General features: G+C 56.1%; 47 protein-coding genes and 1 pseudogene (1 of these 48 only partly in view). 24 read left to right on the top strand and 24 right to left on the bottom strand.

The window, feature by feature from the left end:
* The 3 genes in view from HMPREF3178_RS21525 to HMPREF3178_RS21515 are tightly spaced (each overlapping or abutting the next) and all read left to right on the top strand, a layout consistent with a single transcriptional unit that may run on beyond the window.
* Positions 1-2499 carry the 3' portion of a TcfC E-set like domain-containing protein gene (locus tag HMPREF3178_RS21525; protein WP_017146414.1) on the top strand. 39 nt of this gene lie to the left of the window's left edge, so only the last 2499 of its 2538 coding nucleotides appear in the window; the start codon falls outside the window, past its left edge; its stop codon occupies positions 2497-2499.
* Positions 2489-4108, top strand: coding sequence for a hypothetical protein (locus tag HMPREF3178_RS21520; RefSeq protein ID WP_017146415.1), 1620 nt, complete (start codon positions 2489-2491; stop codon positions 4106-4108). Before HMPREF3178_RS21525 ends, HMPREF3178_RS21520 begins: the two co-directional genes overlap by 11 nt.
* The gene (locus HMPREF3178_RS21515) at positions 4105-4788 is read left to right on the top strand and encodes a fimbrial biogenesis chaperone (protein WP_024273880.1); all 684 of its coding nucleotides are present in this window, start codon (positions 4105-4107) and stop codon (positions 4786-4788) included. Before HMPREF3178_RS21520 ends, HMPREF3178_RS21515 begins: the two co-directional genes overlap by 4 nt.
* A 6-nt stretch (positions 4789-4794) precedes the next feature.
* On the opposite strand, the pseudogene HMPREF3178_RS21510 reads toward HMPREF3178_RS21515, so the two are convergent.
* Together HMPREF3178_RS21510 and HMPREF3178_RS21505 are read right to left on the bottom strand one after the other, a co-directional pair.
* A pseudogene (locus tag HMPREF3178_RS21510) lies at positions 4795-5492 on the bottom strand (helix-turn-helix transcriptional regulator).
* Positions 5493-5751: 259 nt separating this feature from the next.
* Entirely contained in the window at positions 5752-6681 is a 930-nt protein-coding gene (locus HMPREF3178_RS21505) for a LysR family transcriptional regulator (protein ID WP_016809118.1), read from the bottom strand.
* 180 nt (positions 6682-6861) lie between these two features.
* On the opposite strand from HMPREF3178_RS21505, the gene HMPREF3178_RS21500 reads away from it, so the two are divergent.
* Entirely contained in the window at positions 6862-7611 is a 750-nt protein-coding gene (locus tag HMPREF3178_RS21500; protein WP_004099957.1) for an SDR family NAD(P)-dependent oxidoreductase, read from the top strand.
* 127 nt (positions 7612-7738) lie between these two features.
* Positions 7739-8155 (top strand): Exc2 family lipoprotein, encoded by a 417-nt coding sequence (locus HMPREF3178_RS21495; RefSeq protein ID WP_004099955.1) that lies wholly within the window; start codon positions 7739-7741, stop codon positions 8153-8155.
* Between the two features lie 36 nt (positions 8156-8191).
* Here HMPREF3178_RS21495 and HMPREF3178_RS21490 read toward each other — a convergent pair whose 3' ends face one another.
* The 9 genes from HMPREF3178_RS21490 to HMPREF3178_RS21450 all read right to left on the bottom strand — a co-directional run bounded on the left by HMPREF3178_RS21490 (position 8192) and on the right by HMPREF3178_RS21450 (position 20037).
* Positions 8192-9343: a Gfo/Idh/MocA family protein gene (locus tag HMPREF3178_RS21490; protein ID WP_017146418.1), complete on the bottom strand. Its 1152-nt coding sequence runs from the start codon at positions 9341-9343 to the stop codon at positions 8192-8194.
* On the bottom strand, positions 9340-10368 hold the full coding sequence (locus tag HMPREF3178_RS21485) for a sugar phosphate isomerase/epimerase family protein (protein WP_017146419.1): 1029 nt from the start codon (positions 10366-10368) through the stop codon (positions 9340-9342). The genes HMPREF3178_RS21490 and HMPREF3178_RS21485 overlap by 4 nt, the downstream gene beginning before the upstream one ends.
* 16 nt (positions 10369-10384) lie before the next feature.
* The gene (locus HMPREF3178_RS21480) at positions 10385-11626 is read right to left on the bottom strand and encodes an MFS transporter (RefSeq protein ID WP_017146420.1); all 1242 of its coding nucleotides are present in this window, start codon (positions 11624-11626) and stop codon (positions 10385-10387) included.
* Positions 11627-11777: 151 nt separating this feature from the next.
* Positions 11778-13154, bottom strand: coding sequence for a phenylalanine transporter (pheP, locus tag HMPREF3178_RS21475; RefSeq protein ID WP_004099947.1), 1377 nt, complete (start codon positions 13152-13154; stop codon positions 11778-11780).
* A gap of 140 nt (positions 13155-13294) precedes the next feature.
* The gene (locus tag HMPREF3178_RS21470) at positions 13295-15496 is read right to left on the bottom strand and encodes a TonB-dependent receptor (protein WP_017146421.1); all 2202 of its coding nucleotides are present in this window, start codon (positions 15494-15496) and stop codon (positions 13295-13297) included.
* 57 nt (positions 15497-15553) lie between these two features.
* The gene (locus tag HMPREF3178_RS21465) at positions 15554-16636 is read right to left on the bottom strand and encodes a YncE family protein (RefSeq protein ID WP_017146422.1); all 1083 of its coding nucleotides are present in this window, start codon (positions 16634-16636) and stop codon (positions 15554-15556) included.
* Positions 16637-16977: 341 nt separating this feature from the next.
* Positions 16978-17931 (bottom strand): aldo/keto reductase, encoded by a 954-nt coding sequence (locus HMPREF3178_RS21460; RefSeq protein WP_004099940.1) that lies wholly within the window; start codon positions 17929-17931, stop codon positions 16978-16980.
* A gap of 131 nt (positions 17932-18062) precedes the next feature.
* Positions 18063-18839 (bottom strand): ABC transporter substrate-binding protein, encoded by a 777-nt coding sequence (locus HMPREF3178_RS21455; protein WP_017146423.1) that lies wholly within the window; start codon positions 18837-18839, stop codon positions 18063-18065.
* Between the two features lie 19 nt (positions 18840-18858).
* Positions 18859-20037, bottom strand: coding sequence for a M20 aminoacylase family protein (locus HMPREF3178_RS21450; protein WP_016809107.1), 1179 nt, complete (start codon positions 20035-20037; stop codon positions 18859-18861).
* 1473 nt (positions 20038-21510) lie between these two features.
* On the opposite strand from HMPREF3178_RS21450, the gene HMPREF3178_RS21445 reads away from it, so the two are divergent.
* The 5 genes from HMPREF3178_RS21445 to HMPREF3178_RS21425 all read left to right on the top strand — a co-directional run bounded on the left by HMPREF3178_RS21445 (position 21511) and on the right by HMPREF3178_RS21425 (position 27586).
* Positions 21511-22068, top strand: coding sequence for a fimbrial protein (locus HMPREF3178_RS21445; RefSeq protein ID WP_004099933.1), 558 nt, complete (start codon positions 21511-21513; stop codon positions 22066-22068).
* Positions 22069-22229: 161 nt separating this feature from the next.
* Positions 22230-22940, top strand: a complete 711-nt coding sequence (locus HMPREF3178_RS21440) for a fimbrial biogenesis chaperone (RefSeq protein WP_017146424.1) — start codon at positions 22230-22232, stop codon at positions 22938-22940.
* A 47-nt stretch (positions 22941-22987) separates the two neighbouring features.
* Positions 22988-25516: a fimbria/pilus outer membrane usher protein gene (locus HMPREF3178_RS21435; protein WP_070585497.1), complete on the top strand. Its 2529-nt coding sequence runs from the start codon at positions 22988-22990 to the stop codon at positions 25514-25516.
* Positions 25517-25532: 16 nt separating this feature from the next.
* Positions 25533-26864 (top strand): fimbrial protein, encoded by a 1332-nt coding sequence (locus HMPREF3178_RS21430; protein ID WP_017146427.1) that lies wholly within the window; start codon positions 25533-25535, stop codon positions 26862-26864.
* A complete protein-coding gene (locus tag HMPREF3178_RS21425) occupies positions 26861-27586 on the top strand; it encodes a fimbrial biogenesis chaperone (RefSeq protein WP_017146428.1) in 726 nt (241 codons plus the stop codon). Before HMPREF3178_RS21430 ends, HMPREF3178_RS21425 begins: the two co-directional genes overlap by 4 nt.
* A gap of 95 nt (positions 27587-27681) precedes the next feature.
* Here HMPREF3178_RS21425 and HMPREF3178_RS21420 read toward each other — a convergent pair whose 3' ends face one another.
* Positions 27682-28179 carry an RcnB family protein gene (locus HMPREF3178_RS21420; RefSeq protein ID WP_004099918.1) on the bottom strand — a complete coding sequence of 166 codons (498 nt, stop codon included), beginning with the start codon at positions 28177-28179 and terminating at the stop codon, positions 27682-27684.
* A 312-nt stretch (positions 28180-28491) separates the two neighbouring features.
* Complete coding sequence (locus HMPREF3178_RS21415; RefSeq protein WP_004099916.1) at positions 28492-28881, bottom strand: hypothetical protein; 390 nt, start codon at positions 28879-28881, stop codon at positions 28492-28494.
* Between the two features lie 389 nt (positions 28882-29270).
* Between HMPREF3178_RS21415 and HMPREF3178_RS21410 the strand changes: the two genes are divergently transcribed.
* The 5 genes from HMPREF3178_RS21410 to HMPREF3178_RS21390 all read left to right on the top strand — a co-directional run bounded on the left by HMPREF3178_RS21410 (position 29271) and on the right by HMPREF3178_RS21390 (position 35817).
* Positions 29271-30194, top strand: a complete 924-nt coding sequence (locus HMPREF3178_RS21410) for an aminoimidazole riboside kinase (RefSeq protein WP_017146430.1) — start codon at positions 29271-29273, stop codon at positions 30192-30194.
* 164 nt (positions 30195-30358) lie between these two features.
* Positions 30359-31876, top strand: a complete 1518-nt coding sequence (locus HMPREF3178_RS21405; protein WP_004111112.1) for a carbohydrate porin — start codon at positions 30359-30361, stop codon at positions 31874-31876.
* Positions 31877-32011: 135 nt separating this feature from the next.
* On the top strand, positions 32012-33382 hold the full coding sequence (locus HMPREF3178_RS21400) for a sucrose-specific PTS transporter subunit IIBC (RefSeq protein WP_004111111.1): 1371 nt from the start codon (positions 32012-32014) through the stop codon (positions 33380-33382).
* Positions 33382-34782: a sucrose-6-phosphate hydrolase gene (locus tag HMPREF3178_RS21395; protein WP_017146431.1), complete on the top strand. Its 1401-nt coding sequence runs from the start codon at positions 33382-33384 to the stop codon at positions 34780-34782. The genes HMPREF3178_RS21400 and HMPREF3178_RS21395 overlap by 1 nt, the downstream gene beginning before the upstream one ends.
* Positions 34783-34812: 30 nt before the next feature.
* On the top strand, positions 34813-35817 hold the full coding sequence (locus HMPREF3178_RS21390; RefSeq protein ID WP_017146432.1) for a LacI family DNA-binding transcriptional regulator: 1005 nt from the start codon (positions 34813-34815) through the stop codon (positions 35815-35817).
* 1 nt (position 35818) lies between these two features.
* Here HMPREF3178_RS21390 and licT read toward each other — a convergent pair whose 3' ends face one another.
* From licT to HMPREF3178_RS21370, 4 genes are all read right to left on the bottom strand, one after another.
* Entirely contained in the window at positions 35819-36658 is an 840-nt protein-coding gene (licT, locus tag HMPREF3178_RS21385) for a BglG family transcription antiterminator LicT (RefSeq protein ID WP_070585496.1), read from the bottom strand.
* A complete protein-coding gene (locus HMPREF3178_RS21380; RefSeq protein ID WP_017146434.1) occupies positions 36655-38079 on the bottom strand; it encodes a glycoside hydrolase family 1 protein in 1425 nt (474 codons plus the stop codon). The genes licT and HMPREF3178_RS21380 overlap by 4 nt, the downstream gene beginning before the upstream one ends.
* Positions 38076-39956 carry a beta-glucoside-specific PTS transporter subunit IIABC gene (locus tag HMPREF3178_RS21375; protein ID WP_017146435.1) on the bottom strand — a complete coding sequence of 627 codons (1881 nt, stop codon included), beginning with the start codon at positions 39954-39956 and terminating at the stop codon, positions 38076-38078. Before HMPREF3178_RS21375 ends, HMPREF3178_RS21380 begins: the two co-directional genes overlap by 4 nt.
* A 210-nt stretch (positions 39957-40166) precedes the next feature.
* Positions 40167-41096 (bottom strand): LysR substrate-binding domain-containing protein, encoded by a 930-nt coding sequence (locus tag HMPREF3178_RS21370; protein ID WP_004111106.1) that lies wholly within the window; start codon positions 41094-41096, stop codon positions 40167-40169.
* A 171-nt stretch (positions 41097-41267) separates the two neighbouring features.
* On the opposite strand from HMPREF3178_RS21370, the gene HMPREF3178_RS21365 reads away from it, so the two are divergent.
* Genes HMPREF3178_RS21365 through HMPREF3178_RS21335 form a run of 7 tightly spaced genes read left to right on the top strand, consistent with a single transcriptional unit; the run spans position 41268 to position 47737 of the window.
* Positions 41268-42218, top strand: a complete 951-nt coding sequence (locus tag HMPREF3178_RS21365; RefSeq protein WP_017146436.1) for a branched-chain amino acid ABC transporter permease — start codon at positions 41268-41270, stop codon at positions 42216-42218.
* Positions 42219-42228: 10 nt separating this feature from the next.
* The gene (locus tag HMPREF3178_RS21360) at positions 42229-43335 is read left to right on the top strand and encodes a branched-chain amino acid ABC transporter permease (RefSeq protein ID WP_026055971.1); all 1107 of its coding nucleotides are present in this window, start codon (positions 42229-42231) and stop codon (positions 43333-43335) included.
* Positions 43332-44099 carry an ABC transporter ATP-binding protein gene (locus tag HMPREF3178_RS21355; protein ID WP_016809094.1) on the top strand — a complete coding sequence of 256 codons (768 nt, stop codon included), beginning with the start codon at positions 43332-43334 and terminating at the stop codon, positions 44097-44099. Before HMPREF3178_RS21360 ends, HMPREF3178_RS21355 begins: the two co-directional genes overlap by 4 nt.
* Positions 44092-44811, top strand: a complete 720-nt coding sequence (locus HMPREF3178_RS21350) for an ABC transporter ATP-binding protein (protein ID WP_017146437.1) — start codon at positions 44092-44094, stop codon at positions 44809-44811. Before HMPREF3178_RS21355 ends, HMPREF3178_RS21350 begins: the two co-directional genes overlap by 8 nt.
* A 27-nt stretch (positions 44812-44838) precedes the next feature.
* A complete protein-coding gene (locus tag HMPREF3178_RS21345) occupies positions 44839-45996 on the top strand; it encodes a branched-chain amino acid ABC transporter substrate-binding protein (RefSeq protein ID WP_017146438.1) in 1158 nt (385 codons plus the stop codon).
* A 17-nt stretch (positions 45997-46013) separates the two neighbouring features.
* Positions 46014-46496, top strand: coding sequence for an L-2-amino-thiazoline-4-carboxylic acid hydrolase (locus HMPREF3178_RS21340; protein WP_004099867.1), 483 nt, complete (start codon positions 46014-46016; stop codon positions 46494-46496).
* Positions 46493-47737, top strand: coding sequence for a Zn-dependent hydrolase (locus HMPREF3178_RS21335; RefSeq protein WP_017146439.1), 1245 nt, complete (start codon positions 46493-46495; stop codon positions 47735-47737). The genes HMPREF3178_RS21340 and HMPREF3178_RS21335 overlap by 4 nt, the downstream gene beginning before the upstream one ends.
* 45 nt (positions 47738-47782) lie before the next feature.
* Here the strand turns inward: HMPREF3178_RS21335 and HMPREF3178_RS21330 are convergent, their stop codons facing one another.
* From HMPREF3178_RS21330 to HMPREF3178_RS21315, 4 genes are all read right to left on the bottom strand, one after another.
* A complete protein-coding gene (locus HMPREF3178_RS21330) occupies positions 47783-48805 on the bottom strand; it encodes an ABC transporter permease (protein WP_024273870.1) in 1023 nt (340 codons plus the stop codon).
* Between the two features lie 19 nt (positions 48806-48824).
* On the bottom strand, positions 48825-50309 hold the full coding sequence (locus HMPREF3178_RS21325; RefSeq protein ID WP_004111095.1) for a sugar ABC transporter ATP-binding protein: 1485 nt from the start codon (positions 50307-50309) through the stop codon (positions 48825-48827).
* A gap of 24 nt (positions 50310-50333) precedes the next feature.
* Positions 50334-51257 (bottom strand): sugar ABC transporter substrate-binding protein, encoded by a 924-nt coding sequence (locus HMPREF3178_RS21320; protein WP_004099858.1) that lies wholly within the window; start codon positions 51255-51257, stop codon positions 50334-50336.
* Between the two features lie 449 nt (positions 51258-51706).
* A complete protein-coding gene (locus HMPREF3178_RS21315; protein WP_017146440.1) occupies positions 51707-52726 on the bottom strand; it encodes a LacI family DNA-binding transcriptional regulator in 1020 nt (339 codons plus the stop codon).
* A 103-nt stretch (positions 52727-52829) separates the two neighbouring features.
* Between HMPREF3178_RS21315 and HMPREF3178_RS21310 the strand changes: the two genes are divergently transcribed.
* A complete protein-coding gene (locus HMPREF3178_RS21310; RefSeq protein WP_004099856.1) occupies positions 52830-53837 on the top strand; it encodes a Gfo/Idh/MocA family oxidoreductase in 1008 nt (335 codons plus the stop codon).
* A gap of 43 nt (positions 53838-53880) precedes the next feature.
* On the opposite strand, the gene HMPREF3178_RS21305 is transcribed toward HMPREF3178_RS21310, so the two are convergent.
* Positions 53881-54912 carry a Gfo/Idh/MocA family protein gene (locus HMPREF3178_RS21305; protein WP_004111092.1) on the bottom strand — a complete coding sequence of 344 codons (1032 nt, stop codon included), beginning with the start codon at positions 54910-54912 and terminating at the stop codon, positions 53881-53883.
* 161 nt (positions 54913-55073) lie between these two features.
* On the opposite strand from HMPREF3178_RS21305, the gene HMPREF3178_RS21300 reads away from it, so the two are divergent.
* Positions 55074-55946 (top strand): extended-spectrum class A beta-lactamase OXY-2-7, encoded by an 873-nt coding sequence (locus HMPREF3178_RS21300; protein ID WP_017146441.1) that lies wholly within the window; start codon positions 55074-55076, stop codon positions 55944-55946.
* Between the two features lie 289 nt (positions 55947-56235).
* On the opposite strand, the gene HMPREF3178_RS21295 is transcribed toward HMPREF3178_RS21300, so the two are convergent.
* Together HMPREF3178_RS21295 and HMPREF3178_RS31860 are read right to left on the bottom strand one after the other, a co-directional pair.
* Positions 56236-56649 carry a hypothetical protein gene (locus tag HMPREF3178_RS21295; RefSeq protein WP_004099850.1) on the bottom strand — a complete coding sequence of 138 codons (414 nt, stop codon included), beginning with the start codon at positions 56647-56649 and terminating at the stop codon, positions 56236-56238.
* A 336-nt stretch (positions 56650-56985) separates the two neighbouring features.
* A partial coding sequence (locus HMPREF3178_RS31860) for an amino acid--tRNA ligase-related protein (RefSeq protein ID WP_323807555.1) occupies positions 56986-57671 on the bottom strand: 686 nt, incomplete at its 5' end.

Below are 57671 nucleotides of genomic sequence, written 5' to 3'. Positions count from 1 at the left end.
GGGTTATTAATTACGGTAAACCAGGGTTGGGCAGCTAATGCTACAGCGCCAGTCAAAGTCAGTAACTATGTTATTCCTTCGGTATTTGCTAACGCGTTATATCAGGGCATGTCGGTCCCTGTTTTTATTCGTTATGAAGGCGATAATAGTACCCAACGCAGCCAGCAAAAAATCGCTGATGCCATCCTTACCATCAAGGATAATGAGTTTCGCCTGAATCAGATCACCCTCAGCGATCTCCCTGAGCGAACTGAATTATCACCGCAGATAAAATCGCTGATTAACGAGATGCAGGACAAAAGCATCGGCGACGGTCAGCGCGTTTATATCAACAAAGACGCCTCGCTTTCACTCGATACGCGTTCCTTTTATCTTGAGCTGACGGTTAACCGGGCAGCCATGCAGGCCGCTATTTTGCCGCGTACCAACATGCTTGGGGAATCCACTGCTCAGAATCTCTCGAGCGTGCTGAATTACTCGATGGGGAGCTATTACAATAAATATGAGAATGCCGATAACGCCAGCAGCTATCTGACGCTGGACAATACCTGGTCGCTGCGCGAGCACCATCTGAACTTTAACGGTTCCCTCTACGGTATAGGTACCAGCAACCAGCAGAGCAAATTGTATCGCTCGATGTACGAACGTGACTATCAGGGACGCCGCTTCGCCATGGGGATGGTGGATACCTGGAATCTGCAATCGATCGCCAGCATGAGCGCCCTGAACTCCAGCCGCATTTACGGCATCAGCTATGGCAATAAAAGCAGTTCACAAACGCAGGACAACACGCTTGCCCTGGTGCCCGTAACGGTGTTCCTCCCGGCCGCCGGTGAAGTGCACGTGTACCGTGACGGTAAACTGCTCAGCATTCAAAACTTCTCGATGGGCAGCTACGAGCTCGATACGTCGCGCCTGCCGTTTGGTATCTACAACGTTGATATACAGGTGGTCGTTAACGGGCGCGTGGTCAGCAGCCGGACGGCGAACATCAATAAAACGTTCGCTCGAAAATCCAGCGTTACCGGCGATCTCTCATGGCAAACCTTCGCGGGCAGCCTCGAATACAACAAGATGGACTATCGCCACAACTACAACATCAATTATGGCACACGGAATACGTGGATTGCCGGGGTCGCCGCTGCAACCAGCCAACCCTGGCTTTCCGGCGTGAATCTGAAAACCACGCTCTACGGTTTTGACAATAACGGTGTCAATGAAACGGAAGCGAACGTGATTTTCAACAACGCGTTCAGCTTTAACCAGCAGGGGCTGCTCGCTACCGACGGCAGCTGGCAGAGTACCTCCACCTTCAACATGAGTTTACCGGACGGGTATGGCAACCTGTGGGGGTCGCGCCAGTACAGTTCCATCGGTAACGCGCTACCGATGCAGCAAAACGACTATGTGACCGTCGGCGCCAACGCTAACCTGCGCAAAATTGCGCCGTTCCTCGGTACGCTGAGCGTCAGCCGCACCAATAATAAATATACCGGAAGCACCTATACCAACGTCGATTACGATCAATCCTTGTTAGCTAATCGCTACGCAACCGTCACGCTACGCGCCGGTATTCAGAACTATCAGTACAACAACCATGAAAATCTGCGCGATAAGTACGTCAATATTGATGTCTCTATCCCCTTCTCCATCTGGCTCAGCACCGGAGTGTCCAGCCAGAACGGAAACATGCTGGCGAACGCCACGCTGCGCAAAAGCTTTGACAACCGCGCCATTACCCAGGTGGGGGCGTCGGTTTCGAAACAGATTAAACAGAATAAAAATGACGATAGTCGCTATCGTTCCGACGATTACGCCGCCAATGGTTACGTCAGCTATGACACCAAATATAACGCTGGCACCGTCTCCGTCAGCCGCTCATCGCAGCACAGTTCAAACTACAGCCTGAGTTCGCAGGGCAGCGTGGCCTGGACGCAAAAAAATATCTATGCAGGAAAAGGTACCCAAACCGCAGGCCTGGTGGTGAATACCAATTTCAGCGGCAAGGGCCGGATGATGGCGCAGATCAACGGCCAGAACTACCCGCTGACCGGCAAAAGCAATTTCATCAGTCTTCCGCCCTACGCGGAATATAAGGTGGAGCTGATGAACGACAAAAATTCGGAAGACAGCGTCGACATCGTTAACGGTCGTCGTAACAAAGTGGTGCTCTACCCCGGCAACGTCAGCGTGATTAACCCGGAAGTCAAACAGCTGGTCACCGTCTTTGGCCGGGTGAAAGATCGCCGCGGCGGATACTACGCCAACGCCGATATTCATAACCACATTGGTAAAACGCGCACCGACGAACTCGGTGAGTTCGCCATGGACGTCGATAAGCGCTTCCCGGTGATCACCCTGGTGGATAAATTCGGCGGCATCTGCGAAGTGGATCTGGATCTGACAGAGGCGAAAGGCGCCGTATGGGTCGGTGAGATCCCTTGTGAGATCCAACAACAAACGGCATCAGTGACTGGAGATGTTAAGAATGTCTATTAAACCCCAGGCCATCATGCTGCTGGCCGGCTGGCTACTGGCCGCGCCGGCTATGGCGCTCACCGCAAGCAGCAGCGGGAGCGGCAGCAACACCTATATGTTTATCGACAATGATGTCGATGACGAATATTTCATCACCACCAGCTCCCTAGACCCGCGCTTCACCGGAGCCAACGTCTGGACAAAATATCCGACTAACCAGCGTAGTCTGGGATATATAACCTATGTAGGCTGGGCTTACGCCAACCGCTACTTCGACCTGTGGATCGAGAATTCGCCCATTAACCAGCCGTTTCTCGGGATCCGTTGCATGTCTACGGGCGCAAACTGCCCGGCGTCTGGCTATATTACTCCCGATGTCATCGATAAAGACGGCTTCTATCACGCGATGTCCGGCAACACCGTAGCAAACGGTTACTACGGTGCGGGAGCGCTAAGCCAGTCGGCCTATGAGTATTTTCGCGATCGGCCGGTGGGGACCATCGATTCTTTGCAGCTTAATCTTTGCTACATGAATACCAATACCGATTATGACTTTGCCTCCGGCGTTCGCTGTAAAGATCTCCCCAGCGGGGGAACATGGCGCTACTACACGTTCAACCTCGAAAAGGTCTCGCATCTGAAGTTAAACAGCACCGGTGCTCTGGCAGAAGTGTGGATTGCCAGCGATGGCACGCCAAGCGTCAACCTCGGCTCGGATTTGTGTCAAATGGGTGTGGTCGGGAGCGCTTCGGGGATCATCTGTAAAATGGTGTCTTACAATTTTCAGGAGACTAAAACTCTCACCACCTTACTTGATTTCCGGATGGTGATTGACACGGCGATGCTGGGATTTTCTCCTTCTACGTCTGACGTAAAGTACAGCGGTGATGGGGCAAGCTGGACCAATTTTGGTACGGTCAGCACCTATAACAAGGTTTTCAAACCGTCAGGCGAGTACGTGTACGTATTCCTGTCCAACGCCTTTTTTCAAAAAGTCCTCAAGGCAGGAACGGATTTAACCAACAAGGATGCTCTGTTTACCTTCTATTTTGATAACTCCGTCACCCCACAATCGGGTTATTATCAGTTCACGCCATCAACATTAATTAACATCATCCCCCGGGAATACGGCATCAGCATTGTCGCCAGCGACGGGCGTTCGCATCCACAAGCATCCGGCAAGATTGGTAGCGAAGAGCCCATCACCTTTGAATATAAAGTCACCACCTCCGCGTCGCGTCAGGCCGACAGTATTACCGCCCAGGTGATTGGCGACTCCGTCAACATGTATGGTTTGCCGTTCTGCCTGTTTACCTCAGCGGACGAGACGCTAAAAGTGCCGGTCCCGGCCTACCTCGAATGGACATCCGCTACCGGTAAAGCGGTAAAAGTCCGCAACAGCTGCGGCGAAGATCCTGTCGATATGACCAACGCCGTTTGGGTACAGACGGCCTGGAACGCCAACGTCAACGATGGTTTCTTTTTTACCACCACGCTGAAACTGCTGTTTCCGATGGATGACCCACATTCACAATTCACCACCAATGGTCATGACTGGATGGGGACCGTCAGCGCCACCGGCGATGTAAAAGTGACCGCCACGTGGATTGGCGTCGAGCGGGGGGGATGATGAAAAATATCCTTGTCATCGGATTATGCGGGCTGTGTATTCAGCCCGCTTCCGCGGTGTACTTTGACTCTATTATCTATGATATGGATGGCAGTAAAGATTTTATCTCCCGGCCAATAGTCAATGATACAAAAAACAACAATTTGTATACCATATCGGCTTATAAAATCTCCCGTCCGGGCAACGGAGATGAAAGACCCGTTCCAGGCCAGGATAAAGACCTGGTCTGGTCGCCGCTGCAGTTCATCGTGCAGGCCAATGGCCAGGAATATTTTAAACTCTATTACCGTGGGCCTAAAGATGACGTTGAGCGCTATTATCGGGTGATCTTTAAGGAGACGCCCGTCACAGTTTTCCCCTGGCGTCAGGTTCAGAAAAAGCTGAATATAGTCCCTTCGGTATCGATGAGTACGATTCTCATCGTGCGCCCGCGTAAGACGCGATTCCAGTATGAAATTAATGAAGCCACAGGCACCATTAAAAATACTGGCAATACCTATTTTAGAGTCATTCTGCAGAAAGGCTGCAATGGTGACGATGAAAGTTCAACGCAATTTTATATGCTGCCTGGGGAGAGCTGGACAGGCCCCGAGGCGAAGAATAGCAACAGGAAATATATTGTCGCATTAGGCCGCTATCATCAGTTAGGCAAGGGCTGTTTTATGAATTCGCCAGGCTAACCGCCGCTAATCCAGAGCGGGGATATTATGCCTGAAGCGCAGCTCGCGCAGGCGATTGAGTCCGCCGAACTTCTTGCATAAAGAGTATTGAAAGCGGTAGACGCTGCGGGTATCGCACGCCATGATGCGGGCGATATCCTGACTGGAGTACCCGTCCGCCAGCAAGCGCAGCGTCTTCATTTCATGCTCCGTCAGCGACGGTGTGCGCCGGCAGCGAAGATTTCGCCCCAGCATGATGCGTTTTATTTTTTTGATTAAGCTGCTTAAGCTATCGTTGACTTCCACCACCGACCATAATAACCCGGAGCGCAACATCCAAAAATTAGCCATGGGCAGCATGCTCTTATCCGCGAGTAAAATAACTTTCAGCCCGGTCTCCTGCAGTTTTTCAGCCCACTCCTCATGCAGAAAATACAAAATATTGTCGAGGGAGAAATCCACCACCACCATTCCTTCAGGCAGAAAACAGGTAATTTCACGGAAAACCAAATCATTAACCGCTCGCTTAAAATAATAGTTTTTATCTGGCCATACAGAAAATTTCCTCTCTCCGCAAAGGGATCGCTCCATTTTATCTTCCGCTTCAATAGGGCAGTTTAAACCACACGCCATACATTTAATCTCATGGTCACCTGCCGGCATTACGCTTACCTCTTGAGTGGCTAAAAATATTTTCCAAAAGATACATATGGAATATCAAACATACTATAAACAAAAATCCCTGCCGCTATTATATTTACTATAAATATAGAAAACAAAAGACTAATTTATACTTCCAGACCGCAAGGAAAATAACGTTAACAGATCCTATTAAATATTTTAATAGAATCTCCATATAATTTAACTATATCATATAATATATATCAAAACATATCTGACCTGATTCCCTTAGTCGAAGCGAGCATAATATTTTTTTGTGACTTAATTTATCATCACGCAATACATAAAACTCGCAGGCTATCATCATTCTTTGGTTCTTGTGGGCAATGACCCCTTCACCGCCGCCGGGAATGTCTCCGCCAGCCAGTCGATAAATACGCGCAGCCGGGATGTGACATGGCGATTCTGCGCATAAACCACATGAAAGGGATAAGGAGCCGGACGCCATTTATTCAATATTTCCACCAGTAATCCGTTCGCCAGCGCATTTCTCAGCGAATATGAGAAGGTCTGAACAATCCCCAGCCCAGCCTCCGCTGCCGCAATATGCGTGTTGCTCTCATTTACGCCAAGGTGATGTTCCGTTTTGATCTCTTGCGCGATGCCGTTAGCCAGAAAGCGGAACGGGAAGGCTCTTCCGCTGGCGGGAGATAAATAGCTGACCAGCCGATGTCCGTTCTTCAACTCATCGGGATACGCGGGAACACCATAAAGCCTGAAATAGTCCGGCGTGGCGCAGGTCACGATCGTCGCTTCGCCGATTTTGCGCGCGATTAGGGTCGAGTCGTCCAGCGGACCTCCTCTGATCGCGCAGTCGATATTGCCGCTGATAAGGTCCGAGGGGCTGTCGGCAACCGCCAGGTCGATACGAATATCCGGATAGGTTGCCATAAAATCAGCCAACAGCGGGATCAGCACGTCGCGAGCGGTGGAGCCGCCTACCGCGACGCGCAGATGCCCTTTTGGTTTATTGCGGGCAGCGCGAAATGAGGCATCCACCTCATCCAGTTCTTTCAGAATCCGCACCGCTTTTTCATAGTATTCACGCCCTTCCGGCGTGACGGTAATGCGTCGGGTCGTGCGTTGCAGCAGGCACACGCCAAGATGCGATTCAAGCTGTTGAATCGCTTTACTCAGGGTGGCATTGGGCATATTCAGGGAGTCTGCGGCCCGGGTAAAACTGTTGGCTTCGACAACGCGCGTAAAAACTTTAAGGGCTGAAAACCGATCCATTATTCATTTTTCCTGATAATAGCCGCTGATTATTCACCAGTGTGAAGAGTGTTTTTCACATTACTCCGTTTTTTGCATCCGTGGCTGACGGTAGAGTGACTCCCGTACTCAGTCGCCAGGTGGTCACGGTAAGTGGATGACTCAATTGGCATATTCATACTTTAGTTAAGGAAGTGCACCATGAGTAAAAAACTTTCGGCAAAAATCGCGTTAGTCACCGGCGGCACCTCGGGTATCGGCCTGGCATCAGCCCGGGAGCTGGCCTCGCAGGGAGCGACGGTCTATATCACCGGTCGCCGTCAGGAAGAGCTTGATGCGGCGGTCGCGTTAATCGGTCCCGCCGCCAGCGGGATCCGCGCCGATGCCTCGATATTAAGCGACCTCGATAGGGTGTTTTCGACCATTGCCAGTGAATCAGGGCGACTGGATGTGCTTTTTGCCAATGCGGGCGGCGGCGATATGATGCCGCTGGGCGCCATAACGGAAGAGCACTTCGATCGCATTTTCGCTACCAACGTGCGCGGCGTGCTGTTCACCGTCCAGAAGTCCTTGCCGCTGTTGACCCAGGGGGCTTCCATCATCCTCACCGGCTCGACCGCGGCGGTGAAAGGCACCGCGAACTTCAGCGTGTACAGCGCCAGTAAGGCCGCCGTGCGTAACCTGGCCCGCTCATGGGCGCTGGACCTGAAGGCGCGCGGTATCCGCGTGAATGTGGTCAGCCCGGGGCCCGTCCGTACGCCCGGCCTGGGAGGACTTGTCGCGGAAGAGCAGCGCCAGGGACTCTTTGATATGCTGGCCGCCGACGTCCCGCTGGGCCGCATTGGCGAGCCCGAGGAGGTCGCTAAAACCGTCGCTTTTCTGGCGTCAGACGACGCGAGCTTTATTAACGCCGCTGAAATCTACGTTGATGGCGGGCTGGCGCAGATCTAAAAAATGCTGCCTGAAGACCCTTGGATTCATGGGTCTTCAGGTGCTACCGTACATCTATAATTAGCCGTTTTGTTCTGTAGCCGAATGATCGGTGTACCTGTTCTAATAATTATGGATGATGATATCAATGAAACTTCAAATAGCGCTTATCGCGCTCGGCTGTTCGCTCACCGCCCTTTCCGGTTGTACCTCCTCAAAATCTTCACCGGAACGCCACGCTTACTATTTTGTCTCACACCGCAACGATTTCGTCGGCGGTAACTTCGCCACTAACCGTCAGGAAAACTACCGCTTAAATCTGCCGACCTTTACCGAAATCTATGCCCGTGGCCAGCAGGACAAAAAATCGGGAATGAGCGAAAGCGATGCCCGTCGTACCGCCGACGCTATCAGGCAGCAGGTGGCTGAGGGCACAAAAACCCAGCACGCGTTCACCGGTAACGCCAGCGATAAATGGGACAACGAAATGGAAAATAAGGATGCCGTATTGTTCGGTAACGAACTGGCCGGGACGTATCTTGATGGCTATTTTGGCGTGAAATAACACAGCGGGTGCGCGAAATGCGCACCGCGCCTTCTGCTATCTTTCCACCTTCACCCAGCGCTGCTGCTGATGGCTTTTCACTATCGCCGCAATGATGTACATCACGTCCGCCCCCTCGTAGAACGAAGCGAAACGCCGCGACGATGCCGGCGGCATTCGACCGGCGCGCACCGCCTGATAAAAGCTCAGCATCATATTTTTAAACGCATCGGGCCAGCCTTCATTATGCCCGCCGGGGAAATGGGCGCTGGCGGCGGCCTCGCCGAGCATCAGGCTCGGATCGTCGCTGAGCAGTTGGTTTGGCCGCTGGCGATGACCAATCCACAGCCGCTGCGGCACCTCCTGATCCCAGGCCAGCGAACAGCGGCTGCCGCCGATCTCCACCGTCAGGCCGTTTTTTCTCCCGGCGCTGACCTGCGAAACGATAAAGCTCCCCTTGCTGCCATCGTCGAAGCGAAACAGGACCGACCCCAAATCTTCGGTATCGACGGGCCGCGCTTCATACGCGGTACCATCGCGATGCTGGCTGAACGTCGCGTCGCCGGCCACGGGCACCTGGCGCGTCGGCCAGACGATAGACAGATCCGCCATCACCTCCACAATGCGTCGGCCGGTCATAAACTGCACCGTATCGCACCAGTGGGAACCAATGTCGGCCATCGCCCGCGAGGCCCCGCCCTGCGCCGAATCCACGCGCCAGTTATAGTCACTCTCCAGCAGCATCCAGTCCTGCAAATAGCTGCCGTGCGCCGCAAACAGCCTCCCGACGTCGCCGTTGCGCATCATCGCCGCCGCCTGCTGCACCATGGCAAACTGGCGATACACAAAGCTGACCCCATGAACCACCCCGGCGCTTTCCGCCAGCGCCACCAGCTCGCGGGCCTCCTCGGTGGTCATGCAGAGCGGTTTCTCTGAAAAAACGTGCAGACCGGCGGAGAGGATTTGTCGGTTAATCCGCGCATGCAGGTGGTTCGGCGTACAGTTATGCACCACCTGCAATCCGGGATGCGCCAGCAGCGCCTCGACGCTACCGTAGGCGTGCGCCACATTGAGCTGGCGCGCCTTCTGCTGCGCCACTTCCAGTGAACCGTCGCACAATGCCACCACCTCGATATCGCCTACCCGACGCAGCGCTTCCAGATGCACCGGCCCGATAAACCCGGAGCCAATAATGCCGACCTGAATCATTCTCCTCCCTCCTTGCCTGCGGCAAAATCATCAAACGCCCGCCCGGAGACCGGGATGATATGGCGGCGGATAAACTCGCTGCCTTCGCGCGCGCCAACCTCCGCATCCTTCAGGCAGCACTCCCACTCCAGCACCGCCCAGCCGTCAAAATCATACTCGGTGAGTTTGCTGAAAATCGTTTTGAAATCGATCTGTCCGTCACCCAGCGAACGAAAACGCCCCGCCCGTTGCTGCCAGTTCTGATAGCCGCCGTAGACACCGCTGCGCCCGCTGCGGCGGAATTCGGCATCTTTGACGTGAAACGCTTTGATCCGCGAATGATAGATATCGATGTAACCCAGGTAGTCCATCTGCTGAAGATGTAGATGGCTGGGGTCATAGAGCATATTGCAGCGCGGATGGTTATCGACCCGCTGCAGGAAACGCTCAAATGTCACGCCATCATGCAGGTCTTCGCCGGGATGGATTTCGTAGCAGACATCCACGCCCTGCTCGTCAAAAACGTCCAGCAGCGGCCGCCAGCGCCGGGCCAGTTCATCGAAGGCCTCATCAAGAAGCGGCTGATTATGCGGCGGCCACGGATAAAAATAAGGCCACGCCAGCGCGCCGGAAAAGGTGGCGTGCGCCTTCAGCCCCAGACGCGCCGAGGCCACCGCCGCCTGGCGCACTTTCTCGACCGCCCACTGCTGGCGCGCCTGCGGGTTACCGCGCAGCGCGGCGGGCGCAAACGCGTCAAAGGCCTTATTATAAGCCGGATGGACGGCCACCAGCTGTCCCTCAAGATGAGTGGACAGCTCGCTGATCGCCAGGCCCTGTTCCGCCAGTATGCCGCTCACCTCATCGCAGTAGCTCTGACTTGCGGCGGCGCGTTCAACGTCGAAAATCGCCGGATGGTTGCAGGGGATCTGCAATGCCTGATAGCCCAAACCTGCGGCCCACTGCGCCACGCCCTCCAGGGTATTAAACGGCGCCTGCGGGCCGATAAACTGCGCCAGAAAAATGCCCGGTCCTTTAATGGTTTTCATACCACCTCCTGAAAAATTAACGCTGCTCTTTCTCGTTGTACTGGAAAGAGAAAAGGAAAATCAGCGCGATAACCGCAGCGGCCACCGCCGGGATCCACCAGAAGGTCACCCACGCCTGCGGCACGCTCTGGCCGGCGACCAGATGGTTATACAGCGCGCCGGAGATCTGCGATCCCAGCAGCATACCGATGCCATAGGTGAACATAACAATCATGCTCTGCGCCTGGCCTTTGACCTTCTCACCGGCCACGCGATCGGTATAAATAAAGCCGACTACAAAGAAAAAGTCGTAGCAGACGCCGTGCAGCAGGATGCCCAGATAGAGCAGGAACCGCCCCTCTTCGCTGACGCCAAGGGCAAAGAAGGCGTAGCGTACGAACCACGCCGCCATGCCGATCAGCAGCATGTATTTAACCCCCAGGCGGCGGAACAGCAGCGGGATCACCAGCATAAAGAAGATTTCTGACATCTGACCGAAAGACATCGCGGTGCTGACGTCCGCCACCCCGGCATCCGCCAGATAAGAGGCGGTGTAGGCGTAGTAGGTCCCGAGCGGAATCGAAATCAGCGTCGCGCAGAAGGAGAAAATGAGGAAGTGGCGCGTTTTTAGCAGCGCGAAAGCGTCGGCGCACAGCAGGTCGCGAAACTGTACCGGCGTCCCCTTCGCCGGAGCCGGCGTATGCGGCAGCGTCAGACTATAAACGGCCAGCGCCACCGAGCAGAGCGCCGCCAGGGTAAAAATGCCGGTGGTATCAGAGATACCGGTGACGCCGATAAAGATACCGGCGATGATCCAGCCGATAGTGCCGAAGACGCGCACCACCGGGAAGGTTTTATCGACGTTCGCCAGGCTGTGGAAAGCGATATTGTTGGTCAGCGCCAGCGTCGGCATATAGCACAGGGTATAGCCGAACAGCAGGCCGATCAGCAGCGCGCCGTTTTGCGCCACCAGCGCCTGCGGGACAAACCACAGAATAACCGCTCCGGCCAGATGCATCACCGCCATCACCTTCTGCGAAGCGAAAAAGCGATCGACCAGCATCCCCAGCACAAACGGTGAGAGAATAGAGGCAATCGGCCCGGCGGAGAAGGCATCGCCAATCAGCAGCGACATCTCATAGCGGGTCATCACCAACCCCAGCGTCACCGACCAGCTTCCCCAGATAAAAAACTGCATAAACATCATTAACGACAGCCGCGGCACCAGAAAACGGTGGGCTACGCGGGGTGTTTCACGACCTTCGGTTGTTGTGACCATTTCGACCGCCCTCAAAAAAGTAATCGATTACAAATACGCTCAAATAAAAAGTAATCGATTACAAAAAGAAGATCGCGGGCAAAATACGCTAAGCGCGAAGAAGATCACAATAAAAAGAGATAATGCCCCGCCGGACGACGGGGCGATCGCCCTACGCCGAACGGCGCAGGGTTTTAAAGGCCACAAACAGGAACAGGATCCAGACCGGCAGCAGAATCGCCGACAGGCGCATACCGTCAATCGTGCACATCAGCACCAGGATCAGCCCAAGAAAGGCGATACAGATATAGTTGCTGGCGGGCGACAGCAGGGCTTTAAACTTCGATTCGCGCCCTTTGCGCCGCTGGGCGGCGCGGAACTTCAGGTGCGCCAGACAGATCATAATCCAGTTCAGCAGCAGCGTCGCTACCACCAGCGCCATCAGCAGACCGAGAGCTTTTTGCGGCAGCAGGTAGTTAAGCAGCACCACCAGCGAAGTAATGACTCCCGATAGCAGCAGGGAGTTAACCGGCACGCCGCGCTTGCTGACGCGGGCGAGAAACTTCGGCGCATTACCCTGTACCGACAGTCCGAACAGCATCCGGCTATTGGAATAAACGCCGCTGTTATAGACCGACAGCGACGCTACCAGAATAACGAAGTTTAGCGCTGAAGCCACCACGTTACTGTCCAGATTATGAAAGATCATCACGAACGGGCTGCTGTCGGATTTAATTTCCACCCACGGATAGAGCGCCAGCAGAACCACCAGCGAGCCGATATAAAACAGCAGGATACGGTATACCACCTGGTTAACCGCTTTCGGGATGCTCTTTTCCGGATTATGGGCTTCCGCCGCGGTAATGCCGATAAGCTCCAGCCCGCCGAAGGAGAACATAATGACCGCCAGCGACATGATCAGGCCGTGCCAGCCGGTGGCGAAGAAACCGCCGTGTTTCCACAGATTATCAATGCCCGCTTTGCTGCCGCCGTGGCCGCCGAACAGCATCCACAGGCCAAAGCCGATCATGCCGATAATCGCCAGCACCTTGATCAGCGCAAACCAGAACTCCGCTTCGCCGTACAGACGCACGTTCACCAGGTTGACGGCGTTGATAATGATGAAAAAAGCGGCGGCCCAGATCCACGTCGGCACGTCCGGCAGCCAGTACTGCATATAGATCCCGGCGGCGGTCAGTTCCGCCATCCCGACCAGCACGAACATTACCCAGTAGTTCCAGCCGGAAAGAAAGCCGGCGAACGGCCCCCAGTACTTATAAGCAAAGTGGGCAAAGGAACCAGAAACCGGTTCTTCGACGACCATTTCGCCAAGCTGGCGCATGATCAGAAATGCGATGATACCGGCGACGGCATAGCCGAGCAGTACGGCCGGTCCCGCCATTTGAATGGCTGGCCCGATGCCGAGAAACAGGCCGGTACCGATGGCGCCGCCAAGGGCGATAAGCTGAATATGTCGGTTCTGTAAACCGCGGTGAAGCGTCGGGCCGCTTTCCTCTACGGCATCCGACGGCGTTGACGCGTCTTTCACGTCGATCCCCTGTGTGTTTATATGAAGGGGCACCTTGTAACACTTATCCCCGTCATACTTCAAGCCGCAGATGCCCTGGCTTCATACGTTCATTGATTTATCACAAGGGGCGAGCAGCCCTGCCCGCCCCAGCGTTTTGCTTAGAACTCGTAGCCGACCGAAACCTTGAACGTCCGTGGTTCGCCACGGAACAGATAGGTTCCGCTGTCATCCGCGCCGGACCAGTAGTTCTCATCCGTCACGTTATCCACCCCCGCACGCACCGTCATCTGGTTCTGGTTCTCGTTAAGCGCCAGGCGATAGCGCACGCCGAGATCAAGGGTGGTGTAGCTATCAATCTTCTTGCTATTCGCCTGGTCGGCATACTGCGAACCGGAATGGTTGAGGCGCGCGGTGGCGGTCAGACCGTCGATGGGCTTGATGTCATACTCTGCCCCAAGCACCGCGTAGAACCCCGGTACGCCGATCGCTGTTTTACCGTCGTTGATACCATCCTTGGTTTTCGACAGTTCGGCTTTCAGCCAGGTCGCGCTGGCGTTAAGGCGCAGACCGTACAGCGGTTCGCCGAAAACGTTAAATTCCACGCCGCGATTACGCTGCTCGCCGTTAAGGCCATAGCGTTTCTGGCTATCGAGGAATGCTGACGGCATTTTAATTTCAAACAGCGCCAGCGAGCCGCCAATGCGGCCAAAATCCGCCTTCATCCCGACTTCGTTCTGTTTGGAGTGAATAATTCCGACGCTTTCCCCATAGTTAGCGGCGGAGTTCGGCGCGTTGCTGCCCGGCTGCAGGGCTTCGGTATGGTTGGCGTATAGAGAGATAACCTGCCACGGCTTGTAGACCACTCCATAGGTTGGCATCCAGCGGCTGTCGTCATACGCATCGCTTTGCAGGCCGGTGGTTTTATCGTAGTTGCGCACCACCACTTTTTGATGACGCGCGCCAGCGGTGAACAGTAGCGTATCATCCAGCACGCCGAGGGTGTCGCTCAGCAGCCAGCCCTGGGAACGGGTACGGCCGCTGGTCAGCGGATCGTAATAATCGCCGCCGAAGGAAGCGTTCGCTGGAGGCGCAACCTGCTGAGTATCGTAGATATTCACCAGCGGGTTATCCGCCGCCTTCGACATCCGCCATGCGGTTTTATCGTTTTGGGTTTTCGCCGAATAGCCGACGTTGACTTTGTGCGATACAAAACCGGTGGCGAACTCGCCGCGTACCCCGGCCATACCGCTGGCGGTATCAATATAGCGGTTGGTATCCAGGCGCCCCGCCGTGGCGTTGCCCGCCCGGTCGATGAGCTTCGACGCGCTATATAAGCCGATTTCATGGGCGTGCTGCGCGCCTAAAGAGGCATAGGCGGTCCATTTATCGACAATGTCGTATTCCATCCTCAGCATACCAAACTCATTTTCGATATCGCTGTAAGCCCATTTTTGCGTGTAGTTGTGGGTGTTATCCGGCAGGCGCGGAATAAAATCGACGCCCGAAATGTTGATCCCCATCGGGCCGCCGTGGAAGGTTTTTTTCTGATAGCCAAAGTCAAACGAGCTGCGCATGCGTTCGCCGCGATAATCGAGACCAATAGAAGCCAGCGTGGTTCTGCGTTTATCACTCTCCACCGCCGTCTCGCCTTCGCGGTGCACCAGGTTCACCCGCGCGCCGAACTGGTTATCATCGCCAAAGCGGCGACCCAAATCCAGCGAGCCGCCGACCTGAGAATCTGAGGTATAGTCCACGCCCACGCGAGCGGTCGGGATATCTTCCGCGCGCTTGGGTTCAAGGTTGATCATGCCGCCGACGCCGGAACTGGCTGCGCCGTTCAGCAGGGCGTTGGCGCCTTTAAAAATTTCCACCCGCTCAAGCATGGCGGTATCCACTACCTGACGCGGCACCACGCCCGCCAGCCCGCTCAGGGTCATATCGTCGCCGTCAAATTTAAGGCCGCGAATGCGGTAGGTCTCAGCGTAGTTACCGTAACCCTGCACCGGCTGAACCCCGGCATCGTTACTCACTACGTCGGTGATGGTTTTCGCCTGCTGATCCTGAATCAGCTTCGAGGTATAGCCGATAATGCTGAACGGAACGTCCATCGCGTTTTGTTCGCCGAGCATTCCGAGGCGGCCGCCGTTGGCGACCTGGCCGTCGAGATAGGCGGGCACCACCAGGTCGCCGCCGGCTCTAAAGCGGCTGTCGGGCGTCGCCTGAACGACCATGGTTTCTTCGTTTTTCTGACGTTCGCCGGCGTCGTTTTCTACCGCAGCGGCTGAATGGGTGATCGCGCCAACGGTTAACGCCAGCAGCGTTTTTCGCAGTGGGAAGGCCGGAGAGCAGGAGCTACGCATAATTTGGTCCCATAGATAGGAAAATAAAGCCAGGGGCCCGTTGCCGGGCCAGATTTTTTATTTTGCGGTCAGGTCAATGCGGACAACGCTGTCCGGCCCTTTCGTCGAATGATCTTTATTGAACGGCTGTTTGACGGTGACAAACAATGTTTGCCCGTCGGCGGAGATCAGCAGGCTGTTGGGGTTAGCCGGAATATCCCATGATTTTTTTAACGCGTAGCTGCTGCCATCCAGGCTGATTACTTTGCCGGATTCACGCTGGGAAATATAAATCTCGTTGCGCTTTGGATTGAACTGCACCGCCAGCGAATCGCCCACTTCCAGCTGCTTAATCAGCTTACCGGTATGGATATCAAGCACCAGCGTGGTTTTCGCTTGCGAGTTGTCGGTGACGAACAGGCGGCCGGTGGCGCTATCTTCGGCCATATTCAGCAGCAGGGCTGGCTTAGCGCCCAGCGGCTTCCAGCGCTGCTCGATACGGTTGTTGCGTGGGTTAATCACCAACACCTCGCCGCTGCCGTTTGCCGCATAGAGACGTCCGGTTTGCGCAGAATAGTGCAGGCCGGTCATCCATTTGCCGGTATTTTTAATCCGCGTTTTCAGCTTCAGCGTGTCGGCATCGACGACCCAGATTTGTGCCGGATCGGCCACCGCGCCCACGTAGAGCGTGTTATTGAGCAACAGGATCTGCCGCGCGCCGTACGGGAATCCCTCTTTGTTACGCTCGCTGAACAGCAGGCGTTTTTTGACTTTGCCGCTGGCGGTATCAATGGCGCTAATGCCGCCGTCCAGCGAGTTGGTCACGTACAGCGTACTGCCATCCGGACTAAGCTGTACGGCAAAGTTTTTCAGGTCTGTGTGGGTCATACCGAGGGTTTTCAGGGTCGTCGGGTCCAGCTTATAGACCGCCCCGCCCTGCACATCTTTAAAGCCTTCAGCGCTGGCCACGTATAGCGCATCGCCTTTCGGGCTGAGCGCCATTTCATACAGCCCCTCCGCCAGCTCGCGCTTCAGCGGCTGTGCGGGGGTAACCGCGCTTTTTTCAGCCACGTGTTGAGAAGCCGGAACGGTATGGGTGGCGGCGCAGCCGCTTAAGACAGCAGAAATAGCCAGCGCCAGCGCCGAGAGAGTGCATTTCATAAGATCAATCCTGAACAAAATCAACGATCCGATAGTGACTCCGCCGCCGAAATTAACGTTTCCGGTCTTGCGCCTGTGAGCCCCATCCTGTGCCTTCGCCGTTTCCCTGTGAGCCCGCGACGAACGCAGGTTATCTCCTGACAAAACCGCAAACAAGAAGAAGAATGAGAACTATACGCATTATCTTATCGTAATCAAGCCTGGCTTTTGGCGAATGGAAAAACGTTTCATTTTTCGGTGAAAGGGATTCGCCGCAGAGGGATGAGCTGAAGGTGAGGAACAATGCGCGACAAAACGCTGAGAGGCAGAGGGCCGGACCCGACAGGATCCGGCCTCAATGACTACGCGCTGGCGGTGTCCAGGCGCGCCAGCTGTTCCGCACTCAGGCTCAGCGCGGCGGCGCGGGCAAAGCTCTCTACTTGTGCAATGCTGGTGGCGCTGGCGATGGGCGCCGTCACGCCTTCGCGGGTCATCAGCCAGGCCAGAGCGACTTCGGCAGGTTTAGCGCCATTTTGCTCCGCGACCTCATCCAGGGTATCAATAATACGCAGCCCGCGAGGATTAAGGTATTTACCGATGCGGCTGCCGCGCTGGCTTTGCGCCAGATCGGACTGCTGGCGGTATTTACCGGTCAGGAAGCCGGACGCCAGGCTGTAGTAGGTCACCACGCCGATCTCGCGGCTGACGCACAAGTCGCAGAGCGCGCCTTCAAAAGCCGAGCGATGATAAAGATTATATTCCGGCTGCAGTACCTGCCAGGACGGCAGGCCGCTTTTACGCGACACCTCCAGCGCGCTCGACAGCTGCTGCGCGTCAAGGTTTGAGGCGCCCATCGCGCGGATTTTACCCGCCTGCTGCAGGGCGTGGAAGGCTTCGAGCGTTTCGGCAACCGGCGTTTCCGGGTCCGGCCAGTGGGCAAAATAGAGGTCAATATAATCAGTGTTCAGGCGACGGAGCGAATCGTCTACCGCCTGCTGGATCCAGGCTTTTTTCAACCCTTTATGGCCAGGAAGGCCTAAATCGGAACCCACTTTGGTGAAGATCTTCACCTTCTCGCGCATGCCTGGCCGCGCCTGTAGCCAGCGGCCGATAATGGTTTCAGACTCGCCGCCCCGGTTGCCATCCGCCCAGCGGGAGTAGACATCCGCCGTGTCGATAGCATCGAAGCCGTGGTCTATAAACGCATCAAGAATGGCAAAACTGGTTTTTTCATCGGTGGTCCAGCCAAAAACGTTACCGCCAAACACCAGCGGGGCGATGGAAAATCCGGTTTTGCCCAGGGGACGTGTGATCATGCCGTTCACTCCTTATCGCTTATATTCAGTATCCTTCGGAACGCCGTGAGGGCCAGAAAAGGACAATTACGGGATAGTAAGAAAAGGAAGCTTGAAGCGGGCTTTCCGCGCCCGCTGAATGCATAACAACATTATGTCCCGGAATAGACGTCAAAGCTAAAATATTTCCCGGCGAGCTTTTTATAAGTGCCGTCGGCAAGAATAGTGGCAATCGCGCCGTTAATCTCCTGGCGCAGAGCATCGTCCTCTTTGCGCAGGCCAATCGCCGCGCCGGCGCCGAACAGCTTGTCGTCCTTCAGGTGTCCGCCAACGAAGGCAAAATCTTTCCCCTGCGGCTGCTGCAGGAAGCTGTAGTCGGCCATCATGCCGGAAAGCACCGCGCCGTCAATACGCCCGGACTCCAGATCCTGAACCACGCGATCCGCCCCCTGATAGGCGACGATATTGATTCCTGCCGGACGCCAGTGCTGATTAACGTAAGTCTCCTGCGCCGATCCCTGCTCGACGCCGATGGTTTTGCCTTTCAACTGCTCGACGGTGTTTCCGGCCAGGGTGTTTTTACGCGCGACAAGGAATACCGGGCCGTTGTACAGCTTGTCGCTAAAGCCAATCTGCTCTTTGCGTTTCTCGGTCATATACATGCCGGAGAGGATCGCATCGAACTTACGCGCTTTCAGCGCCGGGATAATACCGTCGAAATTGCTTTCCACCCACACGCACTTCGCCTGCAGCTGTGCGCAAATCGCGTTGCCGAGGTCAATATCAAAACCCTGCAGCTTACCCTGCGGATCTTTCCATTCAAACGGCGCGAAGGTCAGGTCGACGCCAAAGCGAATTTCCTTATTTTCTGCGGCCAGGGCTGAGGTTGAGGCCATCAGCGCGACCCACAGCAGAAGAGATTTTTTCATTATTTATGGACTCCAGAGATCAACGGCAGTGTGTTTCAACTAACCGGGCAAACAGCGTCGCGCCGGTGGAAATAATATCGTCATTAAAGTCATAGCCAGGGTTATGCACCATACAGCTACCCTTCCCGCCTTTCTCGCCATTGCCCAGCAGGAAGTAGCAGCCGGGGCGCTGCTGGAGCATAAAGGCAAAATCTTCGCTGGCGTTCATCGGCGAGATGGATTCCAGCACGCCCTCCTCGCCAAAGACTTCCAGCGCCAGCGCTTTGGCGAATTCGGTCTCTTCAACGCTGTTGGTCAGTACCGGATAAGAGTCAAAGACCTCTACCTCGCTGCTGGCGCCGTAGCTTTTGGCGGTAAAATCAGCAAGCTCCTTGATACGTTTAATCAGCAGGTCGCGGATTTCCGGCTTCATCGCCCGCACGCTCAGCTCCATCACCACGTTCTCCGGAATGACGTTCGAAGCAATGCCCGCCTGGAAAGTGCCGACGCTCACTACCGCGGTTTCGCCCGGCGGTACGTTACGCGCAACGATGCTTTGCAGATTCATCACCAGCGCCGCGCCGGTGACAATCGGATCGACGGTGCGCTCGGGGTGCGCGCCGTGGCCGCCGTAGCCGGTAATGGTAATTTTTACCGTATCCGCCGAGGCCATAAAATTACCGGCGTAAAAGCCGACTTTCCCCACCGGCAGGCCCGGCATATTGTGCAGGCCGAAGATGCGCTCGCAGGGAAAGCGCTCAAACAGGCCGTCTTTAATCATTAAATCCGCGCCGCCGATAGCTTCTTCGGCAGGCTGGAATATCAGGTGAACCGTGCCGTTGAACTGACAGGCCGGAGAGGCGATATACTTCGCCGCCGCCAGCAGAATGGTGGTATGACCGTCATGGCCGCAGGCGTGCATTTTCCCGGCAACGGTGCTGGCCCACGGGAGATCGGTCGTTTCGAAAATCGGCAGCGCGTCCATGTCGGCGCGCAGGCCGATAGTGCGCGGAGAATCGCCTTTGCTTAAGGTTCCGACTACCCCGGTTTTCGCCAGCCCGCGGGTCACCGTATAGCCCCACTCGGTGAGTTTTCCGGCCACCAGCTCGCTGGTATTAAACTCTTCCAGACTTAATTCCGGATTGGCGTGTAAATAATGACGGATCGCAATCATTTCTTCTTCAGTGGCTTTAATTTCGGGAATTACACAGTCGGTCATGCCGGTCTCCGGGCAAAAAATGAGATATTCAGTTTGAATAACTTAACTTGTCAGAGGCTTAATGCAAGTAGGATTTGTGATAGAGGAAGGAGGCATCATCTTATTTACTCATAATGATGAATTTTGTGAATTCACGGTACTGGCTCAAGGCATAACTTTAGATATAGCTATTCTTTTTCAATAATCTAAAATTAACAGCGACGTCAGGAGATCAGACTATAAAAATAGCAACATTTCGCCATGAAACGTCTGACAAACCGCTTAACTAGAATATTTTACTCCATCCACCCCACCAGCAGTCAGACGGAACCAGGCCGCGCGGGTCGCTCCAGGAGGCTGAATATGCCGATCCCGTTTTCGGTAACCGAAAATCGTCTATCTCAACCTCAAACAGTGATGAGTTGCTCATTCTTCTGCATGAGATAAAGAGCTGAATTGACAAACCATCATAAAAATGCCGTACATGCATAATGTGAAATAGCGTCACAGTATTCCATTCAGCAAAGTTTTTTTAAACCATTGACGTTAAGACATCAGCCGCGCCGAGATCCCGCTTTATAAATAATTAAAGTCATATACTTCCGTTTGAAAGCCAGGCTGACAAGCGTAAAAGACTTATATTTGATTAACTAAGTCAATATCAGCCTTTAATCCGCTTCGCGGGGTTATTTCCCTATGGCGTACCCTCCTCCAGGGCTCGTATTGACAAGCGAATATGCCATAGATAAATAGCATTCACACAAAAAATATCACACCACCCAACAAATCAAATTTAATATAAACAGTCAATCAGGAGGTAATGACCAGGATTTTGATAGATGAAATGTATAACCGCACAATTGAACATTTATTTTATAGATATATAAACCCTGAATTAAAGACAATTTAAAACATACTAAAATCAGAGCTTTCAACTATGAACATGCACAACCTTAGAGTTTAATACCACAACATCGCTAATGTTTGCGCATTGGCAAAAACATTTATTTAGGAATATTCCTGGATAGATAAGAGCCCCAGGCCTTTTTGACTTGCACCAGGAGGTTTCCCATCTTTATAATCTTTTCACATTGAAAATATAAATTCACTGACGTGCGGCGTACTAAAGAATTACGTTAGCTCTAACCGTGGGAATGATAAATATGACAATACGGTTAGCACAAAGAGCCCGACAAACAGCATCGGTAACGAAAAGAAAAAGCTGACAGATCATCACCGCAACAGAACATCCTATAAAAGAGGCGGCTTTTCTTTTCACAAAATACCACCAGGATTAAATATGTAACTTCAGGAAGCGTGAATATTACATGGACGCACTTTCTGTTAATGCTCCTGATAAAGACCGCAATATAGAGATAAAGAAATTTATTAAATAGTGCGTTGAAAGGCCTACATAGCCAGGCGAATAGCCAGTTGATGTAATAACGCCTCGTATCACGAGGCCTGTTTTGAAAATTAGATAAGGATATATAAATGACTAATCAGTTCAAGAAGATAGCAATTATCGCTGCTTTCGGTATGTTGCCTTGCGCAGCTTTTGCTACCCCAACCGTTACCTTTCAAGGGGAAGTCACCGACCAGACCTGTTCTGTCAGCATTAACGGGCAAACCAGCTCTGTCGTCATGCTGCCTACCGTAGCCACAACTGACTTCGGCCCTACCCTTGCCAATGGACAAACGGCTGGACTGACCCCATTCACCGTCTCTATCAGCGATTGTACTGCGCCGGCGACCGATATTAACATTGCCACGAAATTCCTTGGCTATGATGTGGATACCGGCTCCGGCGTTCTGGGCAACCGCGCAACCAGCGATGCCGCCGTCGGATTTGGTATTCAGTTAACGGCTTCAAGCGATGGTTCAAATCCGGTAGTGCTCTCTGGCCCAACGGCTGTTAACGGACTGGTACTGAAAGCAACCAAAACTGAAGCAAGCTACGAGTTCGGTGCACGTTATTATGTCGTTAAAGCGACAGGCGCTACCCCGGGTAAAATTACCTCTGTAGCCGAATATACGCTGAGCTACTTCTAATTGCGCAGCTCTGGCTGGCGAGACATTTTCGTCCAGCCAGAGTTTTCACCCGGTTTCTTTGTATCGTGTGCGATAGATTTCGCTGCGATGCCAAACATATCTCTTCTGGCAGCAAATTAAACTCAGACTTAGGGTACTAATTTAATACAGGAAAGCGAAGGATGCGCATTTATTTCTCATTGGTAGCAATGCTTCTTTTATGCTTGAGTCATCATGTCTGTGCTAGCGTAGTGATGACCGGGACGCGTATTATTTATCCTGCTCAGGTTAGCAATAAATCTATCCAGCTAAAGAATCCGGACCAGCAACCTTATATTGTTCAGGTTCAGGTCGACGATGGCAGTGAAAAGAAACCAGCTGATGAAGAAGATAGCAACTTCCTGCTGACGCCCAATATATTTCGCATGGAGCCGGGCAGCGCGCAAACGGTTCTTCTAAAGTATATTGGCAATAGTCTACCGCAAAATAAAGAATCAATTTTTTATATGAATTTCACCCAACTTCCGGCGACAAAATCGGAAAAAAGTGGGAGTAATCAGCTCGTTTTAGCCATCACCAATCGGGTTAAAATTTTTTATCGCCCTCAGGGAATAGAAGGAACCCCGGGAGAGACGGCGAAGAAAATGACCTTTTCGCTTAGCGGCAAAAAAATAAAAGTCACTAATTCTGCTGGGTACTTTGCCGTTGTCCGTCGCGCCAGTTTAGTGATTAACGGTCGCGAAATTAAGCTAGCTGATAGGCAAATGGTCGCGCCGCAATCATCCGCAGAGTGGTTACCCTCAGACCCGGTGTCCGGCCTCAAGGGCGCACGTCTGCGGTTAGTTTTGGTCAATGATTACGGCATAGATGTCATCAACGAGCGCACCTTATAGAACGCAATAATAAAAATGATACCGTACCGATTCGGAGGCGGAGTAGCGTGAAATACACTCTTGTTTTATGTTCTTTAATAGCATCAATCTCCGGATCGTACGCAGCGGATAGCACTCCGGAAAATGCATTGTCCGACTCATCTGCGGCCGATGATTATATTTTCGAGCCTGAATTATTTCGCGGTGGAAGATTCAGCCAGTCGGCTCTCGCACAGCTGGTGAAGAAAAATAGCATCGCTCCGGGGAAATACAGAGTCGATGTCTCTGTAAATAGCCACTTTGTCGATAATATTGAAGTTGAATTCATCAAACTCAATGACGATTCGGTTTCTCCTTGCTTACCTGAGACCTTTTTCAAAAGTGCGGGTATTAAACTTACGCCGCCAACCGCCGCCAATTCATCATCAGCCCCCCGCTGCTATTTTTTAAAGCAGGTAGTAAAAGGCGGTAGCGTGGATATGAACGTTGCGCAGCTACGTCTTAATCTCAGCGTTCCCCAGACAGAAATGGACAGAGCGCCTCGCGGGTACGTTGACCCGGAAGAGCTGGATTCGGGGACTTCAGTCGGTTTCGTAAACTATATCAGCAACTATTATCATGTTTCCTATTCCGGAAAGAATAGCGGCAATCAGGACTCGGCCTGGGCTTCGCTAAGTGGCGGGATCAATCTTGGAAAATGGCAGTATCGGCAGTTATCCAATTTAAACTGGAGCCGCGATGGCGGTAGTACCTGGAAAAATATCCGTAGCTTCCTGCAGAGACCTCTACCCGAATATGGCAGCCAACTCACGGCGGGCGAGCTGGTCACGGCAGGTCGTTTCTTTTCCGGTCTGAACTACCGCGGCTTCAGCCTTGCTACAGATGACCGGATGCTGCCTGATTCTCAACGCGGCTACGCTCCTGTTATTCGTGGCGTTGCCGTCACTAACGCCAAAGTATCCGTCCGTCAAAATGGTCAGGAAATCTACCAGACAACGGTCGCGCCGGGAGCGTTTGAAATTACAGACCTCTATCCGACGAGCTATAGCGGCGATCTCGACGTTGAGGTGAGCGAAGCGGACGGATCGGTCAGCCGCTTCAGCGTCCCCTTCTCCGCCGTACCGGAATCGATGAGGGCGGGCATATCCCGCTACAACTTCGAGCTGGGGAAAACCCGCGATACCGGCGAGGAATCGCTATTCGGCGACATAACCTGGCAGCGAGGCCTCAGTAACGCCATCACTATGAACAGCGGTTTGCGCATCGCAGACTCCTACCAGGCAATCATGTTCGGCGGCGTTTACGGTAGCTGGCTGGGGGCCCTGGGCATGGACCTCACCTGGTCGCATGCAAAGGTTCCCGATAGCGGCTATACCGAAGGCTGGATGACGCACCTTTCCTGGAGCAAAACGTTTCAGGAGACGGATACGACGGTCTCCCTTGCCGGATACCGCTATTCGACCAGCGGCTATCGCGACCTTAGCGATGTGCTCAGCCTGCGCGATAGCACACATTATGGCGATAGCTGGCAATCGTCCACCTACAGCCAGCGTTCCCGATTCGATATTTCATTGAGCCAAAGCATTGGCCAGCTTGGCAGCCTGTATTTGTCGGGTTCGACGCAGGATTACCGTGATGGCCGCAATCGAGATACGCAGTTACAGTTTGGCTATAGCAACAGTTTTCACGGCATCAGCACCAACCTGTCCGTCGGCCGTCAGCGTATGGGCAGCTATGGCGATAACGGTAGCATGCAAACCATCACCTCGCTCTCATTCTCAATACCGCTGGGCACCTCCAGCACGCGAGCGCCGACATTAAGCACCTCCTGGACTCATTCGACCGATGGCGGCGATCAGTATCAAAGTTCGCTGAACGGGGTGATTGATGAACAGCAAACGGCCAGCTATGGCCTGAATATCAGTCGCGATCAGCAGTACCGCAACACCGTCTTCAGCGGCAACCTGCAAAAACGGTTCTCGGATACCACCGTTGGAGTGAACGCTTCGAAAGGCGACGGGTACTGGCAGGCATCCGGCAGCGCCCAGGGCGCACTGGCTATTCACTCCGGCGGCCTCACTTTCGGCCCGTATCTGGGCGACACTTTTGCCCTCGTTGAAGCGAAAGGCGCAGCGGGAGCGAAAGTGCTTAACGCTCAACAAGTGACGATTGATAACCAGGGTTATGCGCTGGTCCCTTCATTGACGCCATATCGCTACAACCGGGTCACGCTGGATCCGCAAAATATGGACGGTAGCGCCGAGCTGGTGGACAGCGAAAAACGCGTTGCCCCTCTGGCAGGCTCCGTCAGCAAAGTGGTTTTTCGCACCCGTAGCGGTACAGCCTTGTTAATTAAAGCCCGATTAGCCAGCGGCGAATCATTGCCGCCGGGTTCGGATGTTCTGGATGAGAGCGGCAACGTCATCGGTATGGCGGGCCAGGGAGGACAAATATACGTGCGTAGCGAAAAAAGCCAGGGGCACTTTGTCGTCCGCTGGGGAGATAAGCCAGAAGAACGCTGCACGCTACCTTTTGATATTTCTGGCGCGCAGCCAGAGCAGCCGATGGTCAGATTATCCTCAGTCTGTTCACGTTAATGGAGCCGAAGTAGAAATGAAAAATATCATTAAGCTGGGTATCACTCTGATGCTACTCCTGGCTGCCGCGCCAGGCTGGAGCCGATGCACCAAAACCAGCGCGCCTCAAACGGAAGATGGGCGAACGGCAATCATTCCGTTTGGAAAAATTAACCTGACTGATGAATATTTTATGCCGGTGGGCTCGTTACTGGCCAGCATCGTCGTTCCTCCCACTAACTATACCTATGGCGGAGCAACAGCCTCTACGGTGCTCTGGGAGTGTGATGAGGCAGATCTTTCCGGTATATATTTCCTCGTGGCGACCAACGGTGACGATCGGATTGGCGGTTACTATGATATTGGCGGTCCCGATGGGTTAAGCGATGTCTATGCGACGTGGTTCGCCTACGTTGGCATCCGTCAGACAATGGGCGGCGTCACCTTAACCCGCTACTGGAAGAAATTACCGCTCTCCAGCTGGAATACCACTTCTAACGGTAAGATCCAAATTCGCCTGCAGGATATACCGCCGCTGCAGGCCGAGTTGTATCGGGTCAGCACGCTGCCGGGCAAATCCGCCAGTTCCGCCTATTGTGGCAACAACAATAATAGCGGAAGCGGTATTGCCTTTGGTAAAGCCACAGGCATGATTTATACCTGTACGCAGCCAAACAGCTATATTCAGCTTGCTGGCGACGCCTCAGTCTCTTTTTCCTTTAGTCATGACAAAGTGGGTGAGGACAGCGCATCAAAATTTGATTTCTGGGGCGCAGATAATGGATTTGGTTACGGCATGCGTACGGGCAGCGCCATTTACAGCGTTCCCACGTGCGTCGCCCGTAGCGCCACGCCCATCGTGATGCTGCCGACAATTTCGGTCCCGGAACTGGAAGCGGGAATGAAAGCCACCTCCTCCTTTTCAGTACAAGTTGAATGCAGTGATACCGTTCAGTCCGGCATTGGCGACACCCAAACAGCGATGGGTTTCCAGGTTTCTGAAGGTGCATACAGCGCAGCGCAGTCTCTCGGGCTGGTTAACGGCAGCGGCGGCGTCAGCGCGCTGGTATCCGACAACTACTTTTCCGCTGATATGGCTAAGGGCGTAGGCATTACGCTTGCCCATAGCAACAAGCCTGGCGAAGAGCTTATTTTTGTTGGCCAGCCCGGTTTTTCCAGCTTAACGCCGGGAGGCAATAATGCGGGCTGGTACCCGGTCATGCAGGGCGCAACCCAGGCCGGAAGCGTTAAAAGCGGTTATACCTATTACACTTACTCACTCATTGCCAGCCTGAAAAAGCTAAACGGGCAAAGCATCACGCCGGGTAAAGTCTACGCTACAGCTTATGTACTGGTGAAAATGCAATGATGAAGAGCGCCCTTATCTGCTTGCTGGGCATGCTTTCTGCCGCGCCGCTTTATGCCGGGATCATGCCTGCCGCCACCAGGATGGTCTATACGGAAGGACAGCGCGAAAAAACGCTGATGCTGGCAAATACCAATGCCTATCCGGTGATTATTCAAAGCTGGATCGACGATGGTGCGGGCCATCCTGATTTTGAACAGGCGCCGTTTGTCATCCTCCCCGCCGTTTTCCGTCTGGAACCCGGAGAGCGGCAGGGGCTGCGCATTATATATAACCAGGATCCCTTGCCGACGGATCGTGAGTCGGTGTTCTGGATTAATCTCTATGAGATCCCTCCGCTGGAGGGAAAAAAGTCGCAGGATGCTCGCCTGACGCTGGCAATGAATACCCAGTTAAAACTCTTCTGGCGGCCGAAGGCCCTTGCAACTTCGCTTGAAGAGTCAACAGCAAAGCTGAACTTTCGGCTGCGGCAGGAAAATGACGGTTGGGGAATAGAATGTGATAATCCTTCTCCTCTCAACGTTTCATTTACCTCTATTACTCTGTTAAACGGTGGTCAGGAAAAAGGGGTCAAAGCGCAGATGGATATGATGACAAAAGCCTATAGCCGTCGCATCTATCCGTTGGAAGCATTCGCTAACCCACCCACAGGCCAAAAGATCCGCTTTCGTTATTTAAATGATGACGGCGCTTCTGTTGAACACACCGTCTTACTTAAGCCCTAACTGAAAAGTCGCGGGAAAATATCTGTGAGGCAATTAAAGCCGTACCGCTCGCAGCGGTTCACCCGGCAGCGCCGCGCTAACCGGGTGGCTGGATATTAGTTATTCAGCGCGCCGTTAATCAGGATAGACGTAATAATCCCGGTCGCGGCGGCAATCAGCACATAGTTGCCGTCAATATACGACCAGTGCTGCCCGCGCGGTGGTGCCGGTAATCCGCGATCGTTCCAGTCGTTAATCCGATAATCATTACCGCGGAAACGTTCCGGAGCCGGCTGACCTTTGCGGAAATCGTGCCCGTTCCACGCAAAGTGATCCTGCTCATGACGCGCCTGAGGTCGACTATCATGCGCCTGGCCCCCGCGCCCTTTATCGCCGCGATCCGGGCCACGGTTATCACCGTTCCCCTGATGATTATTGCCCTGATGGTTGTTGGCCTGCGCCCCCTGCTGGCGGTTGCCGTCCGGGCCGCCGCGGCCGGCGTCTTGCTGCCAGACCTGCTGCTGACCGTGGCTGTTGCCGCCAGGGCCATCCGCCCATGAGGCGGAAGTAAAAGTACACGATAAAATAATTGCCAGTGAAAGAATCTTTTTCATAATACACCTCCTGATATATTTCCTTTCTACCGGGAAAATGTGGAGGAATAGTGAGTAACACTATAACCAGGACAATTCCTGGCTAATATCCTTCATCGTTTAAGTTGTTTTTTTGTCAGCTGCATTCATTCACCTTTGTTACAGCGTTACCCGCGCGCATGGGAAAAGATGAACTGGCCGCCTTAATGCTGCCCGGAATCCAGGGGGTAGAGCCGTATAACGTATTAATCAATATTATCCCGGTGCTGAATTAAATGCCCTGAATAACAAAAAAGGCCGCTTTCGCGACCTTTTTTAGCAAATAGTCAGTGATTATTCAGTGACTTTTGTTTTCAGCTCTTCGGCACCCTGCTTGGTTTTATCCCAGCCTTCTTTGCTGACCTCTTTGGTCTTATTCCAGCCTTTTTCGGTGCCTTCTTTAGTGGCGTTCCAGCCTTTCTCAGTCCCTTCTTTGGTTTTGTTCCAGGTTTTCTGCGCGCCTTCGCTGACTTCACTGCCTACGCTATCGCTTTTGCCTTCTGCCGCATGTTTGGCTTTCAGCTGCTGCTCTTCACCCTGGTGCTGGGCCTCGTGCAGTTTTTCCTTCGCGGTGTTCGCCCCTTCGTGGGCCGCCGCGACGGTATCATCGGTTGCGTGTGTCGTTGCAGCAAAAACAGGAGCTGCTACCAGAATCGCAGATAACGCAATCATTGCTTTTTTCATATTGTCCTCTCTCTAACGAACTTAATGTTATGAGTCGCATTCAGCATGGCACAAGATTCTGCCGTCTGGCTTTAGGGATTGTTCTTAAAACTATTTTAAGACTTTTCTATCCGCTTTTTACCTGTCGGGTCCAGATTCCGGCTGCTCAGCCAGCATTCCTTTCCTGGGCGACGTAGCGTAACCGTCCGGGCTGACGCTCGACGCCGCTATGCAGACGGCGGCGATCGGCATGACCCTCCGCGCGGCCAAATCACCGCGGTTTTGCAAGGCCGCTCACGTTTTTATACCCGGAATCGCACTTTTCCGCCTTCAACGTTCCCCTCACTCTGTCGCTATGCTTTAATGTGCTAAACCGGTTTAATTAAGTTTAGCTATGGAGAATTTTCAGCATGAATGCAAAAGTTTGGGTTCTGGGCGACGCGGTGGTGGACCTGCTGCCGGAGAGCGAAGGCCGCCTGCTGCAGTGCCCCGGCGGCGCGCCGGCTAACGTAGCGGTAGGCGTCGCCCGCCTTGGCGGAAACAGCGGATTTATCGGACGCGTCGGCGACGATCCGTTTGGCCGCTTTATGCGTCATACCCTGCAACAAGAGCAGGTCGACGTCAGCCATATGCACCTCGACGGCCAGCACCGTACCTCCACCGTGGTAGTCGACCTTGACGATCAGGGGGAACGCACCTTTACCTTTATGGTGCGCCCCAGCGCGGACCTGTTCCTCACCGAAGAAGACCTGCCGCCGTTTGCCGCCGGGCAGTGGCTGCACGTCTGCTCTATTGCGCTCAGCGCCGAGCCCAGCCGCAGTACCACCTTCGCGGCAATGGAGCGCATTAAATATGCCGGCGGTCGGGTCAGCTTTGACCCCAATATCCGCCCGGATCTCTGGCAGGATCAGGAACTGCTGCACGCCTGCCTCGATCGCGCTTTGCGGATGGCCAACGTGGTGAAGCTATCGGAAGAGGAGCTGGTATTCATCAGCGGCAGTGATGATTTAGCGCATGGAATCGCCAGCCTAACCGAGCGCTATCAGCCGGAATTGCTGCTGGTGACCCAGGGTAAGGCGGGCGTGCTTGCCGCCTTCCAGCAGCAGTTTACCCATTTCAGCGCCAGGCCCGTTGTCAGCGTGGACACCACCGGCGCGGGAGACGCATTTGTCGCCGGACTGCTCGCCAGCCTTGCCGCCAACGGGATGCCGACGGATATCGCCGCGCTGGAACCGACCCTCACGCTGGCGCAAACCTGCGGCGCCCTGGCGACAACGGCGAAAGGCGCGATGACCGCCCTGCCTTATCAGCGCGATCTTAATCGCCAGTTTTAATCGTTAAAGCCGCCCTGCGCGGCTCACTTTGTTGCATCCATCACATTTATTAAACCGGTTTAGCAAATTCATTTTAAAAATGTTAAAGGTCGGGCTTAACATAGCGCCTAAACCGGTTTAGCAAAAAACACTACTTTTCATTTTACTTTTGGGATGCGACCAGCATGTATAGAAAAAGCACACTTGCGGTTCTTATCGCTTTGCTAACCGGCGCCGCCTCAGCCCACGCGCAAACGGACCTCAGCACCATTGAAGCCCGGCTCATCGCGCTGGAAAAGCGCCTGCAGGAAGCGGAAAACAGGGCGCAAACGGCGGAAAACCGCGCCGAGTCGGCGGAGAAAAAAGTCCAGCAGCTCACCGCGCAGCAGCAAAAAAACCAGGACACGACTCAGGAAGTGGCTCAGCGTACCGCCAAACTTGAGAAAAAGGCCGATGAGAAAAGCGGCTTTGAGTTTCACGGCTACGCCCGCTCCGGCGTAATAATGAATGATTCCGGCGCCAGCACCAAATCCGGAGCCTACATGACGCCAGCGGGGGAAACCGGCGGAGCAATCGGCCGTCTGGGAAACCAGGCCGATACCTATGTTGAAATGAACCTTGAACATAAGCAGACCCTGGATAATGGGGCCACCACCCGCTTCAAAGTGATGGTCGCCGACGGGCAAACCACATATAACGACTGGACGGCAAGCACCAGCGATCTGAACGTTCGTCAGGCCTTTGTCGAACTGGGTAACCTGCCTACGTTCGCCGGGCCGTTTAAAGGCTCCACCCTGTGGGCCGGGAAACGTTTTGACCGCGACAACTTTGATATTCACTGGATCGACTCTGACGTCGTGTTTCTCGCCGGTACCGGCGGCGGTATCTACGACGTGAAGTGGAACGACAGCCTGCGCAGTAATTTCTCCCTTTACGGGCGTAACTTCGGCGACATCGATGATTCCAGCAACAGCGTGCAGAACTATATCCTCACCATGAACCATTTCGCCGGTCCGCTGCAGATGATGGTCAGCGGTCTGCGGGCGAAAGATAACGACGAGCGTAAAGATACCAACGGCAATCTGGTGAAAGGCGATGCGGCAAATACCGGCGTACACGCGCTGCTCGGCCTGCATAACGACAGTTTCTACGGCCTGCGCGACGGTAGCAGCAAAACCGCCCTGCTCTACGGTCACGGCCTGGGCGCAGAGGTTAAAGGTATCGGCTCTGACGGCGCCCTTCGTTCGGGAGCCGACACATGGCGCATTGCCAGCTACGGTACCACGCCGATCGGCAAAAACTGGTCTATCGCCCCGGCGATCCTGGCGCAAAGCAGCAAAGACCGCTATGTCGATGGCGATAGCTACCAGTGGGCAACGTTCAACATGCGCCTGATCCAGGAGATCAATCAGAACTTCGCCCTCGCCTACGAAGGCAGCTACCAGTATATGGATCTCAAACCCGAAGGTTATAACGATCGTCATGCGGTGAACGGTAGCTTCTACAAGCTCACCTTCGCTCCAACCTTTAAGGTCGGCAGCATCGGTGATTTCTTCAGTCGTCCGGAGATTCGTTTCTACACCTCCTGGATGGACTGGAGCAAAAAACTGAATAATTACGCCAGCGATGACGCGCTGGGCAGCAACGGTTTTAACTCGGGCGGCGAATGGTCGTTCGGTATGCAGATGGAAACCTGGTTCTGACGGTTACATCAGACGACAGGAACCGCCGGGGCGGCAAAACGCCTTCGTCGCCCCGGACACAATAATGACGCAGAAACTGCGCCCCCGTGAACACGGGACGACAACACGAAAATGTTTACGCATTCAGAGGGTACTATGGATTTTGAACAGATTTCCCGCTCGCTGCTTCCGCTTCTGGGAGGCAAGGAAAATATCGCCAGCGCCGCGCACTGCGCCACGCGCCTGCGCCTGGTGCTGGTTGATGACGCGCTGGCTGACCAGCAGGCCATCGGCAAAATTGAAGGGGTTAAGGGCTGCTTTCGTAATGCCGGGCAGATGCAGATTATTTTCGGCACCGGGGTGGTGAATAAAGTCTATGCCGCTTTTATTCAGGCGGCAGGTATTAGCGAGTCCAGTAAATCGGAAGCCGCCGACATCGCGGCGAAAAAGCTTAACCCGTTCCAGCGCATCGCCCGCCTGCTGTCAAACATCTTCGTGCCGATTATCCCGGCCATCGTCGCTTCCGGTCTGCTGATGGGCCTGCTGGGAATGGTCAAAACCTACGGCTGGGTTGACCCAGGCAACGCCATCTACATCATGCTGGATATGTGCAGCTCGGCGGCGTTTATCATTCTACCGATTCTGATTGGCTTTACCGCCGCCCGCGAATTCGGCGGTAACCCCTATCTCGGCGCAACGCTCGGCGGCATTCTGACCCACCCGGCGCTGACGAACGCCTGGGGAGTCGCCGCCGGTTTCCATACCATGAACTTCTTCGGCCTCGAAATCGCCATGATCGGCTATCAGGGTACGGTGTTCCCGGTGCTGCTGGCGGTCTGGTTTATGAGCATCGTTGAAAAGCAGCTGCGCCGCGCGATCCCCGATGCCCTGGACCTGATACTGACGCCGTTCCTGACGGTGATTATTTCCGGTTTTATCGCCCTGCTGATTATCGGCCCGGCCGGTCGCGCGCTCGGCGACGGTATTTCGTTTGTCCTCAGCACCCTGATTAGCCACGCCGGCTGGCTCGCCGGTCTGCTGTTTGGCGGTCTCTATTCGGTTATCGTCATTACCGGTATTCACCACAGCTTCCACGCCATCGAAGCCGGACTCCTCGGCAATCCCTCCATCGGCGTCAACTTCCTGCTGCCGATTTGGGCGATGGCTAACGTCGCTCAGGGTGGCGCCTGCCTGGCGGTGTGGTTCAAAACCAAAGACGCAAAAATTAAAGCCATCACGCTGCCCTCAGCGTTTTCCGCCATGCTGGGCATCACCGAGGCGGCGATTTTTGGTATCAACCTGCGCTTTGTGAAGCCGTTTATCGCGGCGCTGATCGGCGGCGCGGCGGGCGGCGCGTGGGTAGTATCCATGCACGTCTACATGACCGCGGTAGGCCTGACGGCGATCCCCGGCATGGCCATCGTGCAGGCCAGCTCGCTGCTGAACTACATTATCGGAATGGTTATCGCCTTTGGCGTCGCCTTTACGGTTTCCCTGGTGCTGAAATACAAAACGGACGCTGAATAATGTCACTTCCATCACGGCTGCCTGCGATTTTGCAGGCCGTTATGCAGGGCCAGCCGGGCGCGCTGGCCGATAGTCACTATCCGCGCTGGCACCATGCGCCAGTTACCGGGCTGATGAACGACCCCAACGGCTTTGTCGAATTTGCCGGACGCTATCACCTGTTTTATCAGTGGAACCCGCTCGCCTGCGATCATAAATTTAAGTGCTGGGGGCACTGGAGCTCCGCCGATTTGCTGCACTGGCAGCATGAGCCGATTGCGCTGATGCCGGACGAAGAGTATGACCGTAACGGCTGCTACTCCGGCAGCGCGGTGGATAACAACGGTACGCTCACCCTGTGCTATACCGGCAACGTGAAGTTTGCCGATGGCGGCCGAACCGCCTGGCAGTGCCTGGCAACGGAAAACGCCGACGGCACCTTCCGCAAAATTGGCCCGGTCCTGCCCCTGCCGGAGGGCTACACCGGCCACGTACGCGACCCGAAAGTCTGGCGGCACGAAGGACGCTGGTACATGGTACTGGGCGCGCAGGATCGGCAAAAGCGCGGCAAGGTGCTGCTGTTCAGCTCCGCAGACCTCCATCAGTGGACGAATGAGGGCGAAATCGCCGGCTACGGCCTCAATGGCCTCGACGACGCCGGTTATATGTGGGAGTGCCCGGATCTGTTTCCGCTCGGCGACCAGCATATTCTGATCTGCTGCCCGCAGGGGATGGCTCGCGAAGAAGAGCGCTTCCTCAATACCTATCCGGCGGTATGGATGGCCGGTGGTTTCGACTACGACCGCGCCGCTTTCAGCCACCGCGAGCTGCACGAACTGGACGCCGGGTTTGAGTTTTATGCCCCGCAAACCATGCAAACCCGCGATGGCCGCCGTCTGCTGGTCGGCTGGATGGGCGTGCCGGACGGCGAAGAGATGCTTCAGCCGACTCTTGCCAACGGCTGGATCCATCAGATGACCTGCCTGCGTGAGCTGGAGTTGATCGACGGTCAGCTCTACCAGCGTCCGCTGTGCGAGCTGACCGCTTTGCGCGGCGAAGCGCACGGCTGGCTGGGGAACGCCCTGCCGCTGGCGCCGATGGAAATCGCCCTGCAAACCGCCCGGAACGATACGTTAAGCCTCGATTTCGGCGGCGCGTTGACCCTTGAGCGCGATACCCGCGGGATTCGCCTGGCGCGACGCAGCCTCGCCGGCGACGAGATGCACTATCGTTACTGGCGCGGCGAGGTCCGTTCGCTGCGGATTTTCATCGACCGGTCGAGCGTGGAGATTTTCATCAACGACGGCGAAGGGGTGATGAGCAGCCGCTGCTTCCCGGCTTATCCGGCGCAGCTGATTTTCTCCGGCAGCGCGCCGGACGCATTCTGCTACTGGCCGCTGCGAACATGCATGGTAGAATAAGCGTTTTGCTTTCAGGCTCATGGCGTCGTAATGAAAACCAAACGCGTAACCATTAAAGATATCGCCGAACTGGCGGGCGTTTCCAAAGCGACCGCCAGCCTGGTGCTGAACGGTCGTGGCAAAGAGCTGCGCGTGGCGCAGGAAACGCGCGAGCGCGTGCTGGCGATTGCCCGCGAGCAGCACTATCAGCCGAGCATCCACGCCCGCTCGCTGCGCGACAACCGTAGCCACACCATCGGCCTGGTGGTGCCGGAAATCACCAACTACGGCTTTGCGGTCTTTTCCCATGAGCTGGAGATGCTGTGCCGCGAAGCGGGCGTCCAGCTGCTGATCTCCTGTACCGATGAAAACCCCGGTCAGGAGAGCATGGTGGTCAATAACATGATTGCCCGCCAGGTTGACGGTCTGATCGTCGCCTCCTGTATGCACAACGATGCCGACTACCTGAAGCTCAGCGAACAGCTGCCGGTGGTGCTGTTTGACCGCTGTCCTAATGAAAGCGCGCTGCCGCTGGTGATGACCGATTCGATTACCCCAACGACGGAGCTGATTTCCCGCATCGCGCCTCAGCATAGCGATGAGTTCTGGTTTTTAGGCGGTCAGCCGCGTCTGTCGCCCTCCCGCGATCGTCTGGCCGGGTTTACGCAGGGTCTGGCCCAGGCGGGTATTGAATTGCGCCCGGAGTGGGTGCTCAACGGCAACTACCATCCCAGCTCCGGCTATGAGATGTTCGCCGCCCTCTGCGCGCGTCTGGGAAGGCCGCCAAAGGCGCTATTTACCGCCGCCTGCGGGCTGCTGGAAGGGGTGCTGCGCTATATGAGCCAGCACCATTTGCTCGACTCCGACATCCACCTGGCGAGCTTTGACGATCACTATCTCTACGATTCGCTGTCGCTGCGTATTGATACCGTACAGCAGGATAACCGCCAGCTGGCCTGGCACTGCTACGATTTAATCAGTCAGCTGATCGAGGGCAACACGCCTGAACCGCTACAGCGCTACCTGCCGGCGACGCTGCAGTTTCGGCATCGGTGATTCACGCATCCAGCCCCGCGATCCGCACCAGATGAACGGTGAGCCACAGCAGCTCGTTGCCGCCGAGGGTGATATCGAGCTGGGCTTTGACGTAGTCGCGGATCAGCAGCGCGCAGCGGTAAGCGTCCGGATACGCCTTAATCACCTGCACCAGCAGAAAGCTGTCCCGCGCGCCGTCCAGCTCCCCCTCCTGTAAACGCTGGAAGAAAAACTGCATATGGACCAGAAAGCGCGAGTAGTTTATCGATTCGGTGTCTATCCGCTGCTTAAAGTGGTACTGCACGAGATTAAAAATATCCTTCAGCATTTTCACCGACTGCATGGTCTGCGCTACGTCGTCGCCCTCGCTCTGGCCGTTAACCAGATGAAAGGCGATATTCCCGGCTTCCTCCTCCGGCAGTTCAATCCCGTACTGCTGGCGAATAATCGTCACCGCCTCACTGGCGACGCGGAACTGCTGCGGATAAAAGCGCCTGACTTCCGGCAGCAGGCGGTTCTGAATAGCGATCCCTTTGCGGCTGCGCTCGATGGCGAAAGTCAGATGGTCGGCGAGGGTAAAGAAAATCTGCTCGCGGACTTTGCTGGCGAGCTGCATATTGGCGCGGGAAATAATCATTGCGGCCATCTCAATGACCTCATCCGGAATGGCGGAGAGCGCCTCAAGATAGCCGCTGCGCGCGCCGAGCGCCTGGGTTACGAATAGCTTCTCTATCTTCTCCGGGGCGATTGCATCGCCGGGCCTGCTATTGAAACCAATGCCTTTCCCCATGACGATAACCTCCCTGTTATCGTCGTCCATCGAGAGCACGAGGCTATTATTGAGCACCTTCTGAACAATCATCTCTGCGACTCGTCGTGGTTGCCGTTTTGCGCGATGACATCCTTATACCACCAGAAGCTGCGTTTGCGGATCCTTTGCAGCCGCTTCAGGTCATCCTCGCCGCGATCGACATAAATAAAACCGTAGCGCTTGGCGTATCCCTGATGGGTGCTGACCACGTCAATCGCCGCCCACGGACAGTAGCCCATCAGCTCGACGCCGTCGGCAATCGCCAGCCGCATCTGTGCGATATGCGCGTCGAGGAAAGCGATGCGATAGTCGTCATTCACCGTCCCGTCAGGCTCCAGCTTGTCCGGCGCGCCCATCCCGTTTTCGCTAATCAGAATCGGCAGACCATAGCGCTCGCACACTTTACGCAGCGTCAGACGCAGCCCTACCGGGTCGACCACCCAGCCGTAGGGGGTTTTGCCGACCCATGGATTTTCCGCCGGACGATAAACCCCCTCTTCGCCCAGCATAATTTGCTGATCGCCCGCGCGGGGCGCAACGTCCCCGCCGTCGCCCCGGCTGGCGGCAATGGTGGCGGTCGAGTAGTAATTAATGGCGATAAAGTCCGGCCTCCCCTGCTGCAAAATCAGCGCATCCTCCGGCTGCCGATTCGGCGCGAGGCCGCGATCCTGCATATAGGCCCACGCCAGGGCGTTGTAGCGCCCATGCACCGCAACATCCAGAAAGCTCCAGCAGCGCAGCGTCTCCCAGTTATGCGCGGCGATGGCGTCCTCCGGCTTACAGCTTTCGGCGTACATCGACGTGGTGTTTATCGCCGGGCCGATGCGCAGCCCGGGGAACTCACGGTGGCACAGGGCGAAGATCTGCGCCTGGGCCAGCATCATATGATGATTCTGCTGGTACAGCGCCTTCTTATCCGGCAGTTCACGATCGGCGGGCACGCCAATCGCGCCGGGATGCAGAATCATGGTGTTCTGTTCGTTGATGGTCAGCCAGAGCGGAACTTTGGCGGCAAATTCGCTGAACAGCAGCCTGGCATAGCGCACGAATGCCTCCCCGGTTTTGCGGTTCAGCCAGCCGCCTTTTAGCTCCAGCGCCCACGGCAGGTCGAAGTGGTAGAGCGTCACGATGGGGGTGATCCCGTGGCGCGTCAGGGCGTCGATCAGGCGGTGATAAAAGGCCAGCCCATCCTGATTCACCGGGCCATCGCCGTCAGGTATCACCCGCGACCAGGCCACCGAAAAACGGTAGGCCTTCAGCCCCATCTGCGCCATCAGCGCGACGTCCTCCTCCACGTGATGATAGTGGTCGCTGGCGATGCGGAAGTCCGCCGTTCCCGGCGGATGGCTAAGCATGTCGACTACCGACGGTCCTTTACCGTCTTCATTCCACGCGCCCTCAACCTGATAGGCTGAGGTGGACGCGCCCCACAGAAAACCGTCCGGGAACCGGGCCTGCTGTTGATAAATCATGGCTGCGCCTCCTTAACGGATTGCACCATCAGCGTCTCGCCGTAATCCACCCGGGCGGCGTCGGTAAAGCGCAGAGCGTGCTGCCCATCGCCGTTGACCACAATGACTGGCGTAATCAGGTCGTATCCGGCCTGTTCGATGGCGGGAATATCAAAGCGGATCAGCACCTGCCCCGCCTCCACCCTATCTCCCACCTTCAGCGATGAGCTAAAGTGCTGGCCGTTAAGATTGACGGTATCAATACCGATATGGATCAGCAGCTCAACCCCGCTGTCGCTCTGCAGGCCAACGGCGTGGCAGGAGGGCAGAAACATCATCACCGTGCCGCTAAACGGCGCGCGCAGTACTCCCTCTTCGGGACGAATCGCCAGCCCCTCGCCCAGCAGACCGCCGGAAAAGACGTCGTCGTTCACTTCACTGAGCGCCACCACCTGACCGCGCAGCGGGCTTAATACCTCCGTCTCCCCCTCGCTTTTAGCGCTCGCCGCAGGCTGCGGCGCCTCGTCCACCGCTTCTTGTTCCTCAGGAACATCTTTGAAGGCGATAAACCAGGTCAGGGTAAAGGTCACCACGATGGAAATCGCGCAGGTCACCAGCGCATGAACGATGTTCATCGGGTTTTCACCGATAAACGCCGGCAGCGCCGCGAGGCCTGGCGAGACAAACGCGTAGCGCACCAGCCCGCTCACCCCGGCATAGACCCCGGCGCAGCCGCCGCCGATCATCGCGGCAATCAGCACGCGGCGGAACTTGAGCAGCACCCCGTACAGCGCCGGTTCGGTGATCCCCAGCAGTGCGGTAAATCCCGACGAGGAGGCCAGCTGGCGCAGGTTGCTATTTTTGGTTTTCAGCGCCACGCACAGCGTCGCCGCGCCCATCGCCACGTTTGAGGCCAGCATCCCCGGGCCGTTAATCATCTCGTAACCGCTTTTACTCAGCTGACCGGTGGCGATCGGCGTCATCGCCCAGGCGGTGCCGGTAATGATCAGGAAGGGCTGCAGGGTGCCCATCAGCATCGGGATTAACCAGCTGGCGTGGCGGTCGATAGCGCCCGCCCCCGCGGCCACCAGGTCGTTAAGCAAAATGCCCGCCGGGCCGACCACCACCAGCGCCAGCGGCGCGGTAATCAGCAGAATCAGCATCGGCTTAACGAAAAACTTGATAATCGATGGCGACACTTTTTCGGCGAAGCGCTCCACCCACGACATCAGCCACACGGTCAGAATAATCGGCAGCACCGAACCGGCGTAATCGGAAAGCAGGACGTTGATGCCGACAAAATCCACCGCTTTACCGGCCGCCAGCATCTGGCCGATGCCCGGATGCAGCAGCACGCCCGCGAGGGTCATCGCCAGAATCGGGTTGCATTCAAACTTCAGCGATGCGCCGTAGGCCAGCAGCACCGGCAGGAAGAAGAAGGCGGCGTCGGCAATAATATTCAGCAGCTGATACGTCGAGCTGGTTTCGCTAATCACCCCGGTGAGCTTGAGAATGGCCAGCAGCGCTTTAATCATCCCCGCGCCGGTAATCGCCGGGATCACCGGGGTAAAGGTGGTCGAAATAACGCTGATAATCCGGGCGACGATGCCGGCCGGCTTCGCGTTTTTATCGCCGCCTGCCGGGCCTTTTTTCTCCGGCAGCACCTTATTGAGCAGGCGATAAACCTGCTGCACCTCATTGCCGATAACTATCTGGAACTGGCCGCCCTTCTCCACTACGCTGATCACGCCGGGAAGGGCGCCAATCTGCGCATCGTTAACCTTTGCGCGGTCGTTGAACTCCATGCGCAGCCGGGTCGCGCAATGGGTGAGCATACGGATGTTCTCCGCACCGCCCACCGCGTGGAGGATTTTGTCTGCTGTTTCGTTATAGTTCATAGTGTTCCCTGGTGTTGGGGCAAAAAAAAGACCAAAACAGAGACGCTCCCCTTGGCGGGAGAGCATTTCTATTTTGGTCTTGCCTGCTTTCGCAGTAGCACGCCATCATAAAAATGGGTTATTTCGGCGGATTATCTAAGCGGCCTTTGATGAATTCAATGATGACCGGACAAAAGTGTGAGCTGGATTAAGTAAATTCTTAAGTTAATATCAGCCGAAGGCCTGCTGACGAAGCCAGCTTTGTAATAGTTTGCCATTGGGGGTCATCTCGCTATCCTGGCGCACGCAGAGATAATAATCCCGGCCATCATCTATTGCCGCATCGAAGATTTTCACCAGCTCGCCGCTCTTCAGATAGGGAGCGATCAGCGGCTCGCGCATTAGCGCACAGCCCAGCCCGGCCTGTACGCCCGCCAGGGTTAGCAGACCATCCTCAAACATCGGCCCGGTCGATCGCGGCGGGCGCTTCACTCCCTGCTGCACAAACCACTGGTTCCACGTGGTGCGCTCCTCATCATGCAGCAGCGGCATTTGTAACAGCTGTTCCGGGGTATCAATATGCCCATGGAGGCGGAGAAAAGCCTGACTGCATACCGGAACCATTCTGCCGGAGATCAGCTTTTCGCTTTGATAGCCTACCCAGTGACCGTTGCCAAAGCGGATCGACATATCGGAAGCGTCGCTAAGATAGTTGCGGTGGTTGGCGTAAACCACGTTGATTTCGGTATGCGGATTCGCGTGCACGAATGACGGCAGCCGGGGAATAAACCAGCCCATGCCAAACAGCGGGATCAGGCTGATCGTCACCTGCTGGGTTTGCACCTGATCGACCAGGTGCTCAGTGGCCTGACGCAGCACGTTAAACGCCGCGCGGATCGAGCGGTAATACTCCCGCCCCTGCTGGCTGAGGGTCAGCCGTCGCCCCTGACGTGCGGTGAGCGGGATCTGCAAATAGCCTTCCAGCACTTTGAGCTGATGGCTGACCGCCGAGGGCGATATCGCCAGCTCCTGCGCCGCCAGGGTTACGCTGCCGAGGCGTGCGATCGCCTCGAAGGCGCGCACCGCCCGCAGCGGGGGATCGTTGGCCAACGTACTCTCCGACCAGCTAACCGGCCCCTCTGATTGTTCTGTTTTTTTCATATGTTGATTTTCTTAGCGCATTTCGCTATCCGATGCATTATTTAATTATATTTAAAATCATAAAGATAGTTAACCACACATTTATAATAAGAAAGAATATATGCGTATTTTACAATTTAATTCATTTGTTGGATGGTAGCTATTATTTGAGCATCTTGTCGGAACAATCAGTTGGACACACTCATACAACAAATCATCAACGGGGTCATGCTCGGCAGCATCTACGCCCTGATCGCGCTCGGCTACACCATGGTGTACGGCATCCTGCGCATTATTAACTTTGCCCACGGCGATATTCTGATGGTCGGCGCGTTGACCACGCTTTCCGGGATGCACGCGCTGAACGCCCATTTCCCCACTTTGCCGCCGCTGGCGCAGCTGGGGCTGGCGCTGGTGCTGGCCATGGCGGTCTGCGCCCTGCTGGCGATGGCGGTCGAACGCTTTGCCTACCGCCGCCTGCGCAACGCCCCGCGCCTGGCGCCGCTGATCTCCGGGATCGGTGTCTCGGTACTGCTGCAAACCGTGGCAATGATCGTCTGGTCGCGTAATCCGCTGATGTTCCCGCAGATCCTGTCAATGGATGCCATCGCCGTGACCCACGGCAGCGCAGCGCATCCGCCGGCTCTCGTTACCGTCACCGGTATCGTCACCGTCGCGCTGGCCTTCGCGGTGATGCTTGGCCTGTGGCTGTTGGTGGAGTACACCCGTTTAGGTCGCGGTATGCGCGCGGTAGCGGAAAATCCGCGCATCGCCACGCTAATGGGCGTTAACCCTAACGCAATTATCGCCCTCACTTTCGCCATCGGCGGCATATTCGCCGCGCTCGCTGGCGTCATGATGGCCAGCAACTACGGCAATGCCAGCTTCTCCATGGGCTTTCTGCCCGGCATTAAAGCCTTTACCGCCGCGGTGCTCGGCGGCATCGGTAATATTCGCGGCGCGATGATCGGCGGCCTGCTGCTGGGCCTTATCGAATCCCTTGGCGCAGGCTATCTCGGGGACCTGACCCACGGCGTCTTCGGCAGCAACTACAAGGATATCTTCGCCTTTATGGTGCTGATCCTGGTGCTGGTCTTCCGCCCGGCCGGTTTGCTCGGCGAACGCGTCGCGCACCGGGCTTAGGAGAAAAATCATGACAACGGCACAACTCGATACGCCTGTCGTCTCCCGCCGCTTCTGGTCCGGGATGACCCTGTTGGTCTGCGCGCTGCTGGTGGCGCCGATGGTCGCCAGCCAGCTCGGCGGCAACTACTGGGTGCGAGTCATCGACTTCGCCCTGCTCTACGTTATGCTGGCGCTGGGGCTGAATATTGTGGTCGGCTACACCGGCCTGCTGGATATGGGCTTTATCGCCTTTTACGCCGTCGGCGCGTATCTGGCGGCGCTGCTGGCCTCGCCGCATCTGCTGGACGTCTTCCCGATTTTAAATAGCTGGTTTCCGGACGGCCTGCACACCTCCTGGCTGGTGATTATTCCGCTCGCCGCGCTGCTGGCGGCAGGCTGCGGTATCGTGCTGGGCGCGCCGACGCTCAAGCTGCGCGGCGACTATCTGGCCATCGTCACCCTCGGGTTCGGTGAAATTATTCGCATCCTGATGCGCAACCTCGACCGTCCGGTCAACATCACCAACGGCGCAAAAGGCATTTCCGGGGTCGATTCGCTGAATCTGTTCGGCCTCAAGTTTAGCGGCGTCTATCACTGGTTTGGTTTTAAAGTCCCGGCGCTGTGGCTGTGGTACTACCTGCTGATGCTGGCGATCGTGGCGATTATTTTCGTCTGCCTGCGGCTACAGCATTCACGCATTGGTCGGGCCTGGCACGCGATCCGCGAGGACGAAGACGTCGCCCGCGCGATGGGCATCAACCTGCGTAATTACAAACTGCTGGCTTTCGCTATCGGCGCCTCATTCGGCGGCGTGGCGGGCGCGCTGTTCGGCGCATTTCAGGGCTTTGTTTCGCCGGAATCCTTTACCCTGCAGGAGTCGATTGCGGTCCTGGCGATGGTGGTGCTGGGCGGGATGGGGCACATCCCCGGCGTGATCCTCGGCGCGGTGCTGCTGACCGCGCTGCCGGAACTGCTGCGCAGCCAGGCGGCGCCGGTACAGCAGGCGCTGTTTGGCGAAGTGCTGATTGACCCGGAAGTATTGCGCCAGCTGTTCTACGGTCTGGCGCTGGTGCTGGTCATGCTGCTGCGCCCGCAGGGCATCTGGCCCGCGCGACATCAAGGAGCAAAAGCATGAGCCTGTTAAGCGTACGCCATATGACCAAGCGTTTCGGCGGTCTGACGGCGGTCGACAACGTATCGCTGAGCATCAACGAGGGCGAAATCTACGGCCTGATTGGCCCCAACGGCGCGGGAAAAACCACCTGTTTTAATCTGATTACCGGGCTTTACCCGGCGGACAGCGGCGAGTTCGCTATCGGCGGGGAAGCCTATTTTCCGAAGAATATTGAGAAAGTGACCGCCGCAGGGATCGCCCGCACTTTTCAGAACGTGCGGCTGTTTAACGACATGTCGGTGCTGGAGAATGTAATGGTGGGCCGCCACGTGCGCACCCGCAACGGCCTGTGGGCCGCGCTCTCCCGCCATAAACGCGCCCGCGCCGAGGAAGCGCAAACCCGCGAGCTGGCCTGGCACCTGCTGGATTATACCGGTATCGCGCAGTTCGCCCACTACCGCGCCTGCGACCTCGCCTACGGCCACCAGCGGCGGCTGGAGATCGCCCGCGCGCTGGCGACCGATCCGCGCCTGTTAGCGCTGGATGAACCAGCGGCCGGGATGAACGCCGCCGAGAAGATGGCCCTTGGCGAACTGCTGCTGCGTATTCGCGACGACGGCAAAACGCTGCTGATGATTGAGCATGACGTCAAGCTGGTGATGGGGATCTGCGATCGCCTGATGGTGCTGGATTACGGCAAAACGTTAACCAGCGGCACGCCGGATAGCGTACGCCGCGATCCGGCGGTGATCGCCGCCTGGCTGGGAGGCAGCGCCCATGTCTGATTTATTAACCGTTAACCAGCTTAGCGTCCACTACGGCGGCATCCAGGCGGTGCGCGACGTCTCATTCAGCGTGAAAGAGGGCGAGCAGACCACGCTTATCGGCGCCAACGGCGCGGGCAAAAGCTCCACCGTCCGCGCCATTACCGGGCTGGAACCCTTTAGCGGCGAAATTCTGTTTAACGGCAAACCGATACGCAAACGCCGGGCCGAATCCCTGCTGCGCGAAGGACTCGTGATGGTGCCGGAAGGACGCGGCATCTTTGCGCGCATGACGGTGCTGGAAAACCTGCAAATGGGCGCCTGGCTACGACGCGACGCGACGGCGGTAAAACAGGAGATGGGCGCCATCTTCGCTAATTTCCCGCGCCTCGCCGAACGCCAGCATCAGCTGGCGGGGCTGCTCTCCGGCGGCGAACAGCAGCTGCTGGCGCTCAATCGCGCCCTGCTCAGCCAGCCGCGTCTGCTGATCCTCGACGAGCCGTCAATGGGCCTGGCGCCGCTGATGGTCGAGAACATTTTTCGCGTTATCGCCACCCTGCGCCAGCGCGGCGTCGCGCTGCTGCTGATCGAGCAGAACGCACGCCTGGCGCTGGAGGCGACCGACAGCGCCTGGGTAATGGATAGCGGCAGCATCGTCGAGCGCGGTCCGTCGCAGACGCTGCTGGCCGACGATCGTATAGCACAGATTTATTTGGGCGAAATGCCCGTTTAACACACCAACCAGCATCAGGGAAAAACAATGAAAACCGTAAAAATCAGCGCGCTCAGCGCCGCTATTCTGCTCAGTGGTTTTGCCTCATCCGCCGCGTGGTCCGCGGCCAGCGAAACCGTCATTATCGGCCTGGCAGGCCCGCTCACCGGCCCTTCCGCGCGTATCGGCAAGGATCTGGAAAACGGCGCGCAGCTGGCGATTGACGATATCAACAAGCAGCACCCGACCATCGGCGGCAAGGCGGTGACCTTCAAGCTGCAATCGGAAGACGATCAGTCCGACCCACGCACCGCCGTCGCCGTCGCCCAGCGTCTGGTGGATAGCGGCGTCGCGGGCGTCGTCGGCCACTGGAACACCGGCACCAGCATTCCCGCTGCGCGGGTTTACCACGATGCGGGCATCGCCCAGGTCGCGCCGGTTGCCACCGGGCACGCCTACACCAAACAGGGTTTCGACACCAGCTTCCGCGTGATGGGCCACGACGATGACGGCGGACAGTTTGCCGGACAGTACGCGGTACAAACCCTGAAGGCCAAACGCATCGCGGTCATTGATGACCGTACCGCCTTCGGCCAGGGGCTGGCGGATGAGTTTATTAAGTCGCTGGCAGCACAGGGAATCAACATCGTCGACCGCCAGTACGTCGATGACAAAACCGTCGACTTCAGCGCCGTGCTGACCGCTATCCGCAGCAAAAACGCCGATCTGATTTTCTTTGGCGGCGTCGATAGTCAGGCCGCCCCGCTGGCGCGCCGCATCAAACAGCTGGGCATGAATGCCACCCTGATGGGCGCAGGCGGCTTCGTTAGCCAGACCTTCCTCCAGTTGGCGCAAAAAGAGGGCGACGGCGTGGTGGCGCTGGAGCCGGGACTGCCGGTTGAGCAGATGCCGGGCGGTAAAGCCTTCGAGCAGGCCTACCAGTCACGCTATCACACCCATATCGAACTGCACGCGCCGTTCGCCTATGACGCTACCCGCGTGCTGGTCGCGGCGATGAAAAAAGCCGACTCCGTCGATCCCGCCGACTATCTGCCCGCCCTGCGCGCCATTAACTACGCCGGCGTGACCGGACAAATCGCCTTTGATAAAGAGGGCAACCTGAAATCGCCAACCTTTACCGTTTATAAAGTCGTCGACGGCAAATGGCAGCCGCAAACCGTACTCGGCGGCGCAACAACGAAGTAACGCAGTGAGGCAATGTGATGAGTGATAATAACGAGCTGGGCATTCTCGCCCGCCGCAAAATTGAAGCAGAAATAATCAAGCCGATTTACGACATCCTGGTGCGGGAGATAGGTAAGGCTCGCGCCCAGGCGGTCATCGGCGAAGCGATTGAAAACGCTGCGATTGAGGCGGGGAAAGCCTTTGCCCGCCAGGAGCCGAACGGCGCGGATATTCGCAGCTTTGTCGCGCTGCAGTATCTGTGGGAAAAAGATAACGCCCTGGAGGTCAAGGTACTGGACGCCGACGACCAGCAGTATAACTACAACGTGAACCGCTGCCGCTACGCCGAGATGTACCACGAAATGGGCCTCGGCGAAATTGGCCATCTGCTCTCCTGCGCCCGCGACGATAAGTTTATCGTCGGCTATGCCCCGGATGTGGAGCTGACGCGTACCACCACCATTATGCAGGGCGGAAAGTGCTGCGACTTCCGCTATCGCGTGAAAAAGGATAAGCCATGATAACCGTCAACGGCGCACGTCTGTGGTCGACGCTCAACGAGATGGCGCAGCTCGGCGCCACGCCGGCGGGCGGCGTGACCCGACTGGCGCTTAGCGAAGAGGACCGCCAGGCGCGCAATCTGCTGCGCCAGTGGGCGCGTGAAGCTGGCTTCCCCTGCGAAGTCGACAGTATGGGGAATATGTTTATTCGCCGCTGCGGTAAACATTCGCATCTGCCCCCGGTGTTGACCGGTTCGCACGTCGATTCCCAACCGCTCGGCGGCCGCTATGACGGCATTTACGGCGTCCTCGCCGGGCTGGAGGCGCTGCGCACGCTGAACGACCGCGGCATTGCGACCGAACGCGATATCGTGCTGGTGAACTGGACCAACGAAGAAGGGGCGCGCTTTGCCCCGGCGATGCTGGCGTCCGGCGTCTGGGCCGGGCAGTTTAGCGAGTCCTTCGCGCTCGCCCGCGAAGATCGCGACGGCATCAGCGTCGGCGAGGCGCTGGAGGCTATCGGCTATCGCGGGGAGCGTCCTGCCGCCGCCTGCCCGCTCCACGCCTGCTACGAAGTGCATATCGAACAGGGGCCGATTCTGGAAGAAGAAGGCGTTGATATCGGCCTCGTTCACGCGGCAATGGGCCAGCGCTGGTTCAACGTCACCCTGGAGGGCTTTTCCGCCCACGCCGGAACCACGCCGATGGGCAGCCGCCGCGACGCGCTGACCGCCTTCGCCGAGCTGGCGCTGGCGGTGGAGCAAATCGGCATCGCCCATAATCCAGACGGGCGCGCGACTATCGGGATGGCGCAGGTCATTCCGGGATCGCGCAACGTAGTACCGGGAGGCGTGGCGTGCAGCGTCGAATTTCGTCATCCGCAATCCCCGGCGCTGGAAGCCATGGAACGGGCGCTGCATCGTGCCGCTGAAGCGCTGGCGGCGCGCGGCGTGGCGGCAAACGTCGAGCGCATTTTTGATTATGCGCCCATTGCTTTTGATCGCGAGTGTCTGGCGCGCAGCCAGCGAGCGGCGGACGAACTGGGCTATGGCGCGCGAACCATGGTCTCCGGCGCCGGTCACGATACCTGCTATATCAGCAAGGTCGCGCCCGCTAGCATGATTTTCATTCCCTGCGAGAAGGGAATTAGCCACAACGAGGCGGAAAATATTCTGCCCGCGTGGGCCGAGAAAGGGGCTAACGTGCTGCTCAACAGTTTACGCCTTGCCGCCGATGAGCTGCCCGCTCGCAGCGCGACGTAAAACGCGATACAGCCCACGCCAGCCAGGGCCGTGGGCTATTGCCGATCAATGCTTTTTGCGGTTGCGGCGCATATCGATAGTCACCGCCGCGACGATAATGATGCCTTTGATAATATCCTGCACGTAGGCGTCAACGCCGACAAAGGTAAACCCGCTCTTAATCAGGCCGAGGATCATGGCGCCGATTAAAGTGCCGGTGATGCGCCCTACCCCGCCCATCAGGCTGCTGCCGCCGATAACCGCCGCGGCGATCGCATCCAGCTCGTAGGACATTCCCATGCTCGACTGGCCGCTGCTGACGCGCGCCGCCAGCACTACGCCTGCAAGGCCGGAGAGCGCCCCGGCGATGGTATAGACGATCACCAGGTATTTATTCACGTTGATACCGGAGACCTTCGCCGAGGTCATATTGCCGCCGATAGCATAAACGTATTTACCGTAGCGGGTATGCTTCAGGGCGATGTGGAAGACCGCAGCAACGACGAAGAAAATAATCACCGGCATCGCGCCCTGACCGATGGCGGTGAAGCTGTCGGATAAGAAGCTAATCGGGTTGCCCTGAGTGTAATACTGCGCCAGACCGCGCGCCGACACCATCATCCCCAGGGTGGCAATAAACGGCGGGATGCCGGTGCGGGTCACCAGAAAACCGTTGGTTAAGCCGCACAGAAGACCGACGCCGATGCCGGCGCCAATCGGGATTATCGCCGGCATATTGACCAGCGACGGGAACATCGGCGACAGGCTGTCGGAGGTTTGCGCGAGGCTCGCCGCCACCACGGCGGCGAGCGCGATCACCGAACCGGAGGAGAGGTCAATCCCGGTGGTAATAATGACCTGAGTAACCCCGACTGCGATAATACCGATAATCGCTACCTGTAAAACAATTAATATCAGGCGATTGGTGTTTAATAAAAAGGACTGGTCGCGGACGTACCAGCCAGCAATTTCAAAAGTCAGGGCAATCACCAGCATGACGATAAATATGCCGGTATCTTTCGGCAGCCGGTGGCGTAATTGCCCAAAGAAAGAGGGTTTCTCATCGATCGGGGTCGCCGTTATTTTCATATTGCTCATTCTCTGTGCCTCAATGGGATGCCAACGACAAAATGGTTTCCTGATCGGCGTCCTCTTTATCGAGGATGCCGGTAATCCGTCCTTCATGCATCACCATCACCCGGTCGCTCATCCCGAGAATTTCAGGTAATTCAGAAGAAACCATAATGACCGCCACGCCGCGGTTGGCCAGTTCGCTAATCAGATGATATATTTCCGCTTTCGCCCCGACGTCAATTCCGCGGGTCGGCTCATCGAGAATGAGTATTTTCGGCTGAGCCAGCAGCCAGCGGGCAATAAGCACCTTCTGCTGATTGCCGCCGCTAAGGTTATTAATAATCTGATCCATGGTGGGGGTTTTAATATTCAGGCGGCGGATCTGCTCCATGCAGTCCTCGGCCATTTTGAGGTGCTGAACAAAACCGGTTTTACCGATATATTCCGGCATTTTGACGATACTCATATTCTCCAGCACCGACAGTACGAGGAACAGGCCGGACTTTTTGCGGTCTTCCGTCAGCAGCGCCATCCCTTTTTCAATCGCCGTTGAAGGCGAATCAATAGTGACCGGCACACCGTCAATCAGCACTTCGCCGCTATCGGCTTTCTCCATGCCGAACAGGCTTTCCATCACTTCGCTGCGCCCGGCCCCCACCAGCCCCGCCACGCCGAGGATCTCCCCGCGGCGCACGCTAAAGTTGATATCGTGAAAGACCCCCTTGCGCGACAGGTTGCGCACGGTCAGCACCTCTTCGCCAATGGTATTATTGAATTTGGGAAAGAGCTGGGTAAGCTCCCGCCCGACCATCCGGGTAATCAGCGACTGGCGGGTAAACTCGGTGGTAGGTTGACTTCCTACCCAGGTGCCGTCGCGAAATACGCTGATCTCATCGGTAATGGTGAAAATTTCATCCATCTTATGGCTAATATAAATAATGGCTTTTCCCTGCTGGCGTAAATCGCGAATAATGGTAAACAGATGCGCCACTTCGCTCTCGGTTAATGCCGAGGTCGGTTCGTCCATAATCACAATATCCGCATTCCACGAAACCGCTTTGGCAATCTCCACCATCTGCTGGGCGGCGATACTTAATTCCCCTACCAGGCGATCGGCGGATAAACGAATATTCAGTTTATTCAGTAGTTCCTGAGTCTGCCGGGCAAGCTGGCGATGATCGACGAAACCGTATTTCATCGGCTCGCGGCCGAGCCAGATATTTTCCGCCACCGTCATATGCGGTACCAGATTAAGCTCCTGATGGATCATCGAGATCCCGGAGCGCAGCGCATCCATCGTATCCTGAAACTGGACCGGCTCCCCTTTGACGCGGATCGCGCCCTTATCGGGACGGTAGATCCCGATCAGGCATTTCATCAGCGTGGATTTCCCGGCGCCGTTTTCGCCCATCAGCGCGTGCACCGTCCCCGGACGCACGCGTAATGAGACGTTGTCGAGCGCCTTCACGCCGGGGAAGAATTTGCTGATCCCTTCGGCTTCAAGTGCAAAAGCGTTCATACTTCACCTCCGTACCCTGAATGACTATTTCTGGTTGCGATTGATGAATTCAGCCATGTTGTCTTTGGTGATCAGCTGGTAAGGGACGTCGATGACCTTTTCCACTTTTTCGCCATTGGCCAGCTTAATAGCGGCATCTACCGCGCCTTCGCCCTGCCCTTTGGCATCCTGGAAAATCGTGGCGATCATCTTGCCGTTTTTAAGCATTTGCAGGGCATCTGGCGTCCCGTCCACCCCGGCAATCAGGATATGGTTGGGGTTTTTCCCCAGCGCCTGCAGCGCGCCGATGGCCATTTCATCGTTATTGGAGGCGATCGCCTGAATGTCTTCGCCGCTGGTCATCCAGTTGCTGACTACGTCAACGGCGTCGTTACGCATAAATTTGGCGGTCTGCTTCTGCACGATTTTGATATCGGGGTATTTCGCCACCACCTCTTCGACCCCTTTGGTCCGGTCGCGGGTCGATTCATTCGCCAGGTCGCCGAGCAGAATGGCGACGTTGCCCTTGCCGTTCATCGCTTTGGCTAGCGCTTCCATCTGTAAGCGCCCCGCCAGCACGGAGTCGGAGCCGACGTAGGCCATTTTATCGGTCAGCTGCGCCTGCGGACGACGGTTAACGAAGATCAGCGGAATGCCCGCTTTGGTCGCCTGGTCCATAATCGGTTTGACCGCGTTGGTATCGACCGGGTTAACGATAATGGCGTCGACGCCCTGGCCAATAAAATTCTGCACCTGCTGTAGCTGCTGCGAGACGTCGCCCTTCGCATCTTCCATCTGTGACTTCACGCCCTCTTTTTGCATCTCTTTTTGCATGGCGGTGCGCAGAATGGTCAGGAAGTTGTCATCAAAAAGCGCCATAGAAACACCGACCGAAATATCTTTCGCCATCACGACCGCTGGCAGCATGCAGGCTATCAAAGAGGCAACAACCGTTTTCTTGATATTCATAGTTGATCCTTTATTCACAGGCACATCGGTTAGGTAAGGTAAAATGAAAAATTAGTTTCATTAATTGTGCATTAAGCGCCTGCTTTTTCAGCGTTTCGGAAAAACAGGCTTCGCGCTACGTCATTTTTTAATGCCGACCGCCATCGCAAAATTCAGTTGTTTTAAAATGATTTTCTGAAACATCAGTCCATTTATCACGAGGTGAAAATTACAGACCGTTTATTTCATTAACAACACATATGAAACGTTTATAAGTAAATAACCGAAATGAAAATTTTAAAACTGCGTGTTAACAGAACTTTGACACACATCTAACATTGACGCATAAATGCGCAAAAAATGAGAGGCAGGCGACGGTTTGCCGCCCGGCGCGGCGATAGCGGCAGCGGTTTAAAACGGGACAGGAGATACGGTGTAAAAAGGGATGTCGCCCGGCAGGCCGCGGGCGCTCAGTCGACGTTTTCAGCGCTATAGAGGATAAACTCGACCTTGCCGTCACGAAAGAGATGGGGCTGATAGCCGGTTTCCAGGTGGCGCAGGGCCAGCTCCACCGCCAGCCTGGCATGCTGATGAGGATTTTGATCGACCGTCAACGCCATCCCACCCTGCGCCAGCTGTTCGCGGGTGGTGCTATAGCGTTCATGAGTAATCCAACAGCACTTACCATAACGGCGATGGCGGGCCAGCGCCTGCGCCACCAGACTATTGCCCAGACCGGTATTGTAGATGCCCACCGCGTCGCGGTTACGGTTCAGGGCTTCTTCCAGCAAACGGTCGATCCGCTGCCGGTTATCCTCACCCGCCAGCACCTCACCAAGCTGCAGATGCGGAAAGCGCTGGCTTATCACCTCGCGAAATCCCTGAATCCGCGAGCGGTGGGCGCTGAAATCCTGACGACCGCAGAGCATCAACACTTCCCCGGGCTGATGGGCCATCAACCCCATCATCATGCCCGCGGTACGTCCCGCCTGCTGCTGATCGATTCCTACGTGGCAAAGCCTCTGCGCGTCGGGCAGGTCGGTGACCAGCGTAATTACCGGTACGTTTGCTTCACCACACTGGCGCAGGGCTTCGTAGACCAGCGGATGTTCGTTGCCGAAGACAATTATCGCATGGCGCTTTTTACTGCTGCGAAGAAGGCTTTTCGCCAGTTTTTCCGGGGAGGATTCCGCCACCAGCGTGCGGTGCAGCGTCAGTCGGCGATAGCCAAGGCTATCCGCCACGTCGGCGAAATCCTGCGTCAGGCGAGAGAAAAAGCGCGAGTCGTTAGCGCTCAGGAACACTTCGATTTGCCAGGGCAGACGACGTTCTTCCGGCAAAATACGCTTTAAACCGGCTTCACGCGCCGCCTGCAGCACCCGGCGCGTGGTTTCCGGCGACACGCCGCCGCGTTCGTTAAGCACCCGGTCAACCGTCGCCACGCCCACGCCGATCCGTTTAGCCAGCGCCGCCAGTGAAATGCTTTTCATCGTTCCCCTCACCCATGATGGAAATCCATCAAAACGCCCGTGTTGGTCAGTGTAGCAAACAGATTAATTTGGCAACGCTAAATCCCTCTTTATGGAGAACAAAATGACCTGCATTCGTTTTGCGTTATTAGGCAGCGGTTTTATAGGCCAGGTTCACGCCGCCAACCTCGCTCGCCATGAGCGAACCGTTCTGGCCATGGTGGCAGACGCCGAGCCCGAGCGGGCGAAAACGCTGGCCTCCCGCTACGGCGCGCGGGCAACCACCGTCGCCGAGGCCATCAGTAGCGATGCCATTGATGCGGTGCTCATCGCCAGCTCGACCCCTTCACATGCGGAACTGCTGGAGGCCGCAGCGCGCGCCGGGAAGGCCGTTTACTGCGAAAAACCGATCGACCTTTCGCTGGCCCGTGCGCGCCAGGTTGTCGACAGGGTTTTGCCGCTCGGCGTGCCGGTGACCGTGGGCTTTAACCGCCGCTTTGACGCCAGCCACCAGCAGCTGCGTCGCCAGGTCGAGGCTGGCGTTATCGGTAAAATTGAACTGGTGCAGATGGTGTGCCGGGCATCGGTTATGCCGCCGCTGGCGTATCTGCGCAGCTCCGGCGGCCAGATGCGCGACCAGGCAATCCACTTTTTCGATCTGCTGCGTTTTCTTACCGGCGATGAAGTGACAACGGTTGCCGCCATGGGAGAGGCGCTGGCGCTGCCGGAGCTCGCCGGGATCGGCGATGTCGATACCTCCATTCTCATGCTGCGGATGCGCGGCGGCGCGCTGGCGCAGCTGGACAACACCCGGCGCACCGGCCACGGCTACGATGAACGCATCAGCCTGCTCGGCCCGGAGGGCGTACTGGAGTCCGGCAGTCAGGCCTCGCGCGGCGTGACGCTGTGGCAGGGAGCGCGCTGCATTCAGCCCGGCCTCTATCCGGACTGGTTCAGCCGCGTCGAGGAGTCGTACTACGCGCATCTGGATGCTTTTGTCCGCTCGTCAGGCGGAGAAGAGGAGCCGGACCTGCCGGGGCTGCTGGACGGGCTGCGGGCGCAGGCTATCGCCGAAGCCGCCGTGCTTTCCCTGCAGCAAGGGCAATTTGTCAGCGTCGAACCGCTGGCGTAAAAAAGCCCCGTATGCGGTCGGCATACGGGGCAACGGCGCGCCGTTAACGCTCCTCGTTAAATATTACGCCAATCTGCCGCCGCACTTCATCCATGACGCTCAGGTTTTCCAGAACTCTGGTCAGCGGGCGAATCGGCGAATCCGTGAGCCCTTGCCCCACGCACCAGGCAAAATGTTCGGCCTGATAAAACAGCTGGTCGTAGCGGTTGCGCGGCTCTTCCCAGCGCAGTACCTGTCCCCCCTGGCTGGCGGCGAGGGTAAAATTCCCCGGCGCATAGAATTGCCCGTCAAGGACCAGGGTCGCGTCGCGCCCGGCCACCACCGCGCCGCCCGGCGTATTGCTGAATAGCGTGGTGTTGAGCAATCCCTGTAAGCCGTTTTCCCAGTTAAACAGCATCGAAATTTGCCCATTGATGCCCCTTTGGGCGGGGCGCCCGCGGGCGACAATGTCCTGCGGCACGCCGCCGACCATCACGCTGAATGAGGTCAGATAGCTGCCGAGATCCATCATCGGTCCACCGGCAAGATCGGCATTAAAAATGCGATGATCCGGAGTAAAATATTCACCGTGATCGGCGAGCAGCGTATGCAGATCGCCCAGCGCGCCGTCATCCAGCAGCTGGCGAATCACGTCATATTTCGGCGCGTAATCGCACCACATCGCCTCCATCGCCAGCTTCCCCTGTTTCAGGGCTTCTGCTTTTAGCGCCGCGCCTTCCCGCCGGTTCAGCGCAAACGGCTTTTCAATCAGTACATGTTTGCCCGCCTGCAGAACCCGCAGCCCGTCCGGGAAGTGGTGGTTATGCGGGGTGGCAACGTAAACCGCATCAATATCCGGTCGCGCCAGCATCTCGTCCACCTGAGCGTAAGCCTGCGGAATCCCCCAGCGGGCGGCAAAGCTATCGGCCTTTTGTTGCGTCCGCGAGGAGACGGCAACCACCCGCTGGCGGCTGAGCTCTTTTAACGATTTCACAAAGCGCTCGGCAATCCAGCCGGGGCCAATAATGGCCCAGCGCAGCGAGGGGATCGCCGCAGCGGCAGGATGGCGCGGTTTCGGTAACTGTGACGGGAACATAGCGGCTCCTTATTTTTATGGGTCTGGCGAGACACTATAAGCAGGCGCTGGAAGGACAAATATCGAATTGATGATGGAATTCCATCATCAATAAATTGCTTGTCAAAATAGCGGGAGTCGCAGATAGTCCGCTGCGACTTATCACTCTCAAGGAATCAGAAATGATAAAAAGTTCGTGGCGTAAAATTGCAATGCTAGCCGCCGCCGTTCCGCTGCTGCTGGCGAGCGGCGCACTGTGGGCCAGTACCGATGCTATCCATCAGAAGCTGACAGATCTCGAGAAGCGTTCAGGCGGCAGGTTGGGCGTGGCGCTAATCAACACGGCAGATAATTCTCAAATCTTATATCGCGGCGACGAGCGTTTTGCCATGTGCAGCACCAGTAAAGTGATGGCCGCCGCCGCGGTATTAAAACAGAGCGAAAGCAATAAAGAGGTGGTAAATAAAAGGCTGGAGATTAACGCAGCCGATTTGGTGGTCTGGAGTCCGATTACCGAAAAACATCTCCAGAGCGGAATGACGCTGGCTGAGCTAAGCGCGGCGACGCTGCAATATAGCGACAATACGGCGATGAATCTGATCATCGGCTACCTTGGCGGGCCGGAAAAAGTCACCGCCTTCGCCCGCAGTATCGGCGATGCCACCTTTCGTCTCGATCGTACGGAGCCCACGCTGAATACCGCCATCCCGGGCGATGAGCGTGATACCAGCACGCCGCTGGCGATGGCTGAAAGCCTACGCAAGCTGACGCTTGGCGATGCGCTGGGCGAACAGCAACGCGCCCAGTTAGTCACCTGGCTGAAAGGCAATACCACCGGCGGGCAAAGCATTCGCGCGGGCCTGCCTGAAAGCTGGGTGGTCGGCGATAAAACCGGCGCCGGAGATTACGGCACCACCAATGATATTGCGGTTATCTGGCCGGAAGATCACGCTCCGCTGGTATTAGTCACCTACTTTACCCAGCCGCAGCAGGATGCGAAAAACCGCAAAGAGGTGTTAGCCGCAGCGGCAAAAATCGTGACCGAAGGGCTTTAAGCCGGGAACAGGCCCGTTCTGCAACACTCTGCACTCTGCTCCCGGGGGCGGCGCTCAACGCGCCTTGCCCGGGCTACGGGTTCATTGCCGTCTGCGGACCGGGAGCCCCCATAATTCACCGCCGTCTGCGGGCCGGTAACCACCATGATTCACCGACGTCTGCCGTGCCGGTAGCCCGGACAGATGCGCAGCATCGCCTCCGGGAAATTCAGCCACTCCGCACTCTGCTCCCGGGGGCGGCGCTTAACGCGCCGCCCCCGGGACAGCCTGAACAGACAGCCGCCAAATATTAATCGGTGATTTTAAACGTCAGCGCATAACCGCTGGTTTTACCTTCATCACGCGCGCCGCCCATCTGATAGACCCGCACCGTATATTGACCGCTGACGGCCAGACGCTGCTCAAAGGTATCTCCGCTCATTGAACCGTTATAAATGGCATTATTATCAGGCGCGATAACATTAAAATAAGGATGCGGCCACTGGCTCGTCATGCTGATATGCATCATCTGGCCCGCTTTCGCCACCAGCGTAAAATCATTGACATCGTTCCCGGTCACAGTACTTTTTATTATCGTACCGCTGCTGCCTTTATCAAAATGGACGGCATTACTGTTTATTTTATCACTTGCCATTGATAACACTGACGCTAATAAATAACTTGCACAGATCACGCTGCCAACAATTAGCTTTATTTTTTTCATTTAATTAACACCTTATGTTTTTTATGCGCGCTGTTATAGCATATAAGATGCATGGAGTAAGCTACTTCTAAATAGAGTCCCGTATTTAAGGTTTAAAATCCGGAGCGGTATTTTAAAAAATCGCTATGCCTGTTCATCAGAAAAGGGGGGGGGATTTCGTACGTAATACAGCCTCGGAGATCGCTGCGATAGTTTTCCTAATCGGAGTTCTGCTCCCTTATAACCTGCTGTAAAGCAGCGGGTTAACTCTTGATGAAATGCGAGTGCAGGATGAAAGTCGCTTTGCAAGTGCTAAAAAACCCCGCCAGGCCGGGGTTTTGCTTTCACGCCACGCAATCACTTCTGCGGGCGCATTGCCGGGAACAGGATCACGTCGCGGATGGTATGGCTGTTGGTAAACAGCATTACCATGCGGTCGATACCAATGCCCAGGCCAGCGGTCGGCGGCAGGCCATATTCCAGCGCGGTGACGTAGTCTTCGTCATAGAACATCGCTTCGTCATCCCCCGCCGCTTTGGCGTTGACCTGATCCTGGAAACGCTGCGCCTGATCTTCCGCATCGTTAAGCTCGCTAAAGCCGTTGCCGATTTCACGCCCACCGATAAAGAACTCGAAGCGGTCGGTGATTTCCGGGTTCACGTCGTTACGGCGCGCCAGCGGCGAAACCTCCGCCGGATACTCGGTGATAAAGGTCGGCTGGATCAGATGCGCTTCCGCGACTTCATCGAAAATTTCGGTGACGATACGCCCCAGTCCCCAGCTCTTCTCAACGTGAATACCGATGGATTCCGCCAGCGCTTTTGCCGCATCGAAGTTATCCAGATCCGCCATCTCGGTTTCCGGACGGTATTTCTTGATCGCTTCGCGCATGGTCAGTTTTTCAAACGGTTTGCCGAAGTCGAACACCTGGTCGCCGTACGGCACTTCGGTTTTACCCAGCACGGTCTGCGCCAGCGTGCGGAACAGAGACTCGGTCAGTTCGATCAGATCTTTATAATCCGCATAGGCCATATAGAGTTCCA

The sequence above is a fragment of the Klebsiella sp. HMSC09D12 genome, from assembly GCF_001808475.1.
GTDB lineage: Bacteria > Pseudomonadota > Gammaproteobacteria > Enterobacterales > Enterobacteriaceae > Klebsiella > Klebsiella oxytoca.
This window is presented reverse-complemented; position numbering and strand designations above follow the sequence as displayed.

Bases quoted from the DNA above. Each gene is read 5' to 3' on its own strand.
- HMPREF3178_RS21300 (WP_017146441.1), top strand. From the start codon at position 55,074: ATGATAAAAAGTTCGTGGCGTAAAATTGCAATGCTAGCCGCCGCCGTT.
- HMPREF3178_RS21520 (WP_017146415.1), top strand. From the start codon at position 2,489: ATGTCTATTAAACCCCAGGCCATCATGCTGCTGGCCGGCTGGCTACTG.
- HMPREF3178_RS21410 (WP_017146430.1), top strand. From the start codon at position 29,271: ATGAATGCAAAAGTTTGGGTTCTGGGCGACGCGGTGGTGGACCTGCTG.
- HMPREF3178_RS21400 (WP_004111111.1), top strand. From the start codon at position 32,012: ATGGATTTTGAACAGATTTCCCGCTCGCTGCTTCCGCTTCTGGGAGGC.
- HMPREF3178_RS21345 (WP_017146438.1), top strand. From the start codon at position 44,839: ATGAAAACCGTAAAAATCAGCGCGCTCAGCGCCGCTATTCTGCTCAGT.
- HMPREF3178_RS21500 (WP_004099957.1), top strand. From the start codon at position 6,862: ATGAGTAAAAAACTTTCGGCAAAAATCGCGTTAGTCACCGGCGGCACC.
- HMPREF3178_RS21330 (WP_024273870.1), bottom strand. From the start codon at position 48,805: ATGAAAATAACGGCGACCCCGATCGATGAGAAACCCTCTTTCTTTGGG.
- HMPREF3178_RS21315 (WP_017146440.1), bottom strand. From the start codon at position 52,726: ATGAAAAGCATTTCACTGGCGGCGCTGGCTAAACGGATCGGCGTGGGC.
- HMPREF3178_RS21295 (WP_004099850.1), bottom strand. From the start codon at position 56,649: ATGAAAAAAATAAAGCTAATTGTTGGCAGCGTGATCTGTGCAAGTTAT.
- HMPREF3178_RS21450 (WP_016809107.1), bottom strand. From the start codon at position 20,037: ATGACCGACTGTGTAATTCCCGAAATTAAAGCCACTGAAGAAGAAATG.
- HMPREF3178_RS21380 (WP_017146434.1), bottom strand. From the start codon at position 38,079: ATGATTTATCAACAGCAGGCCCGGTTCCCGGACGGTTTTCTGTGGGGC.
- HMPREF3178_RS21370 (WP_004111106.1), bottom strand. From the start codon at position 41,096: ATGAAAAAAACAGAACAATCAGAGGGGCCGGTTAGCTGGTCGGAGAGT.
- HMPREF3178_RS21320 (WP_004099858.1), bottom strand. From the start codon at position 51,257: ATGAATATCAAGAAAACGGTTGTTGCCTCTTTGATAGCCTGCATGCTG.
- HMPREF3178_RS21405 (WP_004111112.1), top strand. From the start codon at position 30,359: ATGTATAGAAAAAGCACACTTGCGGTTCTTATCGCTTTGCTAACCGGC.
- HMPREF3178_RS21480 (WP_017146420.1), bottom strand. From the start codon at position 11,626: ATGGTCACAACAACCGAAGGTCGTGAAACACCCCGCGTAGCCCACCGT.
- HMPREF3178_RS21430 (WP_017146427.1), top strand. From the start codon at position 25,533: ATGAAAAATATCATTAAGCTGGGTATCACTCTGATGCTACTCCTGGCT.
- HMPREF3178_RS21355 (WP_016809094.1), top strand. From the start codon at position 43,332: ATGAGCCTGTTAAGCGTACGCCATATGACCAAGCGTTTCGGCGGTCTG.
- HMPREF3178_RS21325 (WP_004111095.1), bottom strand. From the start codon at position 50,309: ATGAACGCTTTTGCACTTGAAGCCGAAGGGATCAGCAAATTCTTCCCC.
- HMPREF3178_RS21350 (WP_017146437.1), top strand. From the start codon at position 44,092: ATGTCTGATTTATTAACCGTTAACCAGCTTAGCGTCCACTACGGCGGC.
- licT (WP_070585496.1), bottom strand. From the start codon at position 36,658: ATGATTGTTCAGAAGGTGCTCAATAATAGCCTCGTGCTCTCGATGGAC.
- HMPREF3178_RS21445 (WP_004099933.1), top strand. From the start codon at position 21,511: ATGACTAATCAGTTCAAGAAGATAGCAATTATCGCTGCTTTCGGTATG.
- HMPREF3178_RS21470 (WP_017146421.1), bottom strand. From the start codon at position 15,496: ATGCGTAGCTCCTGCTCTCCGGCCTTCCCACTGCGAAAAACGCTGCTG.
- HMPREF3178_RS21420 (WP_004099918.1), bottom strand. From the start codon at position 28,179: ATGAAAAAGATTCTTTCACTGGCAATTATTTTATCGTGTACTTTTACT.
- HMPREF3178_RS21440 (WP_017146424.1), top strand. From the start codon at position 22,230: ATGCGCATTTATTTCTCATTGGTAGCAATGCTTCTTTTATGCTTGAGT.
- HMPREF3178_RS21425 (WP_017146428.1), top strand. From the start codon at position 26,861: ATGATGAAGAGCGCCCTTATCTGCTTGCTGGGCATGCTTTCTGCCGCG.
- HMPREF3178_RS21305 (WP_004111092.1), bottom strand. From the start codon at position 54,912: ATGTTCCCGTCACAGTTACCGAAACCGCGCCATCCTGCCGCTGCGGCG.
- HMPREF3178_RS21485 (WP_017146419.1), bottom strand. From the start codon at position 10,368: ATGAAAACCATTAAAGGACCGGGCATTTTTCTGGCGCAGTTTATCGGC.
- HMPREF3178_RS21490 (WP_017146418.1), bottom strand. From the start codon at position 9,343: ATGATTCAGGTCGGCATTATTGGCTCCGGGTTTATCGGGCCGGTGCAT.
- HMPREF3178_RS21375 (WP_017146435.1), bottom strand. From the start codon at position 39,956: ATGAACTATAACGAAACAGCAGACAAAATCCTCCACGCGGTGGGCGGT.
- HMPREF3178_RS21415 (WP_004099916.1), bottom strand. From the start codon at position 28,881: ATGAAAAAAGCAATGATTGCGTTATCTGCGATTCTGGTAGCAGCTCCT.
- HMPREF3178_RS21395 (WP_017146431.1), top strand. From the start codon at position 33,382: ATGTCACTTCCATCACGGCTGCCTGCGATTTTGCAGGCCGTTATGCAG.
- HMPREF3178_RS21390 (WP_017146432.1), top strand. From the start codon at position 34,813: ATGAAAACCAAACGCGTAACCATTAAAGATATCGCCGAACTGGCGGGC.
- HMPREF3178_RS21335 (WP_017146439.1), top strand. From the start codon at position 46,493: ATGATAACCGTCAACGGCGCACGTCTGTGGTCGACGCTCAACGAGATG.
- HMPREF3178_RS21455 (WP_017146423.1), bottom strand. From the start codon at position 18,839: ATGAAAAAATCTCTTCTGCTGTGGGTCGCGCTGATGGCCTCAACCTCA.
- HMPREF3178_RS21360 (WP_026055971.1), top strand. From the start codon at position 42,229: ATGACAACGGCACAACTCGATACGCCTGTCGTCTCCCGCCGCTTCTGG.
- HMPREF3178_RS21460 (WP_004099940.1), bottom strand. From the start codon at position 17,931: ATGATCACACGTCCCCTGGGCAAAACCGGATTTTCCATCGCCCCGCTG.
- HMPREF3178_RS21340 (WP_004099867.1), top strand. From the start codon at position 46,014: ATGAGTGATAATAACGAGCTGGGCATTCTCGCCCGCCGCAAAATTGAA.
- HMPREF3178_RS21310 (WP_004099856.1), top strand. From the start codon at position 52,830: ATGACCTGCATTCGTTTTGCGTTATTAGGCAGCGGTTTTATAGGCCAG.
- HMPREF3178_RS21495 (WP_004099955.1), top strand. From the start codon at position 7,739: ATGAAACTTCAAATAGCGCTTATCGCGCTCGGCTGTTCGCTCACCGCC.
- HMPREF3178_RS21465 (WP_017146422.1), bottom strand. From the start codon at position 16,636: ATGAAATGCACTCTCTCGGCGCTGGCGCTGGCTATTTCTGCTGTCTTA.
- HMPREF3178_RS21515 (WP_024273880.1), top strand. From the start codon at position 4,105: ATGATGAAAAATATCCTTGTCATCGGATTATGCGGGCTGTGTATTCAG.
- HMPREF3178_RS21505 (WP_016809118.1), bottom strand. From the start codon at position 6,681: ATGGATCGGTTTTCAGCCCTTAAAGTTTTTACGCGCGTTGTCGAAGCC.